Source organism: Burkholderia sp. HI2714, assembly GCF_002223085.1.
In the GTDB taxonomy this organism is placed as follows: domain Bacteria; phylum Pseudomonadota; class Gammaproteobacteria; order Burkholderiales; family Burkholderiaceae; genus Burkholderia; species Burkholderia lata_D.
The window spans coordinates 1-56,737 of sequence record NZ_NKFM01000071.1 but is presented as its reverse complement, the minus strand read 5'-3'; the positions used below and the strand labels follow the sequence as shown (position 1 = coordinate 56,737).

61 protein-coding genes (1 of these 61 cut by a window edge) are annotated in these 56,737 nt (G+C 62.8%); 56 read left to right on the top strand and 5 right to left on the bottom strand.

All coding sequences use genetic code 11. The features are described from left to right. The 21 genes from CFB82_RS39355 to CFB82_RS39260 form a co-directional block, all read left to right on the top strand. Positions 1-69: the 3' end of a hypothetical protein gene (locus CFB82_RS39355; protein WP_089487640.1), read on the top strand. 390 nt of this gene lie to the left of the window's left edge; only the last 69 of its 459 coding nucleotides appear in the window; its start codon lies beyond the left edge, outside the window; its stop codon occupies positions 67-69. Positions 70-71: 2 nt separating this feature from the next. After that, positions 72-425, top strand: coding sequence for a hypothetical protein (locus CFB82_RS39350; protein WP_089487639.1), 354 nt, complete (start codon positions 72-74; stop codon positions 423-425). Then, positions 422-697: a hypothetical protein gene (locus CFB82_RS39345; RefSeq protein ID WP_227745829.1), complete on the top strand. Its 276-nt coding sequence runs from the start codon at positions 422-424 to the stop codon at positions 695-697. The genes CFB82_RS39350 and CFB82_RS39345 overlap by 4 nt, the downstream gene beginning before the upstream one ends. Beyond that, positions 694-1,605: a DsbC family protein gene (locus tag CFB82_RS39340; protein WP_227745830.1), complete on the top strand. Its 912-nt coding sequence runs from the start codon at positions 694-696 to the stop codon at positions 1,603-1,605. The genes CFB82_RS39345 and CFB82_RS39340 overlap by 4 nt, the downstream gene beginning before the upstream one ends. Positions 1,606-1,607: 2 nt before the next feature. Next, positions 1,608-2,288, top strand: coding sequence for a type IV conjugative transfer system lipoprotein TraV (gene traV / locus CFB82_RS39335; protein ID WP_089487637.1), 681 nt, complete (start codon positions 1,608-1,610; stop codon positions 2,286-2,288). Between the two features lie 14 nt (positions 2,289-2,302). Then, a complete protein-coding gene (traC, locus tag CFB82_RS39330; RefSeq protein ID WP_089487636.1) occupies positions 2,303-4,897 on the top strand; it encodes a type IV secretion system protein TraC in 2,595 nt (864 codons plus the stop codon). A gap of 2 nt (positions 4,898-4,899) precedes the next feature. Further along, the gene (locus tag CFB82_RS39325) at positions 4,900-5,268 is read left to right on the top strand and encodes a TrbI F-type domain-containing protein (RefSeq protein WP_205713840.1); all 369 of its coding nucleotides are present in this window, start codon (positions 4,900-4,902) and stop codon (positions 5,266-5,268) included. Further along, positions 5,265-5,486 carry a hypothetical protein gene (locus CFB82_RS42735; protein ID WP_125380529.1) on the top strand — a complete coding sequence of 74 codons (222 nt, stop codon included), beginning with the start codon at positions 5,265-5,267 and terminating at the stop codon, positions 5,484-5,486. The genes CFB82_RS39325 and CFB82_RS42735 overlap by 4 nt, the downstream gene beginning before the upstream one ends. After that, entirely contained in the window at positions 5,483-5,992 is a 510-nt protein-coding gene (locus CFB82_RS39320) for a S26 family signal peptidase (RefSeq protein ID WP_089487635.1), read from the top strand. Before CFB82_RS42735 ends, CFB82_RS39320 begins: the two co-directional genes overlap by 4 nt. 253 nt (positions 5,993-6,245) lie before the next feature. Then, a complete protein-coding gene (gene traW / locus CFB82_RS39315; protein WP_027811079.1) occupies positions 6,246-6,887 on the top strand; it encodes a type-F conjugative transfer system protein TraW in 642 nt (213 codons plus the stop codon). Positions 6,888-6,933: 46 nt separating this feature from the next. Continuing rightward, positions 6,934-7,626 carry a hypothetical protein gene (locus tag CFB82_RS39310; RefSeq protein ID WP_089487634.1) on the top strand — a complete coding sequence of 231 codons (693 nt, stop codon included), beginning with the start codon at positions 6,934-6,936 and terminating at the stop codon, positions 7,624-7,626. Next, positions 7,623-8,654, top strand: a complete 1,032-nt coding sequence (gene traU / locus CFB82_RS39305) for a conjugal transfer pilus assembly protein TraU (protein WP_027811081.1) — start codon at positions 7,623-7,625, stop codon at positions 8,652-8,654. The genes CFB82_RS39310 and traU overlap by 4 nt, the downstream gene beginning before the upstream one ends. Further along, complete coding sequence (gene trbC, locus CFB82_RS39300) at positions 8,651-9,439, top strand: type-F conjugative transfer system pilin assembly protein TrbC (RefSeq protein WP_089487633.1); 789 nt, start codon at positions 8,651-8,653, stop codon at positions 9,437-9,439. Before traU ends, trbC begins: the two co-directional genes overlap by 4 nt. Before the next feature lie 5 nt (positions 9,440-9,444). Beyond that, entirely contained in the window at positions 9,445-10,725 is a 1,281-nt protein-coding gene (locus CFB82_RS39295) for a hypothetical protein (RefSeq protein WP_244138046.1), read from the top strand. Between the two features lie 53 nt (positions 10,726-10,778). Further along, the gene (gene traN / locus CFB82_RS39290) at positions 10,779-12,002 is read left to right on the top strand and encodes a conjugal transfer protein TraN (RefSeq protein WP_252996729.1); all 1,224 of its coding nucleotides are present in this window, start codon (positions 10,779-10,781) and stop codon (positions 12,000-12,002) included. Beyond that, on the top strand, positions 11,999-12,391 hold the full coding sequence (locus CFB82_RS39285; protein ID WP_027811085.1) for a hypothetical protein: 393 nt from the start codon (positions 11,999-12,001) through the stop codon (positions 12,389-12,391). Before traN ends, CFB82_RS39285 begins: the two co-directional genes overlap by 4 nt. Positions 12,392-12,449: 58 nt before the next feature. Further along, complete coding sequence (locus CFB82_RS39280) at positions 12,450-12,950, top strand: hypothetical protein (RefSeq protein ID WP_027814060.1); 501 nt, start codon at positions 12,450-12,452, stop codon at positions 12,948-12,950. Next, positions 12,947-13,141, top strand: a complete 195-nt coding sequence (locus tag CFB82_RS39275) for a hypothetical protein (protein WP_027811087.1) — start codon at positions 12,947-12,949, stop codon at positions 13,139-13,141. The genes CFB82_RS39280 and CFB82_RS39275 overlap by 4 nt, the downstream gene beginning before the upstream one ends. Continuing rightward, positions 13,138-13,947 carry a conjugal transfer protein TraF gene (locus CFB82_RS39270; RefSeq protein ID WP_089487630.1) on the top strand — a complete coding sequence of 270 codons (810 nt, stop codon included), beginning with the start codon at positions 13,138-13,140 and terminating at the stop codon, positions 13,945-13,947. Before CFB82_RS39275 ends, CFB82_RS39270 begins: the two co-directional genes overlap by 4 nt. Further along, positions 13,947-15,392 carry a conjugal transfer protein TraH gene (locus CFB82_RS39265; RefSeq protein WP_027811089.1) on the top strand — a complete coding sequence of 482 codons (1,446 nt, stop codon included), beginning with the start codon at positions 13,947-13,949 and terminating at the stop codon, positions 15,390-15,392. Before CFB82_RS39270 ends, CFB82_RS39265 begins: the two co-directional genes overlap by 1 nt. A gap of 2 nt (positions 15,393-15,394) precedes the next feature. Continuing rightward, entirely contained in the window at positions 15,395-19,330 is a 3,936-nt protein-coding gene (locus CFB82_RS39260; protein ID WP_244138044.1) for a conjugal transfer protein TraG N-terminal domain-containing protein, read from the top strand. Between the two features lie 37 nt (positions 19,331-19,367). Here the strand turns inward: CFB82_RS39260 and CFB82_RS39255 are convergent, their stop codons facing one another. Beyond that, the gene (locus CFB82_RS39255) at positions 19,368-19,760 is read right to left on the bottom strand and encodes a hypothetical protein (protein ID WP_027811091.1); all 393 of its coding nucleotides are present in this window, start codon (positions 19,758-19,760) and stop codon (positions 19,368-19,370) included. A gap of 263 nt (positions 19,761-20,023) precedes the next feature. Here CFB82_RS39255 and CFB82_RS39250 point away from each other — a divergent pair, with 263 nt between their 5' ends. From CFB82_RS39250 to CFB82_RS39165, 18 genes are all read left to right on the top strand, one after another. Continuing rightward, positions 20,024-20,650, top strand: a complete 627-nt coding sequence (locus CFB82_RS39250) for a phospholipase D family nuclease (protein ID WP_089487628.1) — start codon at positions 20,024-20,026, stop codon at positions 20,648-20,650. 33 nt (positions 20,651-20,683) lie between these two features. Then, the gene (locus CFB82_RS39245; RefSeq protein WP_027811093.1) at positions 20,684-20,944 is read left to right on the top strand and encodes a hypothetical protein; all 261 of its coding nucleotides are present in this window, start codon (positions 20,684-20,686) and stop codon (positions 20,942-20,944) included. A 14-nt stretch (positions 20,945-20,958) separates the two neighbouring features. Continuing rightward, on the top strand, positions 20,959-22,938 hold the full coding sequence (locus CFB82_RS39240) for a zeta toxin family protein (RefSeq protein ID WP_089487627.1): 1,980 nt from the start codon (positions 20,959-20,961) through the stop codon (positions 22,936-22,938). A 156-nt stretch (positions 22,939-23,094) separates the two neighbouring features. Next, positions 23,095-23,364, top strand: a complete 270-nt coding sequence (locus CFB82_RS39235; protein ID WP_224755996.1) for a hypothetical protein — start codon at positions 23,095-23,097, stop codon at positions 23,362-23,364. A gap of 54 nt (positions 23,365-23,418) precedes the next feature. Further along, positions 23,419-23,817, top strand: a complete 399-nt coding sequence (bamE, locus tag CFB82_RS39230) for an outer membrane protein assembly factor BamE domain-containing protein (RefSeq protein ID WP_027811096.1) — start codon at positions 23,419-23,421, stop codon at positions 23,815-23,817. A 126-nt stretch (positions 23,818-23,943) separates the two neighbouring features. Then, the gene (locus CFB82_RS39225; protein WP_089487625.1) at positions 23,944-24,453 is read left to right on the top strand and encodes a hypothetical protein; all 510 of its coding nucleotides are present in this window, start codon (positions 23,944-23,946) and stop codon (positions 24,451-24,453) included. 50 nt (positions 24,454-24,503) lie between these two features. Further along, the gene (locus tag CFB82_RS39220; protein WP_125380539.1) at positions 24,504-24,977 is read left to right on the top strand and encodes a hypothetical protein; all 474 of its coding nucleotides are present in this window, start codon (positions 24,504-24,506) and stop codon (positions 24,975-24,977) included. Continuing rightward, complete coding sequence (locus CFB82_RS39215; RefSeq protein WP_034175799.1) at positions 24,974-25,456, top strand: protein-disulfide reductase DsbD N-terminal domain-containing protein; 483 nt, start codon at positions 24,974-24,976, stop codon at positions 25,454-25,456. Before CFB82_RS39220 ends, CFB82_RS39215 begins: the two co-directional genes overlap by 4 nt. Positions 25,457-25,836: 380 nt before the next feature. Beyond that, a complete protein-coding gene (locus CFB82_RS39205) occupies positions 25,837-30,006 on the top strand; it encodes a YadA-like family protein (RefSeq protein WP_089487623.1) in 4,170 nt (1,389 codons plus the stop codon). Between the two features lie 14 nt (positions 30,007-30,020). Beyond that, entirely contained in the window at positions 30,021-30,689 is a 669-nt protein-coding gene (locus CFB82_RS39200; protein ID WP_089487622.1) for a hypothetical protein, read from the top strand. 29 nt (positions 30,690-30,718) lie between these two features. Then, positions 30,719-30,931, top strand: coding sequence for a hypothetical protein (locus CFB82_RS39195; RefSeq protein ID WP_034192229.1), 213 nt, complete (start codon positions 30,719-30,721; stop codon positions 30,929-30,931). Between the two features lie 15 nt (positions 30,932-30,946). Continuing rightward, positions 30,947-32,389 carry a DUF1173 domain-containing protein gene (locus tag CFB82_RS39190; protein ID WP_089487621.1) on the top strand — a complete coding sequence of 481 codons (1,443 nt, stop codon included), beginning with the start codon at positions 30,947-30,949 and terminating at the stop codon, positions 32,387-32,389. Between the two features lie 262 nt (positions 32,390-32,651). Next, complete coding sequence (locus CFB82_RS43575; RefSeq protein WP_153260042.1) at positions 32,652-32,789, top strand: hypothetical protein; 138 nt, start codon at positions 32,652-32,654, stop codon at positions 32,787-32,789. A gap of 8 nt (positions 32,790-32,797) precedes the next feature. Next, entirely contained in the window at positions 32,798-33,691 is an 894-nt protein-coding gene (locus tag CFB82_RS39185; protein ID WP_027811104.1) for a hypothetical protein, read from the top strand. Positions 33,692-34,365: 674 nt separating this feature from the next. Beyond that, positions 34,366-35,277: an SOS response-associated peptidase family protein gene (locus tag CFB82_RS39180; protein WP_089487620.1), complete on the top strand. Its 912-nt coding sequence runs from the start codon at positions 34,366-34,368 to the stop codon at positions 35,275-35,277. Between the two features lie 74 nt (positions 35,278-35,351). Continuing rightward, positions 35,352-36,068 (top strand): translesion DNA synthesis-associated protein ImuA, encoded by a 717-nt coding sequence (imuA, locus tag CFB82_RS39175; RefSeq protein WP_089487619.1) that lies wholly within the window; start codon positions 35,352-35,354, stop codon positions 36,066-36,068. Continuing rightward, the gene (locus CFB82_RS39170) at positions 35,989-37,467 is read left to right on the top strand and encodes a Y-family DNA polymerase (RefSeq protein WP_176016864.1); all 1,479 of its coding nucleotides are present in this window, start codon (positions 35,989-35,991) and stop codon (positions 37,465-37,467) included. Before imuA ends, CFB82_RS39170 begins: the two co-directional genes overlap by 80 nt. A gap of 6 nt (positions 37,468-37,473) precedes the next feature. Then, positions 37,474-40,623: an error-prone DNA polymerase gene (locus tag CFB82_RS39165; protein ID WP_089487618.1), complete on the top strand. Its 3,150-nt coding sequence runs from the start codon at positions 37,474-37,476 to the stop codon at positions 40,621-40,623. Positions 40,624-40,678: 55 nt separating this feature from the next. Here the strand turns inward: CFB82_RS39165 and trfA are convergent, their stop codons facing one another. The 3 genes from trfA to CFB82_RS39150 form a co-directional block, all read right to left on the bottom strand. Beyond that, complete coding sequence (gene trfA / locus CFB82_RS39160) at positions 40,679-41,536, bottom strand: plasmid replication initiator TrfA (protein WP_089487617.1); 858 nt, start codon at positions 41,534-41,536, stop codon at positions 40,679-40,681. Between the two features lie 756 nt (positions 41,537-42,292). After that, positions 42,293-43,258, bottom strand: a complete 966-nt coding sequence (locus CFB82_RS39155; protein WP_089487616.1) for a ParB/RepB/Spo0J family partition protein — start codon at positions 43,256-43,258, stop codon at positions 42,293-42,295. Beyond that, complete coding sequence (locus CFB82_RS39150) at positions 43,258-43,929, bottom strand: nucleotide-binding protein (protein WP_089430219.1); 672 nt, start codon at positions 43,927-43,929, stop codon at positions 43,258-43,260. Before CFB82_RS39150 ends, CFB82_RS39155 begins: the two co-directional genes overlap by 1 nt. A gap of 516 nt (positions 43,930-44,445) precedes the next feature. Here CFB82_RS39150 and ligD point away from each other — a divergent pair. From ligD to CFB82_RS39065, 17 genes are all read left to right on the top strand, one after another. Next, positions 44,446-45,414 (top strand): non-homologous end-joining DNA ligase, encoded by a 969-nt coding sequence (ligD, locus tag CFB82_RS39145; RefSeq protein WP_244138043.1) that lies wholly within the window; start codon positions 44,446-44,448, stop codon positions 45,412-45,414. A 123-nt stretch (positions 45,415-45,537) separates the two neighbouring features. Next, positions 45,538-45,780, top strand: coding sequence for an antitoxin (locus CFB82_RS39140; RefSeq protein ID WP_089487614.1), 243 nt, complete (start codon positions 45,538-45,540; stop codon positions 45,778-45,780). After that, positions 45,777-46,187, top strand: coding sequence for a type II toxin-antitoxin system VapC family toxin (locus tag CFB82_RS39135; RefSeq protein ID WP_006482112.1), 411 nt, complete (start codon positions 45,777-45,779; stop codon positions 46,185-46,187). Before CFB82_RS39140 ends, CFB82_RS39135 begins: the two co-directional genes overlap by 4 nt. 299 nt (positions 46,188-46,486) lie before the next feature. After that, on the top strand, positions 46,487-46,846 hold the full coding sequence (locus tag CFB82_RS39130; RefSeq protein WP_244138042.1) for a hypothetical protein: 360 nt from the start codon (positions 46,487-46,489) through the stop codon (positions 46,844-46,846). Between the two features lie 45 nt (positions 46,847-46,891). Then, a complete protein-coding gene (locus CFB82_RS43570; RefSeq protein WP_176016863.1) occupies positions 46,892-47,065 on the top strand; it encodes a hypothetical protein in 174 nt (57 codons plus the stop codon). Between the two features lie 140 nt (positions 47,066-47,205). Beyond that, entirely contained in the window at positions 47,206-47,904 is a 699-nt protein-coding gene (locus CFB82_RS39125) for a helix-turn-helix domain-containing protein (RefSeq protein WP_244138041.1), read from the top strand. Positions 47,905-47,930: 26 nt separating this feature from the next. After that, complete coding sequence (locus tag CFB82_RS39120; RefSeq protein WP_089487611.1) at positions 47,931-48,137, top strand: hypothetical protein; 207 nt, start codon at positions 47,931-47,933, stop codon at positions 48,135-48,137. 23 nt (positions 48,138-48,160) lie between these two features. Then, complete coding sequence (locus tag CFB82_RS39115) at positions 48,161-48,628, top strand: hypothetical protein (RefSeq protein WP_089487610.1); 468 nt, start codon at positions 48,161-48,163, stop codon at positions 48,626-48,628. A gap of 100 nt (positions 48,629-48,728) precedes the next feature. Then, positions 48,729-49,346, top strand: a complete 618-nt coding sequence (locus CFB82_RS39110) for a hypothetical protein (RefSeq protein ID WP_089487609.1) — start codon at positions 48,729-48,731, stop codon at positions 49,344-49,346. A 35-nt stretch (positions 49,347-49,381) separates the two neighbouring features. Then, on the top strand, positions 49,382-49,636 hold the full coding sequence (locus CFB82_RS39105; protein ID WP_089487608.1) for a hypothetical protein: 255 nt from the start codon (positions 49,382-49,384) through the stop codon (positions 49,634-49,636). 9 nt (positions 49,637-49,645) lie between these two features. Then, complete coding sequence (locus CFB82_RS39100) at positions 49,646-50,323, top strand: hypothetical protein (protein WP_089487607.1); 678 nt, start codon at positions 49,646-49,648, stop codon at positions 50,321-50,323. Positions 50,324-50,432: 109 nt separating this feature from the next. Next, the gene (locus CFB82_RS39095) at positions 50,433-50,711 is read left to right on the top strand and encodes a hypothetical protein (protein ID WP_256990739.1); all 279 of its coding nucleotides are present in this window, start codon (positions 50,433-50,435) and stop codon (positions 50,709-50,711) included. Between the two features lie 3 nt (positions 50,712-50,714). Continuing rightward, entirely contained in the window at positions 50,715-52,571 is a 1,857-nt protein-coding gene (locus CFB82_RS39090) for a phage integrase family protein (RefSeq protein ID WP_089487605.1), read from the top strand. Continuing rightward, positions 52,568-53,122 (top strand): AlbA family DNA-binding domain-containing protein, encoded by a 555-nt coding sequence (locus CFB82_RS39085; RefSeq protein WP_256990737.1) that lies wholly within the window; start codon positions 52,568-52,570, stop codon positions 53,120-53,122. Before CFB82_RS39090 ends, CFB82_RS39085 begins: the two co-directional genes overlap by 4 nt. 251 nt (positions 53,123-53,373) lie before the next feature. Continuing rightward, a complete protein-coding gene (locus CFB82_RS39080) occupies positions 53,374-54,258 on the top strand; it encodes a DUF4238 domain-containing protein (RefSeq protein ID WP_089487604.1) in 885 nt (294 codons plus the stop codon). Between the two features lie 500 nt (positions 54,259-54,758). After that, positions 54,759-55,430: a DUF2971 domain-containing protein gene (locus CFB82_RS39070; RefSeq protein ID WP_089487602.1), complete on the top strand. Its 672-nt coding sequence runs from the start codon at positions 54,759-54,761 to the stop codon at positions 55,428-55,430. Positions 55,431-55,719: 289 nt separating this feature from the next. After that, a complete protein-coding gene (locus CFB82_RS39065; RefSeq protein WP_089487601.1) occupies positions 55,720-55,923 on the top strand; it encodes a hypothetical protein in 204 nt (67 codons plus the stop codon). 297 nt (positions 55,924-56,220) lie between these two features. Here CFB82_RS39065 and CFB82_RS39060 read toward each other — a convergent pair whose 3' ends face one another. After that, positions 56,221-56,577 carry a CPBP family intramembrane glutamic endopeptidase gene (locus CFB82_RS39060; protein WP_089487600.1) on the bottom strand — a complete coding sequence of 119 codons (357 nt, stop codon included), beginning with the start codon at positions 56,575-56,577 and terminating at the stop codon, positions 56,221-56,223. Between the last annotated feature and the right edge of the window lie 160 nt (positions 56,578-56,737).

The window sequence follows — 56,737 nt, the reverse complement described above, 5'->3', positions numbered from 1 at the left end:
GCAGAGGCGCGGTTCTTGCCGGCAGCGCTGTGGGACTTCGTGCAACGCCGCAAGGCCCTGGAGGACTGACCATGCCTCGTGCCAAATATATGCCGACTGCCAACGATGAACTGGCTGCCATGCGCCCACGTGTCGCCTATGCAGCCTACGCGTTGGCAAGCGAGTTTCACCTGAGCGCGGCACGGATTCGCCCGCTGCTCGAAGCGATGGTCTCGCAGGGCACGCTCTCGATTGCGCATGTTCCGAATTCGCGGGGCTACAACGTCTGCATTGCCGGAGATAAGCGGACCGCGGATTCCCCTGTTGAAGAGTATGTCGGTGTGCCGGCCGCACCGCGCACGCATGTTGTGTTGACCGGCGACTTGACCGTATACGCGGCTGAGATCAAGCGCCGGGCGGACCTTTGCATGATGGTGCGGCGATGACCGAGATCAGCAAGATGGAGTGGTGCGACCACACGTGGTTCGGAGCGTGGGCCAAACGGACTGGCCAGGTCTACGACGGCAGCGATTCAGCAGCCTACGACGACGGCGACGCCCGCATGCTGCGCGTTGGTAAGAAGCTGGCTGGCCGCACGATCGATGGGGTCAAGCATCACGCTTTTTCGAAGCCATCTCGGCAAATGACCGTCCCTCCAGCGTCGGCGCCCACGTTCGCCGCCGGCACCTCGCCCTCAACATGCTCAATGATCCAATGAAACACGCCAAATTCACTTTCGCTCTTCTGATGACGACGTGCATCGCGTGGGGCTGCACCACCCAAGGTACATCCGCGGTGCCATCCACGGTTCCGGCGCGCGTCGCCGGGCCAAGCTCTGAAGTCGGTGCCACGGCGTCCGTCGCTCAGGCTGCGACGTCGCAGATCAACCCTGCCGACCCGAACCTTGATCCCGGCGTAGCTGCGCTCAAGGCGGCGCTCCATGCACGCTATCCGGCTACCCAGTTTCGCGAGATCGCCGCCACGCCGTCGGCTGGAATCTACGAGGTCGTGATGGGTAACAAGGTTGCCTATACGGACGTCACCGGGCGGTACTTCCTGTTTGGCCACCTCTTCGACATGGTGACGCAACAGGATCTGACCGTACCGCTCGAGCAAGCACTGCAGAAGGTGCGGTTCCCTGCGGATCGGCTTCAGGACGCGTTCGTCGAGGTTCATGGTAGCGGCCGTCGCAAGCTCGCGATCTTCGACGATCCCGATTGTCCCTACTGTCTGGCCTTGGAGGATGACCTCTCCAAGCTGAAGGACGTCACGATCTACCGTTTCATGTACCCGCTCGAATCGATTCATCCGCGTGCCCGCGCCCATTCCATAGCGATCTGGTGCGCCGACGACAGGCTTGCCGCCTGGCATGCGTGGATGCCCCTCGCATTGTCGCGCTGGATGCGCGACCAAGGATCGACTCCGGCTGGCGGCGCTGCCAAAACGCCTGCCCCGCCACGCGTCGAGCCGAAGCTCGTGTCGTGCGCAAATCCCATCGACGCGAACGAAGCCCTGGCCGCAAGCATTGGAATTTCCGGCACGCCTGCGCTCGTGAGCGAGGACGGGCGGGTGCTGCCGGGCGCCGCCAGCGCCGAAGCAATCGATCAATGGCTTGGAGCGAAGTGACCATGAAAAACAAGATCATGCTCGCCACGCTTTCGGCCCTTCTCAGTCTGACCGGCTGCAGCTTCAGCGGCTACGACGCGAGTTCGCAATTCGCCTGCAAGGCGCCTGAAGGCGTGCTCTGCAGCAGCATGTCCGGCATCTATGCCAACGCGATCGCGCATAACCTGCCCGATCAGCGCGTTCATACAGGCGCCGGCGCGACGACCAATATCGCACTCGGAAGCTATGCCGGAGATACCGGCCCGGCATCGAGCGCATCGGGTGCTGCGGTCAGTGCCAGTTCTCGACCCGTCGTCGGCGCCGCCGGGATTCTCCCCAAAGCGCTCGATAGCGGCGCTCCGCTTCACACGGCTTCGCGCGAAATGCGTGTCTGGTTCGCGCCGTGGCAGGACGCGGACTCCGACTTGCATGACCAGGAATACGTCTATCTGATCGTCGATCCTGGCCACTGGTCGATCGCGCACAACCAGCAGCGCATCCAGGCCGCGTTCCGGCCGGTGATGCCGCCGACTCCTGCGCGGGATGCTAGCAGTAGCGGTAGCAAGGCGGCTACTTTCAGCTCCAACAGCGATTCGACGTCGGGGTCGATATCGAGTGCTGATCGGGTCATGCAGGGCATTCTCACGCCTGCCGGCGCAGTCGACCGTGCAGCGGCTGCGATGCCCGCAGCGACGGACCATTGATCCAGGAGTCATTGATGAGCACCTTGCAGGCCTGGATCGATGACGCGAAATCGCTCGCGCGAATTGCGATCAGCGAAGCAATTCTCGGCACCGAGGACGATCTCGGGCCGCCCGCGCCCGTTGCCGCGGACCAGCGACGCATAGAGACGGTCGGACTTCATAACCTGCTTCCGTATGACCAGTACGACCCCGCTACCGAGCTCTACTACAACACGGATTCGGTTGGCTTCGTGCTTGCGGTTGCACCGCAGACGGGCGCCGACGCGGAGTTGATCCGCAGTCTCCACGGCCTATATGACTCGGTTCCGGCCGGCTATGGGCTCCAATGGATGCTGTTGGGCGACCCCATCATCGAGGAGTCATTGAACGCCTACGTCGACCTTCGGCGCGAGTACGCCGAGGCGGGACGTGCGCCCTCGTTCTATCTGGAACAGGCCGAGCGCCGCGCCGCATTCATTCGCGGCAAACTCGGCCAGCCGCTGTTTCTTGGCCAAAACTATTCGATCACGGACAAGCGGCTGTTGCTGTCGATCGTGCGCAAGGGCTCGCTCGACGATCTGAAGCTGATCGAAGAAATCCAGAATATTCGCGACGTCGTCGGTGCGACGTTGAGTTCCGCAAGCCTGGCAAGCCGTAGCGCGGAGCCCAACGATCTGTTGCGTTTTCTCTGGCCGATCCTCAACCCCGGTGCGTTCTTTGGCGATGGGGCTGAAACGATCGATCAGACTTATAGCGACGACAAGCCCATTCGTGACCAACTGACGGCTTTCGGTCACCACATGCGGGTGAAGGCAAAGCATTTGCTCTACGGAGTGCCGCCGGAGGATGCCGACGAGCCCGACGCACGCATCGCTGTGCGCAGCTTTGGCGTGCACCAGTATCCGAAGAGCAAAGAGCTGTGGGAGATGAACAACATCGTCGGCTCGCTCTTCAACGATGTCCATCAATACCCCTGCCCGTACCTGATCACGCTCGGCGTCCTGATTCTCGATCAGACCGCCGTCGAGACACGGGCCGCTTTGCGTAGTGCGCGCGCGACGCAGAACGCCGAATCGAAGATCGCGAAGCTGCAGCCCGAACTGGCGCTGCAGAATCAGGACTGGAAAGCCGTCTCGATGCAGCTCACGCAAGGGGGCTCGATGTGTGAGCTCTATCACACGCTCACGCTCTTCGCGCCGCGCAAGAAGATGGAGCAGTGTGTGGCGGCCGCGAAAGGCATCTGGCGTTCGGAGCGCTTCAAGCTGTTCCCGATGCTGACCCAGCAACTGACGACATTCCTGTCGGCCCTGCCCATGATGCTGACAAGCGACATGCGGGACGACCTCAAGAAGTTTCGGTTGATCACCACCAAGACCACCGTAAATGCGACCGATATGGCACCGGTGCTCGGCGAGTGGTCGGGTACGAATGGACGGGCAAGCCTGCTCTTTTTTGGCCGTCGCGGTACACCCGCGCTTGTAGACATTTACTCGAGCGGAACGAACTACAACGGCTTTGTCGATGGTACTTCCGGCGCCGGTAAATCGGTGCTCATGAACGACATCATCGGAGCGTTCCGCTCGGTCGGCGGAATCATCCGGATCTGTGACGTGGGCTATTCGTACGAAAAGCAGATCGACATGGGAGACGGCCAGTACATCGACTTCAAGCCTGGGTCGCGAATCGTCATCAATGCGTTTTCGACCGCTGGCATCGATACCGAAAATGGTCTCGACAGCGAGGTGAAATTCATCCGGCCGATCATCGCGCGCATGGTATCGCCGACCGCTCCTATCACTCCGTTCGAGGGCGCGTTGCTCGATGTCGCAGTGCGCATCGTATGGAAGGACTACGGCCAGGAAGGTAGTCCCACGTTGGTGCGAGACGCCCTGCTGAGCCTGAAGGACCAGAATGGGCAACCCGAGCGCATCGCGTATGAACTTGCCGTGCGTCTCGAACCGTTCTGCAAGGGGGGTGTTTACGGCGACTACGTCAACGGGCGCACCAACGTACGACTCGACAATGAAGTGGTTGGACTTGAGCTCGAGCACCTCAACAGCGATCCCCAACTGCGCACGGTGATCATGCTCGGCCTGACCAATCAGGTCACCAACGAAATGTACCGCTTTGACCGGTCGCGACCGAAGCTGTTCCTGCAGGACGAGGGCTGGCAGATCGTCGGTGACGATCAGGAATCGGCCGACTTCATGGAAGAAGGCTATCGGCGTGCGCGCAAATACGAAGGCAGCTTCTTTTTCGCGACGCAGGGGATCACCGACGCCGGGATGAACAAGGCAACGCAGGCCGCGTTCGACAACTCCGCATGGAAGTTCCACCTCAAGCAAAGCGACGACACGCTCAAGAAGATCGAGAAGGGCGACGTGATGGATCTGTCGCCGGGGTTGAAACGCATGTTGAAGTCGCTACGCCCGGTACCCGGTCGCTATAGCGAGTTCGTCCTCGTCGATCCGAACGGCGGCACGCACCTACTGCGCCATATCCCTGACGAATTCACGCTGGCCATGGCGACCACGAAGGGGCCGGACTACGAATTCATGCAGCGTTTGCGTGCCGGCGGCACGTCCACAGAAGACGCGATCCGCGCCCTAATCCAAGCCAAACGGAAGTGAACATGCGACACGACCTCGTACTCACCGGCCTTATCTCGATCGGCGCTTCATTGGTGCTGGGCTCCCCGCTCGTCTACTTATGGACGCAACGCGAAAGAGTTGCGCCGGTCGTCGTGGTTGACGTGCAGAAGCTCATCAGCGATGAGCAGGAAACGCTGCTGAAGACCTTCAATAATGGCGATCCCGTCCACATGACGGACGACGCGAAGAATAAGGCGACCCAACACGCCGGCGATTACGCAAAGCGCCTGTCGGCCGCGCTGGACCAGCTCGGCACACAGTGCGGCTGCGTTGTCGTCAATAAAGCTGCCGTGCTCGCAGGTGATGCGCCCGACCTCACTGACCTGATCGCCAAGAGGATCGCGAAATGACTCGTCTCCGATCGACGGCCCTCTCCCAGTTTTCTGCGCGCACGCTTGGAACAAAAATGGTGGGCGGACGATTTGCACCGACCGCCGTTGGTGATTATCTGGCCGCCTCGACCAGTACTTGTGCGGCGGCGCTTGCAAACGTAACGACGCATTTCGACTTGCGTCGATCGGGGGGCGCGAATTTTGCAAAAACCGACCTTCGCGGAGATGAGCAGTGATCGCGCTCGTCGCCTACTCCAGCGGCCTGGCTCGCTATCGACGGTTTGTTCGCACCGTGGTCGCGCTGACGGTCGTGGCGGCTGTCGCATGGGGCCTCACGCCTTGGTATGGGCTGACGTTCAACATGTCGACCAGTCTGCCGGGGACGCTCTACTTCATCCGCAAGGGCCCCTGTCGGCCGCGCCTCGGCGACACCATCGCATTTCGGTGGCACGGTGGGGCGACCTACCCCGCAGGACTGACCTTCATCAAACACGTGGCTGGTTTGCCTGGCGATGTCGTGCACGTCGTTGGTCGCAACATCTGGGTCAATCAGACCTATATCGGCTACGCCAAGCCGCTCTCGCTTGCAGGGATGGCGCTGTTTCCGACCGAAGACGGCGTGATTCCGCCGGGACACTACTTCGTGGCCACGCCGAACCCGAACAGCCTCGATTCGCGGTACTCGATCGCCGGCACCGTTCCTCAAACCGCAATCGTCGGGGAGGCCTATGAAATTTTTTAACCGCTGCCGCGCCCTCAGCACGCCGGCCGGCGCTTCAACTGGAGGCTCAGATGACGCTTCTGATGCTTGCAATTGGCTTGTTCATATGGGCCGTATGGATGTGCGTGATCGTGTTCTGTCTTGGTGTGGGGTTTCTGGTGGCCTGGTTTATAGGCATGTCATTGGTACACCTCATTTCTTTATCGTCCAAATAGTGGACACAGGGATAGGTCCAGCCTGCTTGCTCGTTGGTTGGAGGCAGCTACGACAGCTTATCCGACGAGCTGCAGTCCTGTGGATCGCGGCACTGACGGTCGCGGTATCCCCAATTTCAGCGATTGCGGAGGACCTGGGCGTGGTTGGCCCGACGTATCCGATTGCGGAGCACGACGCGATTGCGATGCTGAAGCGCCGCCTGCTCGAACTGCAAGCCAATGGTGGGCTGGCGGCCATCGAGCGCCGTGCGCGCCAGCGCGCGCTGCATGACGTCACGTCCCTGCCCCCGGTGCCGGGCATTTCGACCGTCAGCGCGTACTCGAGTCGCCTGATTGATCCGACGGTCACCTACTCCAAGCCCGTCACCAACGACGAGGGCGCCGTGATCGTCGCCGCCGGCACGCGTATCAATCCGCTCGACATTGTCACGCTGCACGAGCGCCTGGTGTTCTTCGACGGCCGCGATGCGGGACAGGTCAAGGCGGTGCAGGCGCTCGCGGCCCGCTCCGGCGATTCCATCAAACCGATCCTGACTGCTGGTTCGTGGTTTGACCTGACGAAGTCGTGGAAACGGCAAGTGTATTTCGATCAGCAGGGTCGACTTAGCCAGCGTTTCGGGATCACCCGCGTGCCGGCCGTCATCAGCCAGCGCGGCAACCAACTGCTTCTTGAGGAAGAACCTGCGGAGCAACTGCGTTGACCCGGCGACCAAATCACCTGTCACCTCCCAATTTATCGGAATCGCGATGAACAACTATGACCGTCTGGACTTCACTGCCGACCCGGCCGTTATCGACGTCGTCGAGAAGAACTCGCCCCACGACGGCGCTGCTGCTCTTCAGCACTTCAATGCGACAGTCGAGCCGATCCGGTATGTCGTAGACGTCACCAATGATCAGGTCGTCGTTTCAGGAAAGGGTGTGCTCGCGACTTACTACTGGCGCGCGAGCCCCTACGACAGCAGGGTCGCTCGTCTATCCGTTCAACCTGACCGCCAGATCGTAGGAGACAGCAGCGGGGAAACCTTTCGTGTTGTGGCGGGTGCTGTAGATGATATCCACCGTCCTGCTGCGGTCCTCGCCGAGCATCTGAGCGAGGTCGAAGCCGTTGAGCTGATCGGTCGTATCGAGAAGGGGGTGAAGGCCGCCCTCGGTATCGGCGTCGAATCGACCCATACGGTCCAGTTGGATGAGCCTCTTCCCGTCTCCGGCGTTGTTGAGTCCGCACGTCGTTCGATTGGAGCGAAGCTGCTCGACATCCTGGCCACGGTAACGTCACGTGTGGATTGGGTCGCCGCTTGGGGCGTTGCCGGTGCGGCGACCGGCGGTCTTGCAGTGATCCTCCTGCCGATCGTCTATCGCCTTGGCCATCACGTCGGCGCATACCTGATCGACTTCGTCTTCCACGTGTATCCGGCGATGCGGGAGCTGCTTTCATGAGCATGCGCCCTCTCCTTCGCCGCTGGATTCTCGCGATCGCGCTGGTTGCCAGCTGCTTCTCGTTCTCGGCGCCGGCCGATGCCGGTCAGTGTGTCGGCCGATTCGCCAATCCGATCACGGATATCTGCTGGGAATGCGCTTTCCCGATGGCCATCGGTAGCGTCACGTTCCTCAATATGGGCCAGGACGACACCCCGAACCCGGGCGGATTCCTCTGCTTCTGTAGCGGCACGTTTGGCGTCAAGTTCAGCTTCTGGGAGCCGATCCGGCGCGTCGACGTCACGCGCTCGCCCTACTGCTTCGTGTCGCTCGGCGGGATCTCGCTGAACCCGGGCATCCACGCCCCGGAGGGGGAGGTGCGCGAGCAGAAGGACGACACCAAGCAGAGCTTCTATCAGGTGCACTGGTACACCGATCCGGTCATGTACTACACCGAGATCCTACTAGACGACCCCTGTATGGAGACGGGCAGCTTCGATGTCGCGTACATGACCGAAGTCGATCCGACGTGGAGCGACGACGATCTCACCATGCTCCTCGAGCCGGAGACCTACCTGTTCGGCAGTCCGATCGCCCAGGCCGCTTGCGCAGGTGACTGCGTGCTCTCGAGCCTAGGTTTCGGCAGCAACCTGCTCTTCTGGTGCGCGGGCTGCAACGGCTCGATCTATCCATTCAACGGCCACGTTCAGGCCCATGTGTCCGCGATCCAGGCGTCGTCACTGCTGGTCGAGCGCATGACCGCAAAGCTGCATCGCGAGGGTTTGATGTGGGGCACGACAGGTGACGGGGCCATGTGCGGCTACTACCTGCAGCCGGTGATGGACAAGACCCAATACAAGTACACGATGCTCTACCCCGTTGCGCAAACCGACCAGATCAACGGTCAGTGCTGTCAGCCGTATGGCCGCACGTCGGCGCTCTGGGGCGCCGGAAAGATGATCCCGTACACGGGGGAGGACTTCGCGTACGAGATTTTCCGCAAGCGCAACTGCTGCATGGGTGCGAACCTCGGAGACTTGCCCCAATGAGTCGGCTCACTTTCTCCATCATAGCCGCCGGCACGATCGCCCTCGCGGCCGGTCATGTGTCGGCACAAACCGTGTCGAATGACGCGCTCGCGCGTGAGCAGCAGCAGATCAATACCACGCGCCGAGCGACCTTCGATGAGGCAGCCAGCGGCACCGCACGTTACCGAGGCGTGATGCCATCGTCGGATGCGATTGATGCCGAGATGAGCCGTATCCAGCGCAGTCGCGATCGGCAGATGGCCCAGGCGGCAGCAAAGGCAGCTCACGATGGCAACGCGTTCCCGAACCTACCGACGCCGGCGCCAGCCGCCGCCGGTGCAGATCCGTTCGCCGTCGCCAAACGGTACGAAAGCCGTACGCAGCGTCGTGTGACCGACTCCTTCGTCGCGTTCGCGAGCTTCTCGATGCCCGCTGCCTCGCTGGTACGCCTGGTGAAGACCATGAATCAGGCCGGGGGAACTGTGGTGTTCCGGGGCTTCAAGAACGACTCGCTGAAGGCGACGGCCGCTGAAATGCAGCGGCTGGGGATTGCGTCCGGCGGCATCGTCGTCAACCCGAAGGCGTTCACGCAGTATCGCATCGCCCGTGTGCCCGCCTATGTCGTCACACGCGGTGGAGACGCCAACAGTCAGGTCGACAGCAGCGGATGTGCGCTGCCGGCGTCGTACGTCTCCTTGTCGGGAGACGTGACGCCCGCGTATGCCCTGCGCCAGATCGTCGATCACAGCCCTACCTACGGGGGGATCGCCGAGCGATATCTCCGTGCACTGGGGGATGTCGAATGAACGGAATGCGGGCAACCCTGCGCCGAAGCGCACCACTGGCCATCGCGACCGCTCTGGCTGCGGTCGCCGTGTGCGCTGCTGCGGACGCCCCATCTACCGGGACTGCGTTTACTGAAGGCCAGTCGTTCGGTAAGTCAGGAATGAACGCGGCTCACGGAAGCATCAGTGGCGGTGGCTCGAACGTGCCGAACTACACGAACCAGGACGGCGAGCTGACGCCGCTGTATGGCGGTGGGCAGGGCAGTCTCGGGCCGGCCGGGTCAGGGAAGGAAGCGGATTGCTCGACGCAGCCAGCGAACCCGAGTGCCTACTGGCGTCAGGAATGCGATGCCGTGAATTACCTCGCGAAGAAGCCTCCCAATCGCATGCCGATCACCGCGAGCGATCCGATCGTGACCGGAAGCAAGGGCACGATCAATAACCCCGGGTCTACGACGAGTTCGCAGGACTGCCACAACGTGACGTCGACGGTGCCGGCGACCTACCGGAAGGAAACCTGCGAACAGGCCGTGGGTACGCAAACCTATACCTGCAACCGCATCAATGACCCCGTCTGCACCGAACCCTATCAAGGCTGCGCCGCTGGCGGGGTCGTCGAGGGAAGCTTCACCGGCGGGTTTGCCGCGCGCCTGGCATCGAACTCTGCGCTCTGGAACTTCGGCGCTGACACGGGCTATCACGACAACTCAGGCTACAACGGACTGACCGTGTCCGGCTCGATGAGTTTCAGCGTCCAGAACCTTGGTCAGATCGGTACCGCAGTCATCAGCCAGATCACGGCAAACAATACGCTGCGCAGCGTCGACATTAACGGCGTCACGGTCTACACCGATGCGCCGGACGGCGGGCGCATTCTCCAATGCGGAGTGGCGACGCTGCCGGCGTCGGCCGGCGGTATTGATGGACGGCAGACCACCGGCTATCTTGCCGCGTCCTCGCCTGGTGTGACCTTCACACACAATTTGATTTACAACGGCATTCGGAGCGTGTGTTCGGATAAAACTGCCTTTACGGCAGATGGCGGTCTCACAGAGTATCGACCGTTCTTTACCTTCGGTAGCGAGTACGAGGGGAACCCGTCGACCATTGCGCCCAACACCGACATCCGCTCGTATTTGCACGAGGGCGTCAATACCGTCGAGATTCAAGCGGCGATAGGCGGGTACGGTTTCCAGGGCGGCGGGCAGGCCCGAGTTCAGCTCACGCTGAACCAGATCTGCACCGCGACTTGCACGCCGAACTGGATCGACCAGTGCAGCTCGTTCGAACAGCGGGCCGCACAATGAATATCCGCGCTCTCATGTTCGCTGCGCGTGCGTTCACCCTCGTCGGCAGTGTAATGACCGTCACCCTGCTCGCCGCGCCGGTAGCGTATGCCGCGCCCACCTGCCAACGCACTGGTTCAACCTGCATCGAGCCGGCCGGCACACGCATCATCAACGGGATTCCGCTCTACCAGGATTGCTGGAACTACCAGGATACCTACGAATGCCAAGCCGCTTCCACCGTTAACGACTGCGCGCCATTGCAGCAGCAAGGCTGCGGCCTAGTGAACCAGCGGTGTGTGTCATACAACGACGCGGTGCAGGGAAGCTGCGACACGATGCAGTACACGTACCAGTGTCTCGATACTCCGGCGCACACGACGACCGTCACCCAATGCACGAACACGATGTGCGCACCGGGTGCCGGATGCTTCTCGTCAAGTAGTGGTGCGGACGGCGCGCTCGGCAAGGTCGTAGCAGGGCTGGAAACCGGGCGCGAAGCCGGCGCCTACGGTGTCGGTGGCGGTAACGTGAACATTTTCAAAGGCTACGACAGCAGCTGCTCGATCAAGGTGCTGGGCGGCCTCGAGATCAAGAGCTGCTGCACCAGCAACGGCGGCGGTGCCGCTTACTCGAACAACGCGATCGGAAGCGCCGCGGTCAGCGCTGGACTGTCGGTTGGCGGAACGGCGGCGAAGCAGGGCATCGCGTTAGGGTCGAAGTATGTCTTTGACCAGCTGTACGAAACGGTCGATAGCTCGATCGTGAACTCTGGTCTCTTGCAGATGGGCGCATGGGCGGACAGGGCGTTGTCTACCTCCGGAACCTTTGGTGCCTACGGCTTTAGTTTTTCGTTCTCCCTCACCAATGGTGTTCAGCTTGCCGATTTCAATCCGTACGTATTCGCGGCCGAGATCGCTGCGCAGCTGATCCAGATGTGGCTCGCCTGTTCCCCTGACGAGCAGGTGCTCAGTCTGAAGCGTGGCCAGAACCTCTGTGTTCAGTACAACCAGGGCTGCTCCAAGCGCGTGCTCGGCGTGTGCGTCGAGGAAAAGAAGAGCTACTGTTGTTTCAACTCGCTGATCGCGAAGCTTGTCAACCAGCAAGGCAAGGCGCAACTCGGCATCCCGTTCGCAGGCTGCGGTGGCTTCACGGCCGACCAGCTGCAGCGTATCGATTTTTCGAGTATCGACTTTACCGAGTTCGTCAATTCGATCCAGTCCAAAGCCGTCGACGAGGACGCGATTCTGCAGCGCGTGCGGCAATCGATCGGAAGCGGCAAAGGGGTATCCCAATGAAGCGCCTCGTCTCCGCAGCGTTTACTACTGCGATTTTTGCGCTGCCGGCCGCCGCCTTCGCCGGCAGCTACGACGACTTCAGTGCAGTTCTCATCGACGCGATTGATCACGGGTCAGCGTTTGGCGCGCTGCGTGGACCCGTTGCGGGTTCACTCGTCACCAAGCTGCACGCCAACGGTCCGGTCTACGTCACGGCTCGCTCGATCGGCGACTTGCCGCGGCCTGGCTGCAAGCGTCTGGATGTGCTGTTCGACGTCCGCGGCATCCAGACCGAGGCGGGCGAAACCAGCGGGCGTCTGGACGTGAAGATGAACTACTGCCGCGATCGAATTCCGCCGATTGGCTTGGCGCCGGCGGCGCCGGCGCAACCTGCAGGAGATACACCGTGACGCGGGGCCGCCCACTGGTTGCAGATTTCAAAACCCTCACTACCCAGGAGCGTTGATCATGTCCATCGAAAGCCTGTTTCCCCCTTCGCGTGTCCGCTCGAACTGGCGCTATGCGCTGCTCGCCAGCCTGCCCTGCTACGTGCGGCGATTCCTCTTCGCTTTCGTCATTGTGCCGGCGGCCGTCCCCGTCGTCGCGCTCGCAATACTGAATCATGGGTCTTTCACGGGTATGGCAACGACCGTGCTCGAACAGGCGGCTGGAAGCGGTACGAATCCGGACACGATCCGACTGCGGACATGCACCGATACGGCGGCTCGCCACGCGCCGTCGGCCGCCATTTGTATGCACTGGCGCACTGACGACGTGCCGATCACGACGCTCGCCCCTCAGGTTGGTCACGGCTTGTTCGTCGCGTGGCTCGTTGCTGTCGTCGTCATGCTTGCGACGGATCTCGGCGTTTCCCCGCCCTCGCCTATCGGACTGCGCAGACGTCTCGACTCGATCGGACGGCCGCGTGCCGAACTTAGTCGTGCAATCCGCGAAGGAGAGGTGAAGTGAGACTGCAGATTACGATCACCAGTATGCGCGCCGCGCCGGCGCCCGACTTGCCGAGCCATCTCTTTGCTGGTGCCGCCAGTGACCGCGCGACCTTCCGGGTAACGCACGGCGCCGCGCCGTCGCGCGAAGCCATTTCCGTGTTGCTCGAGGACGCCGGCTTTGAAGTCGACGCGCAGCGGAGCCGGCCATGAGCGCATTCCGTGGATTCCGGCTCGCGGTAGCGGTCCTGCTTCCTGCAGCGCTGCTGGTGCCGCCGTTTGCGGACGCAGACGGGTTGGACTACAAGTCCGCCTGGAGCTGCGACGGGCAAGAGAAATTCAACTGGTACTGCGATGACGACAAGCCCGCGGCGCCCGCGGGTGCGAGCGCGGCCAAACCGGTCGATTCCGACGACTTCGATCAGATCAAGTCGGCCGACGAGATGCGCGAGGCACTGAAGCACCGACTCGACGTCGCAAACATGGACCCGACGCTCGAGCACATCAAGGAGTACATCAAGCTTTGGGAGTACGTCCAGCAAAAGAGCGCTGTCTTCGCCGATCAATGGCGCCGAGTCGTATGGCAGAACCCGAGCCTCGATTACTCGCTCAAGCGTCCGACCAACAACGTCGCTGTCCATACCTATGACCGGACCCGGGATTCCGACCAGGACGGGCAACTGCGTGCACTCGCGCAGAAGCACGGCCTGATTTTCTTCTTCCGCTCGGACTGCCCGTACTGCCATGCGATGGCCCCGACGATTGTGCTGCTCGCGCAGCGCTATGGCATCGACGTGCTGCCGGTCTCTCTGGACGGTCGGGGTATTGGCGAGTTTCCGAACCCGACGCCTGACCACGGTCAGGCGTCGGTCTGGGGTGTGCAGCAGGTGCCCGCCCTCTTCATTGCGTCCAAAGAGACCGGCGACCACGCAATGATCGGCTCGGGAACGATGTCCCTCCAGGACATCATCGACCGCATTTTCGTTCTCACTGCCTCGCAGCCCGGGGAGCTTTTCTGATGAAACCGACACGCTGGTTTGCCGTACTGACGGCTGCAGTGGTTGCCATCGCCCCGGTGTGTGCGCAGGCGATGTCGATGCAGCAGGTCTTCGACTCAATCAACGCCATGGGCAACGTATCGAGCCCTCGGGCGTTGCAGGGCGAGACGATGGATATGTACAGCGGCGGCAGTGTGTTCATGCGCACGCCACACAAGACTTACCAGCTCGCGAGCGTCACCGCACCGGAATGGGGTGCGGGTTGCGGCGGGATTGACCTGTTTGCCGGCGGGTTCAGCTTCATCAATAAGGAGCAGTTTGTTGCGCTGCTGCGCAACATCGGCTCGAACGCCTTGGGCTACGCATTCAAGCTTGCCCTGCAGAACCTCTGCCCGACCTGCGACAACGTCATGCAGTCGTTGCAGACCATCGCCCGCGACGTCAATCGGATGAACATCGACTCGTGCCAGGCCGCTGAGGGCATCGTCAATGCGGTGACGCCTGTTGCATGGAAAAAAGAGCAGGCGAACCTGGCCGACACGCTCGGGCCATTCACGAACCTGTATTCGGATATGACGGATGCCTGGACAAATACCGGAAACAGCTCGGCGCAAGCGGCGCAGACGATCAATACGGCCACTGCATCGGATTCCAATCTCGCGGCCAAGCAGCCGTACGGCAATGTGACGTGGCAGGCGCTGCAGCAGCTGCCGGACCTGAGCACGTCGGATCGCGAATTCCTCATGTCGCTGGTGGGGACGGTCATTTTTCCCGACCCGTCGGATTCGGGCGGCACGGAGGTGAATCCTGTATTCCTGCCGCGAATCGGCAGCCTCACGGTGCAGGAGTTGGTCGGTAACGATCCTGCTGCGAACAGTGGCACCACGATTCAGGTGTACGTGTGTGACGAGACGACGAAGTGCCTGAATCCGTCAGTTCAGGAAATTGGATACACCCCCTTCCGTACGCTCGTACAGCAAAAGCTGCAGGTAATCACGGATGCGATCGCATCGCGCTCCGCGATCCCGAACCCGGCGGACACGTTTCGGTTCCTGAGCATGACGGACCTGCCGGTCTACAAAATGATCGCGGTCGGCACGCGTCTGAACAACTCGTCTCTGGCTGACCAGTTGTTGAGTACCTACCAGTCGCTGATCGCTGCCAAGTACGCCGAAGCGTATATCCACGGATCCGCTGAAGATCTTCGCCGGGCAATCGCGCGTTACGGCACCGTGAAATCCAGCACGTCGCTGCTCGACGAGGCCACGAAGCTCAATACCAACATTGACACGGTCGAATCGGAAGCACGCAGCGCAGTGATGCAAGCCTTCAGCCAGACGTCGAACGCGTGGCAACTGGTCGAGCAACTCCAATCGATCGAGCGCGCCGTGCACGCGAATGTGTCGTCCTCGCTTCGGAACTCGTTGGCCTTTGGCCAGACGTTGAACGGCGGGGGGACTCAATGAACATGGAAATTGACACCTATGGGAACGTCGATACCTTGTACTACGTCATGCAGGGTATCGCGTCTTTCATGGGTAGCGGAACCTGGACAGGTCTCATCCGTTACACGTTGTTGAGCGGCGTCGTAATCTGGACGATCGTCGCGATCGGCCGGAAAGGCTATGAGATCTTCCGGTGGTTCGCCGCCGCGATGCTGATGACGCAGCTGCTTTTGCTACCGGTCGAGAACGTGTTCATCACGGACGTCAACAACGTGCAGCCGACTCGGGAGGTGGATCACGTCCCCGCCTATCTCGCCGCGGTTGCCCAGAGCTTCACGCTCATCTCTCGCGTGCTGACACAGTCGTACGAAACGATCTTTTCGGTGCCGGATACGCTGACCCTGAAAAAGGGGGATGTGGGTTTCGGCATCTCCGTGCTGCAGAAGGTGAACAAGGCTGAAATCACCGATCCGGGGCTGCACGCTGACCTTATCCAGTTCTTCAAGGAGTGCACGGTCTACGACATCCAGGACGGCGCGATTGATCCGAAGACGATCATGAACGGCACCGACCCCTTCAATACCGTGTTCACGTCGACGAGCCCTGCCCGATATGTGACGACGAACACCCTCACCGCGAACCCTACGACGGACACCTGTTCCGCGACCGGCACTTTGTTGCTGCTGCGCGTACAGGACGCTGAGCAAGCGGCCGAGCAGATGTATGGCAGCGAGATGTATCCGGAGATCGCCGACCCCTCCATGGCGAAGGCGGAATTCGTCAACGCGATTGGAGATTCGTACGGCTTCATCCTCCAGTCGTCGCAGAACGCGTCGTCGGCGCTACGACAGGCAATGTTCAACAACGTATGGCGCCAGGCGGGAGCGGAGCTGCCCGCGATGCTGAACGATCCGGCGCGCGTGGCCGAGGTCAATGCGTTGATGAGTTCTGCCCAGGCTGCAGTGGCGACGAACGGCTCACTCGCCTCCATGGCGATTCTCGCCAAGAACACGCTGCCGACCGTTCGCAACTATGCCGAAGCGATCATCTATGCGGTTTTCCCGCTCATTCTGGTGCTCTGCCTGATCAGCGGCGCGGATGGGGCCAAACGAATCCTCGCGATGTACGCCAAGACGGTGGCATGGGTGTCTGTCTGGCCGATGCTCTTCGCGGTCATCAACGGGCTGTCGCTGATTCACCTGAGCCATGAGATGCGCTCGATGTCGCTGCAGGCCGGCGTGCCGTTCGGCATGGCGGCGAAGTTCGGACAGACGTTGCTCGACGAGCAGGCGCTGCTTGGATACATGGTGATTATTACGCCTCCCCTTGCGTGGCTGTTGCTGAACTTCGCATCGGCCGGCGTTGTCGGTGCGTTCTCTCAACTGAGCGGCGCGTTGACCGGCTCTGCTCAACAGATCGGTGGTCAACAGGCGCAAGGCGACGAAAACATCGGCAACGTGCACATGGATTCGTCGTCGATCGATAACGCGTCGCGCAACGTGACCTCGGCGAACAAGTACGACAACACTGTGCAGTCGCGCACCGGGTCGATGAACGTCGATACCGGGACCGGCTCGGCCTTCACGAACTTTGCCAATGGCCTGATCGCTCGCACCGAGTTTCAGAACAGCCTCGGCGTTTCGGCCACGTCCCAGGACGCATTTGAGCGGTCGCTCGGCACCGACACCTCGACGGGTGTCGCGGCAAACCGCACGAATTCCACGTTCGCTGGGCGGGAGCAGCTTGCGTCCAGCACGAACAGTGTCTCGAGCAGCCAGGAGCGTGGAAGCTCACAGCGCCTGTCCGACGATTCCAGTTCGGGTACGCGGGCCTCGTCTAGCCAAACAGGTGAGCGGCGGACCGCACATGATCAGCAATATGCGATAGATCAGTCGCACTCCGTCGACGGTACAACTTCTGCAGGAGCCAAAGGTTCGATCATGCTTGGTGGCGGCTTTGCCAAGTCGTTTGGCGAGGATGGGGCGCCGTCCGGCAACGCCGGCGGTGGAGGCGGCGGCTCAGCCGGTGGTAGCGGGCGTGGGCCTTCCGGCAATGGTCGGCAAGGAAGCAGCAATCCGGTCTCGAACTCGCCTCTTTTTAACCAAGCAGAAGAAGACAAACTCGCTCGTAAGGCCGAGTCACTTGGAAAATCGCCGAACGAAGTTCAAGCGATTCGGGATGCGTATCGATCGAAGGTGCGGGCTGCGGATTATGCAAATGGCGGTGGCACGGGGAAAGGGCAGTCGAGTCTGAAGTTTGGTCTCGATGTTTCGGGCGAAGGTGGATATACGAAGTCTTGGCGGAATTCTGACGCACAAAAATTCGTCGATCAAAACAGTAGTTTGGCCGCCTACACCGAGAGCGATAACGTCTCTCACGAAGGCTCGCAGATGCACAATGACTCCACCGGAATGGAGTCCGGGCAGCACGTTCGCCGCGACCGGTCGGCGTCTCTGACGGACCAGGTTTCGTCCGGCTCTCGCGTTGCAGCGGATCTCACTCGCAGCGCAGACGTGCGCCAGCGCGGATCGACGCAAGTGGTTTCGCGCGTAGATACCTCGACCAACCTGATGACGCCTGAGAACCTGCAGGCGGTCGCTGCGCGCAACGGTATCCGATACAGCCAGCTGATGACGTTGCCGTCCCCGCAGATCGCTCAGCTGGTCGCCCAAGATGCAGCGATGCGCGACATCGTTTCGCGCAACTCGACGTTGCCGACCACGGCTCGTGATGGGTCTACTCTCCCTGCGAGCGGCATCGACGTCGTTCGCCTGGACCAACGCAACCAGTCCGGCGTTGGTGCAAGTGCCCCCGCGTCGTTCCAGCGTTTTGCAGGTGCGGTTGGACCAGTGGATACGACACCCCTGGATGTTGCGACGCCGATGCCCCAAATCGTGACCGACGCACAGCACCGTGTGGATGTTACGCAGCAACGGGTCGCGAGGGAGTCCGCCGCGCCGATCAAGCAGGTGCGTGACCACGTCGATCCGTCGGCCGACAACAAGCCGCTCATGACGCCCGAGCGGGCGCCGGGCCGCTCGCTTTCCTCTCCGCCCGCGGCGCCGTCAGCTTCCGATAGCAAGGGGCCCCTGTCGGCATGGGTGAACTCGATTCAGCCGAGCGGGCCGGCTGGAACAACGTCCACCTCGGCACCAATTGAAAACTTCCTACATCCGCGAACTACGGGAAATGGCCCGACTCTTGAAGCCGCTCGAGCGACGGGAACCGGCACGGGCTCGCCCGCGACTCAACCGCGTCTGTCCGAATCTGACTTCAGGATCGTGACTCTGCCGGCCGGCAATGATCACATGTCACATCGGCAGAGTGATCGTCGAGTGCCCGATGCTCCTGACGGGACATACAGCCGGCCGTCTCCGGAGCTACCCAGCCCTGATCAAGAAGCTGTAGCGCGGCCCGTCGGCTCGATACGGGGTCGCCGGGTGGTTGACGATGGAAGTCGGGGAAGTAGCTTGCCGACCGCATCAATGAAGCGTAGCGGCGGGGTCTCAGTCATGGCTCCTGGAACGACGGCTGGCAACCCTGGTTCACGAGTCGACAACGTCAAACCAGCTAACTCTGGTCAGGAGCAGGCTACGCCGGCGCCTATCGCGCCTGAACCAGCTGGCCGGAGAAGTTCGCCGTCCGGTGGCATCGGCCTCGCAAGCGTCGGGTCAGAAGTCGGTGGCGTCGACAGAAAGGTGCAGATCGGTCGCGCGCCAGGCGGGTCATCTGCTGCAGGGGATGCCTTGCCATCGACACCCTCGCAATACCTCGATGCCGCAACCGTCGGAGCCGACGCATCTGCTCCGCACGACGACTCGGCGGTAAGCGGCGCGGCCACTTCCCCGAGCGTTTTGGCTTCGGCGAGTCGACTAGGACGCGGTTCTGCAGATGACGCACGTGGAGTCAAGTCGCTCCCGAGCGCGGGCGTTGCAAACGATGATCCCGACAACCAATGAAAAAGGGGCCTTGCGGCCCCGGACGGTAATTCCCCAATCAATGACGCCAATCGCTATGACTCATCTGATTTCTTTGGTCTCTCCAAAACCAATCGTTCGAGAGGTCGCTGCTTGCATTGTTGCTCGAACGAGCGGTGTTCCAGCCGTCATCATAGTGCGCGCCGGTCATGATGAGATGGCCAAGCTTGACTGCAACGCCCAATTGGGCGAACACGCCGAAGATGCAGGAAAAGAGAGCGCCAAAAGCCAAAATGGTAAAGGGCAGCTGCATTACCGTAATCACGATGGCCGCAACCAGGAGCGTGGTCAGATAGCCCCACATGATTTTCCGGTAAATCAATCGGCCACTGCGCGAGGCGATAAACGATGTGAAAACCGAGAAAATCGCTGCTGCCATTATCGCCATGAAATTCGCAAGCACATAGTCCATGATGAGCGCCCCCGTACGCAATTAGTATCGACGTTACGCCTGATTTCTCGTACTGGCAAGTTAATCCTTGATGACGTAATTCGTCGTGGTGTCAATTCATTTGCGTCTTTAATTAGCGCGATCTCGACGGTGAGTCGAGTGCGTCTGGTCGCGCTCACGTTTTCTGCCCTGCTTCTTGCTGCTTGCGCCTCGGTGCACAGCTACGACGCCTGCGCCCGCTCCTATTCAGCGGATGGCCACGCCTCCCACGTCGGGAGGTCGGCATGAAGTTTCTCCTCTTCCTCGCGATCACGGCCGGTGCCGGCTACTACGTGCTGCATGACGGGCCGACGCCGGATCTCGGCAATTTGTCGTCGTCCGTTGGGCATTTTGCGAGCTCTCTGAAGCACCCAGCCGACAACGCCTCACATTCTGAAAGCGCAGGCTCTGGCGACCACGCCTCCGTCCAATTCGCGACTTCACCCGACGGCCAGGCCGAGGCGCTCGTGCTGAGCGTGATCGACAGCGCGCAGTCGGAGCTCGACGTCGCCGCTTACGAGCTCACCAATCGTCGCATCGTTACCCATCTGATCGAGCGCGCCCGCGCTGGTGTCCAGGTCCGTGTCGTCCTCGACCGCTCCCAGCTTGACGGCCGCAGCTCGAAGCTCGCGGATCTCGTCGCGGCCGGAATACCGGTTCGCATCGACATGGCCGTACCGCTCATGCACGACAAGTTCATCGTCGCTGATAGCGATACGACCCAGACAGGCTCGATGAACTACACGCAGGCCGGTGCCAATCACAACGCTGAAAACGTCCTCGTCATCTGGCATCACGCCACGGTCGCCGCAGCCGTGCGCGCCGCGTGGGCGCGCCTATGGAATGAATCGAAGCCTTACCCAGGTGTTTGACCCGGCAATCACGCGCGTAAGCCGAACTTTTTAATGGAGAACACGATGCCTCATGTCGATTTCGAAGTCGCCTGCCAGACGATCGGGCAGCTGATCGCCCACTATGTCGCCGTCATCGCTGAAGAGGAGTCGCGCAGCGAGCCGGATGCGGAGTGCATCGCTATAGCCGACGCGGAACGCAAGACTCTGGTTGCCGCTCGCGATGCGCTGCATCCGGATGATGCGGCTGCGATCGCTCGTGCGCTGGACATCTACGGCCTGCGTGTCCGTCGCTTGAACATCGGTCACGCCTGATTCCGGAGCCCATCATGGACACTATTCCGGATGTCGTGATGCAGCGCGCGTATGCGCGAGTGGAGCGCGAGGCGATTGACGGCAGCCGCGAGCAAGCCGAGCCGAAGGCGATCCTCATCGGTGGCCAACCCGGTGCCGGCAAGACGGCCATTGCGCGTCAGGCGATGGGCGAACTCAACGAGCGCGGTGGTGCCGTTTTGATCGACGCCGATCGCATGAGGGAGAACCTGCCGCAGTACAGCCGGCTTCTTCGCGAGGATCCGCAACATGCAGCCGACCTGACGCATGCCGATGCTGGCCGGTGGGCGGGCCGGCTAACCACGGCCGCATCCGACGTGCGCCGTGATCTTGTGGTCGACGGCACGATGCGTAACCCCGATAGCCTGCGCAATCTGGCGCGGCGGCTCAAGGACCGCGGTTACACGCTGGAGGTTCGGGGCGTGGCCATGCCAGCGGACGTGTCGCTTACGCGTGCGCAGATGCGTACCGAGCGCGAAATCGCGACGACGGGCGTGGGACGGGTGGTCAATCGCGAGCAGCACGACCAGGCGTATGCCGGCATGGTGGAAACGGTCGCATTGCTCGAGCGTGAGAAGGCAGTGGATCGAATCCTGATCGTCGATCGGCATCACCGTGAGATATACCGCAACGAACTGCATCAGGGTGAATGGCGCGAGCCGCAAGCGGCCGCGGCGTCGATCGTGCATGAGCGCGAGCGTCCGATGACCCGCGACGAGATAGCCCATCACGTTCAAATGCTCGATGACATTCGTGACGCTCGTACAGGCCGAGGCGCGCCGGCGCCGGAGATTGCCGACATCTCGCTGCGTCGTGAGCAGGCGCTACGCGTCCCGGAGAGGGATGCGCAAGCACGGGTCAACGGAGCGTATGCGGATGCGCGGCCGGCACCGGAGCGCGGCTTGCGCGACGTCCTCCGGTCGATGACGCGTGACGTGCCGAACGTCGGTGGCCACTTCCCCGATCCGGTCGCCGAGGAAATCGCTGCGTCGCGCCATCTGCCCGCCCTCGAGGCCAGGCTTCGCTCGCACGGGATGACTCACCTGACACCGCTGGACGCCGGCGCGTCGTCGGTCGTGCTGGCGGCCGACGACAAGCATGTGGTGCGGCTCGGAACCGGCGATCTTGCCGTTCGGCCAAAAATTCCCGAGGTCTTGCAGCCGGTGGCGAGCGGCACCGAAGGCAATCTGCGATACGAAATCATGCCCCGCGCCGATATGCGAGGCGTGACATCGGCCGACGTCGCGCGCACGGCCGACGCGCTTCGTCAGCGCGGATACCACTGGAGCGATCAGGGCGTCGACAATCTGGGCATCGTGGACGGTCGTGTGGTCGTCGTCGATCCGGGTGGCATAGAGCCGGTACGCGAACGGGCCATTCTGCCGTCTGCACGCCAACCGGATCAGCCAAAGACGGAGGTCGAAGTCGATACGGCGCGCGCGCCGCGCCGGCGTACCGTTGACCACGCGCGCGACGCGGAGCGCGGCCGCGCGTTCGACACGCTGGGCCGTGACCAGGCGCTCGCCCTCTTCCCCGAGCTCGACGCGGCCTACCACCACCTCGAAACGCGGACCTCGATCAGCACGGTTCCCCACAGCGAAATCGAACGCGCCAACCTGTCCGAACAGATCCATCGGGGCCAGCTACCCGAGGGTGACGTGCCGGACGATGTTTCGCGCCGGGCGATCGGCCTGGCCGGCGATTACCACAACCTGATTCTGCGCGATGCGCAGCAGCTGGAGCGCCACTACCGCGGTGAGGTGCTCGCCAACTCGACGCACCACTCGCTGGTCAAGATCGGTCAGACCGTTGGCATCGTCTATCCGCGCGATCGTCTGTCCCGCGATGTCGAGGTCGGCGAGCAGATCGCGATTCAGTATTCGCCGGACAGCGCGCTGCACCAGGTCAGGGAGCGCGATCACGAAGCGGAACGCGCAGACCGATCACACGACCACCAGCTTTCTATCGAGCGATAGGGGCCGCCATGTCTATTTTCAATCGCCCCCCGACGTGTGCGTCCCGTTCCGCATTTTACGCGGCTCTATCTGGCCGAACGTCGACACATTCGCCGTCGGCTGTGGACCAGTCCGAGACTGCTGCGTATCGAAGCCGATTGGGCGACGCGTTACGTCGTGCAGTGGCTCGCACTGTGCTGGTTGGCATGGGCACCGGCGTTGTTGCTCTGGTGGCGGCTGATCTCCAACGGATTCCACCTCGACTACCCGATCGTCGTCGAGCCGCGCGCTTCGCTGCCGATGTACGTGTTCGCCGGCCTCGTCGCTTCGCTTTTCTACGCGTGGTGGCGACCGTACATCAGCTACGTCGAGCTGCAGGTCAGGCGCCACATGGACGACTGGTATCGCACTGTATGTGAAGCGGCGCGATCCGGCCGCCTGTATTAGGCCAGCAACGAATCACCGCCATTTTTGACTGTTGATCACACCAAGGGGAAGACCATGAAATTCACGAAGAACACGCTCCTGATCGTCGCGTTGTCGGCCACTGCGTTACTTGCCGGTTGCGCCACCACTGGCAACGAGCACCTCGAATCCGCGACGCAATCAAGCGTTCAGGCCCAAATCCAGCAGGGCAAGAGCACGAAGCAGGACGTTCAGGATGCTTTCGGTTCACCGAACAAGACCACATTCACCGATTCGGGTCTCGAGATCTGGACATACGAGCTGGCGCACGCCACGCCGCACGCTATCAACTTCGTCCCGATCGTCGGTGCGTTTGCACATGGCGCTGACGTGCGGAAGAAGACGTTGACAGTGCTGTTCGACGACAGCGGGGTCGTCAAGAAATACACGTTTGCCGAGACCACCGACGTGGCCAAGGGAGGCATCGGCCAGTAGCGCCTGCCTGATCGCAATTTAGTGGCGGGAAGGTGCTGTTCCTTACCTTGCGCCTTCCCTTTGACGCCAGCCGGCTTGCCGGCTGGTCTTTTTCCCCGATCTCGCGTTTCTGTAGAGGCACCCGCAATGAATCGATATCGCGCATCTTCCATCGAGCGCCGGCGAGCTGCAGCCTCGATCGCCTGGCCAAAAGGCACGTTGATCCTGACCAACACGGATCCCTCTGCCCAACGCACGCTGAAGGGCGCGGCGGTCGCGCTTGCGGCGGCGGCTTGCCTGTTTTCCATCACTTGCACAAACGGGCCCTTGCAGTCCTGGGCTCGCTCGCGCGAGCACTTCGACATGCGACCTGCGATGGAGGCCGCCCTGAAAGCCGGAAGTCGTTCCGCCGGTACATGGCTTGCCGTTCATTTCAATCGCGACTATCCGGGCTTGCTCCAGGCCGAGTCAGACGCTGGCGAACCGACAGCGATGTACCTGGTTGGTCGCATGCACCTGCAAAAGCACGCGGGTTTCGGCCACACCACGGCGGCGACCGATTCGGATCAGGAAATCGGCATGCAACTCATGCGTCGAGCCGCGGCGGCAGGCGGTCAGGACGCCCTGCGCTATCTGGTCAGTGGGTCTGCGAACTGAACACCACGATGGAATTGGACAAATACGCGGCATGTAAAGGAGAAAGCCGTATGCATACGCGTCCCCTTCACCCCCCCGTTCATCGTCGACATGTGCGAATCATGCTCGGCGTGTTGGCGCTCGTTACCTGGTTACTGATTGCGCCTATTGCTTACCTTGATGCGCTCGGATTCTGGAATAGCACGGAGCCCGTGTTCATCGCCGCGTTTGTTACGGCGCTACTGTTCTTGGCGGCTGTACGTTCGACGTGCACTCGACGTGGAACGTGGAGCGCACTACGTCGTGCGCAACGCGGTTTGCACCGTTTCGGCATGTGTGTCTATTTCATTTGCATGCTGTTGATGATCGTGATCGTCGGGAACTTCGATTCGTCGGCGGCCGGGTTGGCGGAATCGGCTTTCGACTTGTGTTTCGACGGAATGGTTGCCGGCGCAACGTTGTACTTCTGGAGCCTACTGGCGCTGCCGGTCTTATATATTCTCGCCCGCACTGAATCGGCGTGGAAGCAGCGAGGTGCGCGATGACCGCTCGAACTCGCGTTCTGCACCGTTTAGTCGTGGCCGTGTCGCTGGCGTTGCTTGCGTGGATCGTTGGCGGTGTCCTCGCTCGCCAGGCACACGCGCAGGAGTTTCTGTCGCCCGAGCAAGCGTTCCGCGTTCGCATGACCGAAGAACGTGGCGCTGTCGTCCTCCATTTTGCGATCGCTGACGGTTACCGACTTTACGGCGACCGCTTCCGGGTCGCGAGTGATGACGGCCGCGCGCACCTCGGTTCAATTCAGCACCGCGCCGGCAAGGTCGTCGCTGATCCGAGTGCTGGGCGTCCGGTTGAGGTGTTCGAGCGAGAAGTGACGTTGCGTGTGCCGGTCAATGCTCGCGAGATGTTCGGCCTCACGGTGACCTATCAAGGCTGTGCAATCAACCAGATCTGCTATCCGCCGATGCAGCGGACCTTTCCGGTGATTGCTGCTGCACTGCTGTCGCAGTCGGAGGCGTCGCGATGACGGCCGTCCGTTCTCCCTTCTCGCGTGCCCAGTACGCCTATGCGGTCTGTACGACAGACCCCGGTTCGCCAAAGTGGTTCAGCCACCTCCATGCCGCTCGGCACCACGCGATAGCACCCGCTCGCGCATGCGTCGGCATCCACGATGGGGAATTCCCGCCCCTGACTGCCGATATCCCGATGCTGCGCGACGCCTTCGAGGGTGCCGTGCTTGAGATTCACCAAAGGCAGCGCCGTCAGATCGATGGCGATGTTGCCGAAAGAAACCCCCTCTGTTCCCGGAATCTTGGCGGAGGACAGGAACAGAGGGCTCCAGGTCCTGCGCGAGCGCAGGCGTAAACGTCCCGTAGACCGGGCACTCGTTGTTAAGCGGGGATTGTAATGAAATTTTCGAAACGCCCTACACCAAGCGGTTTATCGATCGCGATCGCCGCGGCGATCGCATCGATGGCTGGTCCAGTGCATGCTCAGACGTCCGGAGACGGTGCGCTTTCAGATGGGAATGGTGCCGTTGCCTCTGGCGATTATTCCGTTGCGATCGGCACGGCGGTTACCTCTGCCGGGCCGCGCTCGTTGAGCTTTGGTTACGCGTCGACGGCGGCCGGAGCCGATTCGATCGTGCTCGGGACGTCCAGCACCGCGCAGACGAATGCGGTAGCGGTCGGCAATACGACGGCGGCCGGTACGAATGCAACGGCAATGGGTTCCGCCGCCACTGCCGCGGGCAATGGTTCCGTCGCGATCGGAACCGGCGCCGTCGCGAACAATTCGCAGGATGTCGCAATCGGATCGGGATCCACGACCGGCGCCGCGCATCCGCTTAGTAGCTTCGGTATTGCTGGTGAGAACTACTCGGTGGCGGGATCAACGTCCAACGGGGTGGTGAGTTTCGGTGCGCCGCAAAGTCCGAGGCAACTGACTAATGTTGCCGCCGGCGCCGTTAGTGCAACAAGTCTCGACGCCGTCAACGGATCCGAGCTCTATCACATGGGACAGGCAGTTGGGAGTCTCTCAACGTCGACGAGTCAGTCCGTGACGTCGCTGTCGACTGCGACCGCCAACAATGCCACGGGAGTTGCCGCCGTCTCTTCCGGACTCGCTACGCTGTCAACCACCGCCTCACAATCTTTGTCGTCGCTATCGACGGGGCTCTCGAGCAACACGGCCAACGTCACGAGCCTGTCGAGCAGCTCGGCATCGGGCTTTGGATCGCTCTCAACCGGACTGTCCGTTATCGGCACGACGGTCACGAGCTTGTCCACGAACACCGCTGCCGGGTTCGTGTCGCTCTCGACGTCGACCGCACAAACGATCGGAAGTCTGTCGACGGGCACGGCCAGCGCGATTGCGACGTTGTCGACTACGACAAGCCGATCGATCTCGTCTCTTTCGACTGGCCTGGCTGGCGACGGCGCGACACTCTCGGCAATGCAGTCTGCTTTGGCTGCAGGGACCGTTGGTCTGGTTCAGCAAACAGGCGGTGCCGGCACGGGCGCGATCACAATCGGCGCCAGTACCGGTGGTACGGTGCTCAACGTCGCCGGCAACGCGGGCGCGCGGCAGGTCAAGGGTGTGGCCGCAGGCACAGACGCTACCGATGCGGTCGACCTGCAGCAGCTGCAGAGCGTGGCGGCTCAGGCAGGCGCAATCGGCTCGAGCGCGGTCGTCTACGACGATGTGTCCCACGCGCGCATCACCTTTGGTGCGGTGGGTGTGCCAGTCACTTTGACCAACCTCGCGAACGGCTCCGTGAACGCCGGCAGCACGGACGCGGTCAACGGCCGGCAACTCTATGCCGCGCAGCAGGCGACGAATGCCAACAGTGGTGCGATCGCCGCACTGTCTACTTCAACGCAGGCGGTCACGTCGTCGCTTTCGACGGGCGCGGTTAATAGTGCGGCCTTGTTCGGAAGCTTTTCATCCAGCACGGCTGCTACTTTCTCGCTCCTGTCGACTGGCTTGTCCGCGACCAACGAAAGTGTGTCGTCTCTCACGTCGAGCCTGGTGGCCGGAACCGTCGGGTTGGTCCAACAGACCGGCGGGACCGGCAGTGGCCCGATCATGGTCGGGGCCAACACCGGCGGTACGGCCCTCGACGTGGCCGGCACATCTGGACCGCGTCAGGTCAAGGGCGTTGCCGCGGGCATCGACGGCACCGATGCGGTCAACCTGCAGCAGCTGCAGAGCGTGGCAGGCCAGACGGGCGCAATCGGCGCGAGCGCAGTTAGCTATGACGACGCGTCGCATACCCGCGTCACGCTCGGTGCATCAGGGTCGCCTGTGACCCTGACCAACCTCGCGGACGCCTCGTTGAACGCGAGCAGCACCGACGCTGTCACGGGTCGGCAGCTCTATGCTGCCCAGCAGGCGACGAACGCAAACGTCGGCGCGATCGCTGCCCTGTCCACGTCAACGCTGGCGGCAGCGTCCTCGCTTTCCACGGGCATCGCCAGCAACGTCGTCTCGATCGCGAGCCTGTCGACCAGCACGACCACGGCGCTTTCTACTCTCTCGACCGGCGTCTCCCATGGCCTGGCGTCGCTGTCGACCGGCTTGTCCTCGGCCAACGCCGGCGTATCAGCCCTCGCGTCCAGTCTTGCGGTCGGGACTGTCGGGCTGGTGCAGCAGTCCGGCGGCGCAAGCACCGGCACGATTACGGTCGGCGCCGGCACCGGAGGCATCGCGCTCGACGTCGGCGGAACTGCGGGCGCGCGCCAGATCAAGGGCGTAGCCGCCGGCACAAACGCCACCGACGCGGTCAACCTGCAGCAACTGCAGGGCGTAACGGCGGCTGTGGGCGCCGTCGGCGACGGCGCAGTCTCCTATGATGACTCGACGCATTCGCGCGTCACGCTCGGCGACCCCGGCGTCGGATCGCCCGTCGTGCTCACCAACGTCGCAGACGCGGCACTGACGGCCACCAGCACGGACGCCGTGTCTGGTCGGCAGCTTTACACCGCCAACCAGGCGATCAGCGCCAACGCGGTCTCGATCGCAATGCTGTCGACGTCGACTGGCCTCGCCGTGTCGTCGTTGTCCACCGGCGTCGCCAACGGCGGGGCGACGCTGGCCGCGCTGCAATCGGGACTGGCGGCCGGTACGATTGGCCTGGTGCAGCAAGCCAGCGGTTCCAGCACGGGCACGATCACGATCGGCGCCAGCACCGGCGGTACGGCGTTTGACATCGCCGGCACCGCCGGCGCGCGCCAGGTCAAGGGCGTAGCCGCCGGCACTGACGCCACCGATGCGGTTAACCTCCAGCAGCTGCAGGGCGTGGCGTCTCAGGCCAGGGCGCTCGGCGCGAGCGCGGTCGCCTACGACGACGCCTCGCATACGCGGGTCACATTCGGCACGGCAGGTGCGCCCGTCGCCCTAACCAACGTCGCTGATGGGGCCTTGACGGCGAACAGCACCGACGCGGTCTCGGGACGTCAACTCTATGCGACGAACCAGAGCGTCTCCGCCCTGGCTGGCCAGCTCGCTACGGGTACCGTCGGACTCGTGCAACAACGCGGCGGCTCGAGTGCCGGCGCGATTACGATCGGTGCCGGCACAGGCGGCACCAACATCGACGTCGGCGGCCTGGCTGGCGCGCGCCGCGTCTCTGGTGTGGCAGCGGGTGTGAATGTCACCGACGCCGTCAATGTCGGCCAGTTGAACCAGGTTATCGGTACGGTCAATACGATCGCCGGTAACGCGCTGTCTTACGACGATCCCACGAAGCTCAGCGTGACGCTTGGAGGGCTCGGAGCCGGGACGGCCGTCACCATCCATAACCTGGCGCCCGGCGCGTTATCAGGAACCAGCGCGGATGCGGTCAACGGGGCTCAGCTCTTTGCCACGAATGCGAACGTCGCCGCCAATACCAGCGCGATTGATGCACTTTCTGTCCGACTTGGCGCGATCCTTCCGTCGAGGTTCAGCCAGAGCCTCCCCGAGCCCGGCCAGGGCAGCCTTAAATATGCCGCGTTCAACAGCACCGGCGCCGGTTCAGTTGCAACCGGCACGGATGCGACGGCTATCGGCAGCAATGCGGTGGCCACCGGCGATCGCAGTGTTGCACTCGGCGTGGGTGCCGTTGCCCAAGGCAGCGGCTCGATCGCGGTCGGCAGCGGTGCGAGCACAACTGGCGCCAATGCCGTGGCGCTGGGCGCCGGCTCAGTGGCCGACCGCGACGATTCGGTGTCGATCGGCAACTCGGCGACAAGTACGACGCGAACACTGGCCAATGTCTCGGCCGGAACGGCCCCGACCGATGCCGTCAACGTCCAGCAGCTGAACGACACGGTGACGAACCTGAGCAACCGCATCGAACACGACCGACGTGACGCCAATGGCGGCATCGCCGCGGCTGTCGCGATCGCCAGTCTGCCCCAGGCGCCGGCGCCGGGAAAGAGCATGGTGGCCATCGGGGGCGGGACGTACGGCGGGCAGTCCGCCATGGCGCTCGGCATTTCAACGTATGCCGGCCACTGGATTCTGAAGGCGAACGGCTCGACCGATACGCGCGGCACCGTGGCCGCCGGTGTAGGTGCGGGATTCGTCTGGTAACCAAGGAGATCACCATGAATTCGAAACTTCCTGCTGGACCGGACGTGGTGAGAGGCATCGGCCTGCGCAATCCTGAGGTGCCGATTGCTTTCGAGCGCGCGCTGCAGGCTCGCGTCGACTACGCGATGGCGATCTGCACGACCGATGAGGGATCCGAAGCGCGGAACGCACTCCTGAAACGGGCACGCTATGGGGCGAGCGATCTCGGCCGAGATCTTGTCCTGGTCGGTGCCGACGATCTCGGTTGTTCGCCGTTGCTCGCCGACGTGCCCGTGTTGCGAGACGCATTCGAAAGTGCCGTCGACTGGGCGCAGGTCGACCAGGCCAACGCCGAGGCTGAACTGGCGGAGGCCTTGGCTGAAGCCGAGAACGAGCTGGCGCGAGAGAAGGCGGCCGACGAGCGACGTGCCAACACGAAGGCGGCAATCGAAGCCGGCGATTGGCCGGCGCTGGATCTCCCAACGCCCGACGCCTTCGTGCAGGCGCTGGCCGCGGGCAAATCGGTCGACGTCGACGGGCACTGTTTCGACTTCGTCAGCGGCGAAGGTCTGTGGTGTACGAATCCGTATGGCGTCGATGCCTATTTCGGAGACGCCATACCGTCGGTCACCTACGCCCGTGAACTGCTCGGTGCGATTGCGCTCGGCACCGTATTCGGCGACGTCCCGCCTGACAGCGATTGAGCCACCCCATCCCCATACCGGAGCTTCCCATGCCCGATCAGGTGTTTCGAAGTGGCAAACCCGTGACAGCACACAGCATCGTGTCGGCCGCGATCGCTGGCGACATGACGGCCGACGAGGCCGTGGAACTCGTCCAGTTGCTGATTGAGGCCCGCGCGCGCGGCCTAGATGTCCGAGAGGCCGATCCCCGCTCTGCCAAAGCGCCCTTGAGGGGCTCGGCCAAGCGCTCAGCCGCCGTTTAAACCAGGAGATCTGGCATGCAGAACTTTGAATTAGACGGGTTGGAATACGAGGCGGGAAGCAATAGTTTCCTCGCGAAACTGCCAGCTGCGCACGAGGCAAAGACACGTCCGCTCTGCCTGTGCTCGACCCCACCGATTCCGATGTACATCGCACGTTTCGAGGGGCGGTATCAGGTCAAGCGTATGCCCGGTACCGGCGCGAAGCACAAGCTCGGCTGCGACTCGTACGAAACCCCGCCCGGCCTGAGCGGTTACGGCGATGTAGAGGGGTCGGCCATCGTCGAGGATCCGGAATCCGGAGAGGTCACCCTCAAGTTCGGTTTCGCGTTGGCGAAAGGTGCCTCGCGGGAGATGCCGGAGCCCTCTGGCGACGAGCCTGACAGCATCAAGACGGATGGCAAGAAGCTGACCTTGCGGGGTTTGCTGCACTACCTCTGGGAACAGGCCGGCCTGAATCGCTGGTCGCCGGCCATGGCCGGCAAGCGGAACTGGTCTGTGGTCCGCAAATATCTGCTGTTGGCCGTCGCGGGCAAGAATGCGAAGAAGATGAGCCTCGAGGACATGCTGTACGTCCCTGAGATGTTCGTCGGCGACCAGAAGGACCGCATTGCCCAGCGACGCACCGAGCATCTCGCCCGGATTTCTGTTTCCGAATCCGGGAAGCCGCACTTCGTGCTGGTGATCGGTGAGCTCAAGGAAATCGCGACCGCTCGCTTTGGCTTCAAGCTGGTCATCAAGCATCTACCCGACTATGGCCTGATGGTCGACGAGAAGACCAAGAAGCGGGTCGAGAAGGTCTTCGCGTCCGAGCTCGAGATCTGGGCGGCAACGGAAGGCACCCACCTCATGGTCATCGCCACCGCGAGCCTGTCAGCGGCCGGTATCGCCACCGTCCAGGAGGTGTCGATGATGCTGACCAACGAATCGTGGATCCCGTTCGAATCGCTCGCCGATAACGCGCTTCTGAAGGCGTTGGCCACCCGTCGTTACCAGAAGTGCCTGCGCTACAACCAGACCGCTAAGCATCCAATCGCCACGGCGTTATTGACTGACGCCGAGCGCGGTACGGCGCTCTATGTTGTGCCGGCCGACGTGTCGTCCGGCTACCAGTCCGAGCTAGACACGCTTATCGCGGAGTCGGAACTGGATCCATGGATCTGGCGGCCGGGGACCGAAGTGATGCCCCCGCTTCCCCTGACCGCCTTCGACGCGGCGCGGAAGGCCCAACGGCAACCGCGGCCGCTCGCATCGGCAGCGGCCACGAATGCCCTAGCGGTACCGGGCTCCGCGATTGCGCGCGAGCTCGAAAACAGAACGCGCACGGTGGTTAAGGCGTCCGAAACGGAACCGGATTCGACTCCGCTGTTCGCCGAACCACCGGTCGTCGATGAGCCGCCCCCGAGGTTCGATGATCAACCGCCCTATACCGATGAGGATCGACCGGCGAATTGGTTGTGAGTGCAACTGGTCATGGAATCGCCTAGTTCCGCTGGACTGAAAGCGATTCTTTTGGAATGTTGTGTAGCACTAACGAATACGGAGGACTGGATAGGCCAGTCAAAAAAAACGCCCCGATTGCACTCGGGGCGCGACCAATATGACGTACGACAGGGACCTTCGGCGTCGCAGGCGTCAAACCAGAAAGTTCGGATTCTAGAACAGAAGCGTGCCCTGTCAAGCGTCATCTATGTGACAGCAACTTAACGAATCAGCACATCAGATGATGATCCAGAACAACATTGGCCGTATTGTCGGTGAGGCATTGAAAACAGATGCAACGGCGCTGCCGCTCCGCCCCGTGGTAGCGGCTGGCGGCGACCCCGATATCCAAAATTCGAGGGTATCGGGTACGGACTGAACCAGCTCATGACTCGGCTGATTCCCGGTACGTCGCCGAATCTGGCGCACGCCCCGATGAATCCGACCTGTCCGGCCGCCAGCGACGACTGGATGGCCGCGCCTACGCACGCCCCCCGTCGACGCGCGTCGCTGCCCGAGCGCGTTTGGCCGGCGGATATTCCGTGTCCGGCGCCGGCGAACAGCCCCCGGCTGCTGCGCGAGTTGAAGTTGCGCCTCGGCCGATATCTCGAAACGCCGCAGGCCTGGTTGCCGGCCCTGAACGCTGCCAATGGAAGCCGCCGCCAGCAGCGCAGCGAGCGCCGTATAGCGTGCGTGCAACTGGTGCGAGCGCTCGTCAAATTTTGTGATGTCTCGACGTTGCGTATTGCAGTGCCGGCGCAGAGCGGCTGGGTGGATTTCACCCTGCCCTACCTGGCCGAGCAGGCGGGTCTCTCGGTGCGCCGTGCCGAGCGCGCGCTGCGCGACCTGGTCACCGCACGGCTGGTGAAAAGCCGGCCGCAGTGCGAGGTGGCGGTCGGCGACGAAGGGCCGCGCTATCGTGGGCTTGCCGCCATTCGCTACGTGACGCCTGCACTGTTCGAACAATTCGGCCTGGGCAAGTGGCTGCGCCATGAGCGCACTCGCGCCCACCTGCGTGCGCAGCGCCGGCGTAATGCCGCGCGCAAGTCCGAGCGGAAGGCCCATGCCAGTGCCGGCCAGCTGCGCACGCTGCTCACCGACAAACTGGCCGCTGCTCAGGCCAAGGCCGTCGCTCGGAGCACGCGCTCCGACGACGATCGTCGTGCCGATCTCGAGCGCGCGATCATGATCCGCGCCGGCGAACTCAAAGATATCTACCCGGACTGGGACCGCGACCGGTGTTTCCGGGTCGCGCATAACCAGCTCGCCCCACCCGCCTAGCGTCCAAACGGTTTCCTCCTATCTATCGCTACCGCGAGGATGGCGCTTGCGCGGATCCGCCGTCGTGCCGTCTTCTGCCGGTATTTGGTGTCTCATTCGCTGGTTTTCGGTCTGGATTCTGACGCCGTGTCGCCGCCTGGCCGTTCGCAACTGTGGATAAGTGCATTTAACTGTCGGGACGGCTCGCCGTTAAGTGTCGGGGCTTAGTCAGAACCCATCTCTACCTATACCCCATATCCACCCGCGGCAATGCCGCGGTGTCACGCGGGCTCCGCCCGCTTGGCAGGAAACCCCCACGGGCTGCATGCGCTTTCCACCGGCAGGCCGTAAGCGCTACGGCGGCCGCTGGCCGCCGCACCGCTAACGGCGCGACAAAAGATTTCGGGGCGCGTCAGAGCCGCACCCCGAAATCAGCGCGCGCGCGTGCGCGCCCGGCTGCCCGCAAGCACCGTCGACTATCCCCGGCAGCTTAGCTTTCAGAGAGGGGGACAATCTGATTGCGCAACTAACGGTCAAGCGGATCGCCCCCGCCGAAATTTTCCCCTGCCACTCCACGCCCCAAATGTCTACAAGAACGGGGCCGCCCTCAACCCTCGTGGAATCCGCACAATTCTGTTCAGCCCGTGCCTGAGCGCGATACTCTGTTGGAAGAGCAATGGTTATGGGAGACGACGATGTGCTACTCGGCCAAGATCCAGGCGAACTATCGAGAGTACGTCCGACGTTACGGCGCCGACATGGACATCGAGACGTTCCGGCGCATCTTTTTCGCGCGCGCATCCGGCGCCGACATCAAGATCCCGAAAGCGGTCGACGCAGCATTCGCTGGTGTCGATGACGAAATCTCGGCCGCGATCGCAGCGTTTCGTAGCCAACGAACACGGGACCTGGAGACCGATCTGTTCGAGCAACGAGCGCGCCTCGCCGCGGCCGAGAAAGAGCTCGCCGTGAAAATCACGAAGAAGGCCAGCGAGGACGTCCGGATCGCCACGAACAAGATCGAGGCGGCGACGCGCGGGCTCAACGAGCTTCGCCGGCAGGACCTGCAGGAGCGTGATTCGCGGATCTTCCCCGGCTGGTATGCGCCCGTGCTGATCGAACTCGACGGCAAGCGCCTGGTCGTGCCGATGCGGTATCGATGCCGGATACCGGGCTGGACTGAAGCGGACGAAAAACAGAAGCCGGCAACCTATAACGCGCGCTCGGATTCGCTCGCCACGGCCTGGCGCAAGGTTTTCGGCTTCACGCATGGGCTCGTGCTCGTCGACGCTTTTTTCGAAAACGTGAAGCGCGACGGCCAGAATGTCGTGCTTCGCTTCGACCCGACGCCCGCGCAGCACATGCAGGTCGCCTGCCTGTGGACCCGCACCGAGATCCCTGGCGCCGACGATTTGTGGTCCTTCGCGGCGATCACCGACGACCCACCACCGGAAGTGGCGGCTGCTGGACACGACAGATGTATTGTCCCCATTAAATCCTCGAACGTCGACGCCTGGCTCGCACCGGATCCAAGCCAGCGCGCGCAGCTGCGCGAGATCCTGGCCGACCGCGAGCGGCCGTACTACGAGCACCAGCTCGCAGCGTAAACGCGGGGGTTGGAGGGGCGGTTATCTCTGGCATATACTGTATAAACATACAGGTATTTTGCGTAACTGACCCCATGCACCCCGCCCTTGCCCATCCCGAGGCTATACACCCGGCCCTCTGGCGAGCCAGCCAACTGGCTCGCTCCAGCACGCGTGGCGTTGACACGGGCCATCCGGAACTGACGGCCGAACTGCCCGGCGGCGGATGGCCAGCCGGCGCGCTGATCGAGTTGCTCGCGCCGCAGCCTGGAATCGGCGAGCTTCGGCTGCTGGCGCCGGTGCTCGCACGCGCGGCCGGCAAGCCGGTCATGCTGATCCAACCGCCGCATGCGCTGCAACCGCTGGCGCTCGCGTATTGGGGTATCGATCCGTCCGGCTTCGTGATGCTGCCGGCACCGCGCACGGCCGATGCGCTGTGGGCCGCCGAACAGGCGCTGCGCGCCGGCACGTGCGCGGCTGTGTTGCTCTGGCAACCGCATGTCCGTGCGGACGCATTGCGACGGCTCAACCTAGCCGCGCAGAGCGGCCAAGCGCTGTTCTACCTCTTCCGGCCGGCGGCCGCCGCGCGCGACGCGTCGCCGGCACCCTTGCGGCTCGCGCTGGCGCCCAAGCGTGACGGCGTCGACGTCACGTTCGTGAAGCGCCGCGGACCGGCACGCGATACGCCCCTGTTCGTTCCCGTGTCCCCCTCGCCGATTTTGTTGAACCGTCATGCAAGTCTGGATCGGCGTGCATCTGCCGCACCTCAACCTCGAAGTGTTCCGGCCGCGATCGCCGGCGCCGTCGTCTGACGATGCGCGCGGGCTCGTCGTGCTCGAGGGCGGCCGCGTCGTGGCGCTCGATCGCGCCGCACGTGCGCTCGGCGTGGTCGCCGGCATGCGCCGAGGTGGCGTCCTGTCGCTCGCGCCGGACGCGCAGATCCGCGAGCGCGACGCCGCGCGCGAGCGCGAGTTCGTGCTCGGGGTTGCTTATGCGCTCCTGCAATTCACGCCGAGCGTTGTCGACGCCGAGGAAGCCGTCGTGGTGCTCGACGTGACCGCGAGCCTGCGCCTCTTTCACGGCGTCCGCGCGCTGCGCCAGCGCGTGCGCGACGTCGTCGCGTCGTTCGGCGTCACCGCGGCGATATCGGTCGCATCGTCGGGCCCGGCCGCGTGGATGGTTGCCCGGGGCCTGCGCGGCGGCCTCGCGCTGTCCGCGCGATCGCTGCGCCGCGCGCTCGCGCGCGTGCCGCTCGTCGTAGCGCCGGACGCCCGACGCTACGCGAACTGGTTCGAGGATCTCGGCTGCGAAACGCTGGCCGATCTGCAGCGCCTGCCGCGCGCCGGGCTGAAAAAGCGCTGCGGCACGCAGTTGCTCGACTGGCTTGACCAGGTCGCCGGCACCGCGCCGGCCGCCTACGACTGGCTCGAAATGCCGCCGTCATTCGATACGCGCGTCGAACTGATGGATCGCGTCGAGCACGCCGAGGCGCTGCTATTCGTCGCGCGCCGGCTGATCCTGCAGCTGACTGGGTGGCTCACCGCGAAGCAGCTGGACGTCGCCGCGTTTGCGCTGCTGCTCGAGCACGAGCGCGGCCGGGACGCGATCGCGCCGACCGAAATCGAAATCGCGTTGGGCGCCCCTACCCGCTTCGAGGAACACCTCACGCGGCTCGTCAAGGAACGACTCGGCCACGTCGAGCTCGCCGGGCCCGTGATCGCGGTTCGCCTGGTCGCCCGTAGCGTGCAGGAAGCGGCCGCGCCGAGCGACTCGCTGTTCCCGGACCCCGGCGGCACACCGCAGGATCACGCGCGGCTGCTCGAACTGCTGACTGCGCGGCTCGGCGCCGAGAACGTGCTCGTCCCGGCTCCCATGGCCGACTACCGTCCGGAGCCGGCCGCCCGATGGGTGCCGATGCGCGACGCGCCGAAGCCGGCGCCGCTGCCCGCGGATCTGCCGCGCCCGGCCTGGCTGCTTGCCAAGCCTGTGCCGCTGCTCACGCGCCAGCATCGGCCGTTCTACGGCACGCCGCTGCGCATGGTATCGCCCGGCGAGCGCATCGAAGGCGGCTGGCAAGACGGGCAGACCGTGACGCGCGACTACTTCGTCGCCGAGGACGACAACGGCGTCTGCTACTGGATCTACAAGGAGCGGCCGACGGCCAGCGACGAGAGCGAAGCGCGCTTCTTCCTGCACGGCCTGTTCGGCTGATCCATCATGGACGCCGGCAGCTTCGGCGCCCTGCCCGCCTATGCGGAACTTCAGGTCGCCTCCGATTTTTCGTTTTTACACGGCGCGTCGCGCGCCGAGGAATACGTCGCGCGCGCGGCGCAGCTCGGCTACAGCGCGATCGCGATCACCGACGAATGCTCGCTCGCCGGCGTCGTGCGCGCGCACGTCGAAGCGAAGGCGGCGAACATGCCGCTGATCATCGGCTCGCACTTCCGGCTGACAGGCGCCGACGGTGCCCCCGCGCTCGCCTTCACCGCGCTCGCGATGAACCGCGACGGTTACGGCAACCTTTGCGAATTCATTTCGCTCGGTCGCATGCGCGGCAAGAAAGGCACGTACCGGCTGGCGCCGCTCGATCTCGAGCACCCAGAAGCGCCGTACACCCACCTCCGCAGCCTGCCCGACTGCATCGCGATCCTGTCGCCAGACTTCCCGGCCAACGAGCAGCGCCTCGACGCGCAGGTCGAATGGTTCGCACGCGTGTTCGGCGATCGCGCATGGGTCGCGCTGACGCTGCACGCACGCGCGATGGACGACATCCACCGCGGCGTGGTCGAGCGCGTCGCCGCGCGCCACGGCGTGCCGGTGGTGGCCACCAGCTGGCCGCTCATGCACGTGCGATCGCGCAAGCCGCTGCAGGACGTGTTGACGGGGATCCGGGTCGGCCGACCGGTATCGGAGTGCGGATACGAGCTCGCGCCGAACGCGGAACGTCACCTGCGATCGCGTCTGCGGCTCGCCAACCTCTATCCCGCCGGCGCGCTCGAGGAAACCGTACGCGTCGCGCGGCGCTGCACGTTCTCGCTCGACGATCTGAAGTACGAGTATCCGGATGAACTGGTACCGGCCGGCACCGACCCGGCGACGTACCTGCGCGAGCAGACCTACATCGGCGCGCGCCGGCGCTTTCCCGCCGGCATCCCGATCGACGTCCAGACGCAGATCGAGCACGAGCTGCAGCTGATCGCCGACCTGAAGTACGAGGCGTATTTCCTGACCGTCTACGACATCGTGCAGTTCGCGCGCGAGCAAGGCATCTTGTGCCAGGGGCGCGGCTCGGCTGCGAACTCGGCAGTCTGCTACTGCCTCGGCGTGACCGAAGTAGATCCGTCGCGGCAATCGATGCTCTTCGAGCGATTCATTTCCAAGGAACGGAATGAGCCACCCGATGTTGATGTCGACTTCGAGCATCAAAAGCGGGAAATCGTCATGCAGTACATCTACCGCAAGTACGGCCGCGATCGCGCAGCGCTGACGGCCGCCGTCACCACGTACCGACCGCGCAGCGCGTTGCGGGAAGCCGGCAAAGCGCTCGGCGTGGATCCAGCGATCGTCGATCGCGTGGCGAAGCAGCACCATTGGTTCGACTCGCGCGCCGATCTGCTGCAGCGGTTTGCGGAGGCAGGCCTCGATCCCGGAGCGCCGCTGAACCAGCAGTGGGCTGGATTTGCCGCGCAGCTGCTCGGGTACCCGCGGCACCTGTCGCAGCACTCGGGCGGCTTCGTGATCAGCCGCGGCAAGCTCACGCGCCTTGTGCCGATCGAGAACGCAGCAATGGAGGATCGCTCGATCATCCAGTGGGACAAGGACGACATCGAGGCGCTTGGCATCCTGAAAATCGACGTGCTCGCGCTCGGCATGCTGTCGATGGTGCGCCGCGCGCTCGACATGATCTCGGAGAAGCGCGGCGAGACGTTCGAACTGCAGGACATCCCGGCCGAGGATAAGGCGACCTACGACATGTTGTGCGACGGCGACAGCATGGGCGTGTTCCAGGTGGAATCGCGGGCGCAGATGTCGATGTTGCCGCGACTGCGGCCGCAGTGCTTCTACGACCTGGTGATCGAAGTCGCGATCGTGCGGCCGGGCCCGGTGCAAGGCGGCATGGTGCATCCGTTTCTCCGTCGGCGCCAAGGGCTGGAGCCGGTCACGTTTCCGTCGGAAGGCATGGAGAAGGCGCTGGCGCGTACGCTCGGCGTGCCGATCTTCCAGGAGCAGGTGATGCAGGTCGCGATGCTGGCGGCCGGCTTCTCTGCCGGCGAGGCCGACCAGCTGCGCCGCGCGATGGCCGCATGGAAGCGCAAGGGTGGGCTCGAGCCGTACCACGAACGGCTCGTGAGCGGCATGCTCGAGCGCGGCTACGATCGCGAGTTTGCCGAGTCGATCTTCGCGCAGATCAAGGGGTTCGGCGAATACGGCTTCCCGGAGAGCCACGCGGCCAGCTTCGCGCTGCTCGTCTACTCGAGCGCATGGCTGCGTCGACACGAACCGGCCGTGTTCCTGGCTGCGCTGCTCAACAGCCAGCCGATGGGCTTTTACACGCCGTCGCAGCTGCTGCAGGACGCGCGGCGCAGCGGCGTTGAGGTGCTGCCCGTCGACGTCAACGTCAGCACATGGGATTCGGCGATCGAAGGGCCGACGACCTCGGCGCCCGTGCGTCTCGGCTTCTCGCTATTGCGCGGCATGCGCGAGGACGTCGCCGGCCGCATCGAGCTCGCACGCGCAGCGCGCCCGTTCGTCGACGTCGCGGACCTCGCGCGCCGTGCCCGGCTCGATCGGCACGACCTGCAGGTGCTCGCGCGCGCGAACGCTCTTCGCTCACTCGCCGGCGGCACCCGACGCGCGGCGCTTTGGCTCGCGGCCGCTGCCGTGCCTGATCGCGACCTGCTGCGCGGCACCGAACGCGACGACGCGGTGCCGGCGCTGCCGCAAGCATCGGAGGGCCACGAGATCGTAACGGACTATCGCGCGATGGGCTTCACGCTCGGCCGGCATCCGCTGGCGCTGCTGCGCGATCGCCTCGCGCTTGATCGCTTGCAGTCGGCCGAGCAGCTCGCAACGCTGCGCAGCGGGCAGCTCGCACGCGCGTGCGGACTGGTCACGGTGCGACAGCGGCCGGGCACGGCGAACGGCGTGCTGTTCATGACGCTCGAGGACGAGACGGGCCAGGTCAACGTGATCCTCTGGCCGGGCCTGCTGGAGAAGTTTCGAAAGGAGGCGCTCGGCGCCGCGCTGCTCGCCGTGTACGGCGTGTGGCAGGCCGAAGGCAAGGTGCGGCACCTGATCGCGAGCAAACTCATCGACAGGACCGAGTTGCTCGGCGCGCTACCGACGACGGCGCGGGAATTCTGTTAAGCGATCATCACCAAACTAGAAGCCGCGTCACTGCCCGGCGAATACCGCCTCTTTTTCAGGCCGCAATCGCGCCACGCGACGACGCACGCACGACATGTACCAGGTCGTTCTTGTCGATCATCCAGCTGACCAAGAAGCCCTCTTTCACGAGTTCGTCGAGCGCCTTCTTCAAGTTCGCGCGAAAGTGGAACAACTCTTTCGTCTGCGAGCCGCACTGACGATGAAGGAAACGTACGGAATGCGCGAAAGGCACTGCATGCGTGTGGTAGTACGTATGCAACCATTTCGACAACTCATATCGCAGTCGCTGACGCTGCTCGCGCGCCAGCCGCGTGTAGTCGTCGTCAGAGAATAGCGCGACGATTTCTGGTTCGACGTACGCCACCCACCGCGTCTTGCCGTCAGTTCCCGTTTCGGTGCCTTCCTTCCACAGGAATTTACGGATCAACGACCCGACAAACCCCTTTTTGTTGCCCGTGAAGCGGACCTTGACTTGCCCCGCTTGCAACCGTTCCAGCGTCGTCACGAGCCTGTCGTAACACTTTACCGACGTGCCCCAGCCAAGCGACTTCAACACGCTGTAGCCTGTGAATTCCACCTTCTCGTTCAGCTGAGTATCCCGGGCCAGGTGAAGCACTTCAAGAAAGACGTCCGCGTCGTCCTGTCTCAGTTCTTCCCCGCTAAACGAAATTTCGACGCCATCAACGCTTGCGATAAGCGCCTTCTCCATTCGGATACGCGGCGCGTTCGATTTGTTCACGTTGAACAGAGCCGAGCGCGCGAGGGCGTTTGGCATCCCACGAACGTTCGCCGGCCACAGTGGAATCTGTGTCGGATGAGATTGCGTTTCCACACCCGCGCTGCTAGCGCGTGCTGCGATCGCTTTCACCTGGTCGACGATGGAATTTGCCATGCGAGAAGTATAAGTACGTGAATTTCGCCATCAAGACCCTTGTCTCGTCTCTCCAGCGATGGTTCAGCAAAAAAACTACGGGACTATCGTGCCTCCAGCGAGGTATCACAGCGCACTCGTCACTGCAGCGATGTTCCTCGTTCCTCCAGCGTGATGCCCCTATCGTGCTTCCAGCGTGGTCAATCGTGCCTCCAGCGAGGTAACACTCGTATTGCCAGCGATGCCGCTATCGTTCTTCCAGCGAGCAGGCCTTTCAAAAAACACCTTTGCAATCAAATGGCTACCGCTGTTGTCCACAGAGCCTAATCTTCTTTTAATCTTTTTCTAATCGACCTGTCCATCGTTGTAAGCACGATACCTCCGCGCCAAAAGTGCAGCGCCGACACGGTAGATCATCGCTGGAAGAACGACAGTGTTGAACAAAGAGGCCGTCGCGGCCATCGCTGGAGAGACGACCCTGCCATATCAGCATCGCTGGAAGAACGACACGATACCGCCAAGCTGCCCCGACGCAAGGTGAGTACACACTCTCACGCTCACGCCCGTCCCATATAGCGCATCGCTGGAGGAACGTTACCCTCCATCGCTCCAGAGACGAGTCCGCGCTACAGGACCACGCTGACTTCCATCGCTCCATAACCGATAGTCGTGTCCCCTGCCCGTGCACCTTCCCATCACAAGAGCAATGCGCCCCAGCGTCATCCAGGGGCCCACTCCGATATCGACCCCAACCCGTTACGCGGAGGAGCAACCGCCCTATTCCTTCGGAAATAGAGCCAAGATCTTTTCGCTGATCTCTGCCGCGACGTCCGGAGCCAACCCCTTCAGCTTCAACTCGATCCGGCCATCTTCTTCAAACGACTTGAACTCGCCCTTCGCTCCACGGAAGGTCAGTTGCTCGCGCGTCGACCTGGGCCGCCGAACCGTCCCTTTCGCAGCAGCTTTACGGCGAGCAGCGACATCGCGGTAACCCATCCCGCTTTTAGCCGCTTCGGCGATAAGGTCGAGGGTCTCCTCTTCCCCTTTCACTTCCCAGAATTCTCGAATTGCGTTCAGCATTTTGAGTGAGAGAAGTTCCGGATATTCCGCGGCGGCTTGAACGATCTTGCTCGGCAGTTGGGCAAGCGACAAAGTCCGGCTAACATGATCTTCCCCGAGCCTCAGCGCTTTGGCCAGAGCCGCTTGTGTCGGATAGATCTTCCGCGATATCAATTCCTTCCATTTGATCGCGTCATCGAGCGGGCTTTGATCCTTGCGCTCTACGTTCGCAGCGCGGGCTTCCTCATACAGTTCCCGCTCACTTGCTGGTTTGGGGCGAATCTCAAGCCGCAACGTAGGAAGACCTGCCGTTCGAGCCCCGCGAAGGCGCCTCTCTCCGTCAATGAGTACGACGTCGCCCGCTTCATCCTGATACGCACTCGCAGACTGCCCCTGCCCTCGGGCCGCGAGCGACTCAGCCATCTCAGATACAGAAGAGGCTGTATAGATGGCCCTTGGATTGACAGAATTCGATTTAATTTTGCCAACCGGAACTTCATACGTTTGCCCGATTTCATATCTAGGAGGCTCTTGGCTCGAGCCAACCCCGCCCCCACGAAGCTGGGAGATAGTTGCCACTGGCGGCGCCATCCGCGGATCGCCCACGATGGGAGCCAACGAAGCGGCATCCTCCACCGCCGCAACTCGCTCGACCGCCACTGCTTTTTTCTTAAAAGTAGCCATTACTTGACCTCCGCACCGTTGATCCGTTCGATGATTTCCCGATAGACCGCCTCCATCTCATCGATCGCCTTCTTCGACCGATCACGGCCCTTCAGCTCATGAACGGCCCGGCCGGTTTTGCCGGTCGCACGCCAAGCTTCTCTCTGCGGAATCTGGGAATCGAAAAGTCGAATGTCTTCGCTCTTCAAATATGCCCGCAATTCCGCAGTCGCCTTCGATCCTTCGACCGGCGACACCCGAGTGAGCACCACGTATGCGGGGATCTCACCGCTTTCATGCCGCGGCCCCATGTCTTTAAGGGTCGCGAAGACATTCAACGTCGACTCCACTTCTTGTTGATCAGGCCCGCACGGCACCAGCACGAGATCGGATAACAGTGCGCATTCCAGCATCGTCCGATAGTTCTGCGCGCCGATGTCAACCACGACGAGGGTGTACTTGTTGGCAAGGTTTGCCAGTTCGCGGGCCGGATTTGCCGGGAGAGCGAGCACTGGAATGGCTGGTGTAACGCCCTCTTCGTTTCGAATTCGCGACCAACTCATCGCAGAACCCTGCTTATCAGTATCGAGAAGAACGACATCCACTTCTTCCGCGGCAGCCAGAGCTGCTATGTGCGTTGCTAACCGCGTCTTAGCAACACCTCCTTTTTCCGCCCCAATCGTGATGACCATTTCACCTCCACTGGAAAGTGTTTGTTTCAACGCTCGGAGTTTTATTCTTCAGTCAAAATAAGTCAATCAAATCACCATATTTTTTTGTGATCTTTATAAAATGTGGTCAGGTAACAACGATTCGGATCGAGAATGCCACCGTCTTGGCCCGAGCCAAGATCGCAATCCGATGTTGAATGATTCGCCATGGACCGCACTTCTGAACGGTCTTGGCTCGAGCCAAGACGGATTTCCATAGGGAGTGTCACAAAATGTCCAAGAGTTGGCTCGAGCCAAGATCTCGCGGAAGTAGCTCACTGAGATTGCCGTGGTTACGATTGCCGCCGATCCTGAACAGTTCATTCACCCTCTGGTCGACCGGTCTTGGCTCGAGCCAAGATCGTCTGTCCTGGTCAAACGCCCCACGCAACGGGCATATAGATTGCCCACATACCTACAAAGCGAGGAGGGCATATGGGGCGGTGGACAACTGAGCGCGGCATCCGTGCCCGGACGCAAGTACCCGAAAATGGTCGCATGCCGGAATTCATCGAGCCGTCGCTGGCCGTGCTTGCTGCAGAACCCCCAACGACGGGAGAGTGGGGGTATGAGATCAAATTCGACGGCTACCGGATGCTCGCGCGTATCGACGCTGGTGACGTCCGAATCTTCACCAGGAACGGCCACGACTGGACCGCCCGACTTCCGCACCTGAGGTCCGTCCTTGAACGATTGCCGGTCGACCGTGCGTGGCTTGACGCGGAGGCCGTCTGGTTCGATACAGAAGGGCGGCCAAACTTCAACGGCCTGCAGAACGCGTTTGACAGACGTCGAACTGCAGGGATTTCGCTCGTCGTCTTCGACCTGATGTGGCTTAACAACAATGATCTCCGGCCGTGGACGTGGCGTGAACGCCGCGCCACGCTGACGAAGCTCGTTGCCGAAATTCTCGGGAACGAGGTGCGCTTCTCTGAGGCGATCGACGCCGACCCCGACGCCATGCTGGCCTCGGCGTGTGCCCTCGGTCTAGAGGGAATCATGGGCAAGCTGGCGGACGCGCCGTATCGCTCGGGAAGATCGGACGGCTGGATCAAACTCAAATGCAGCAAACGCCAGGAGTTCGTCATCGGCGGATTTTCACGCCGTAAGGGCGCAACAGCGGGCGTGCGCGGACTGCTCTTAGGCGTGTACGAGGAAGGTGGTCGACTCCGTTACGTCGGGCAGGTCGCGCCGCGTTTCACGCCCCGCCAAGCGCGGGAATTCGAAAGTCAGCTCGCAGTCATGGGCCGCAACCGGTCACCGTTCGTCAGTGTCCCTACACCCGAAAGGGATCGAGACTTCCACTGGCTGAATCCAGATCTGGTCGCCGAAGTGGCGTTTCTTGAATGGACGCGGACCGGCCAGCTGCGTCATCCGTCGTTTCGCGGGCTGCGCGTCGACAAGCCGGCACGGAGCGTGATTCGCGAAGACCCGCGCGAACCGAAACGCCCCCACAACAGCAAGTGATCTCCTCAAAGCAGAACGGCCCAATCGATCGGCGCGCCAGCATGATCACGAGCGCATTGCGAATCCGCGTCGGCTTGTATATGCTGTGGCATATGCTAACCCGATTGAAGAGGGGCCGTCCTGATGCCAACCCATGACACCCGCCACGCGCGCCTGTTTCGCAACGGGCGCAGCCAGGCCGTGCGGATCCCGCGCGAGTTCGAGCTGCCGGTCTCGGAGGTCACCATCCACCGGGAAGGCCGCCGCTTGATCATTGAGCCCGTGGAGGCCGCGCCCCTGCGCGAGCTGTTCGCCCAGTGGACCCCGCTGGACGAGTCCTTTCCGGACATCGAGGACCTGCCGCCTGAACCGGTCGACATCGAATGACGCTGTACCTGCTCGATACCAACATCTTGTCGAACGTGATCCGCGACCCGCGCGGCGCATGCGCCACCCGGATCGGCGAAACCCCGCCGGAGCAAGTGTGCACCTCGATCGTCGTCGCGGCGGAACTACGGTTCGGCGTCTGGAAGCGTGGCTCGTCAACGCTCGCGCAACGCGTCGAGCAGCTGCTCGCAAGCCTGACGGTGTTGCCGCTGCAGCCGGACGCGGACCGCTGCTACGGGCGGTTGCGGGCCGAGCTTGAAAAGCAAGGTCAGCTGATCGGCGCCAACGACATGCTGATCGCCGCGCATGCGCTGGCCGTCGACGCCGTGCTGGTCACCGACAACACGGCTGAATTCACCCGCGTCGCGGGGCTGCCGGTCGAAAACTGGCTGCGGCCGGCGACGTAATGCGGCGTGGCGGCCGCAGGCGGCACGATCGGAGCCACCGACGCACGACAGTGCGCCTGACAACAGAATGGGAGCGGGGATGAACGGATACGGCGGTGCGGCGATTTTTGCCTTTTCATTGACGGTCGGGTGCCTCGCGCTCGGCTGGAACGTACCGGCGGTAATAACGTTCGCCGCGTGCATCGTGTGCACGGTCAACGCGTCCCGAGGCGAGCAATAAGCGCGGGCCGACCGCCGGGCGAACCAGGTATGCCGATCGCCGTCCTGCGATACGTGGGCGTGGCGAAGGAGGTGGCGAAGTGACAACGCCGATGACGGCTGTCCAGCAGATGTTCCTCGAGTGGTGCATCGGCTACATGAAATTCCGGATCGCGGATGCGATGTCGGTCGGCCTGATGTCCCTCGAGGCCGAGCGCTACGATGCGCTGTGGACCATGCTGCAGAAGGGGCGGTACGGCTTCCTCTGCGACGACATGATCGAGACCGGCCGGCGCCTGTTTCCGGACGCGCCGAACGCACCGGAGGGTTCCGGGCTCGACGCGGCCTACGAGCGCGTGTGTACGGCCCTGGACGACTGGTTGCCGAGCTTTGTCATCCCGCCCGGCCAGGTGTCGTTCCTGCCGGACCCCGAGCTGCCGGACGGTGAGCCAGCTGCGTGAGTGGCTGCCGCGATAGAATCGACCACTACCGAGAGGAGATCGGAAATGAACCCAGGAATCGGGCTGCTGGCGGTCGCGGCGGGGCTGGTAGGGCTGGCGGCGATAGACCGCGGGCTGTCGGCTCTCTGGCCCGCCAGTTACGGGCTGTATCACCCGCTGGCGGCGATCGCCATGCTGGCTAGCTTGCCGCTGGTCGTGTACCTGATTACGCGCCGCTGAGCGACGAGGAACCCGGCTGCGGCCGGGTTTTTGTGGCGCGCGGTCAATGCCGATAACTCTCCTTATCGGCATTGCGTTTAATATGCCAAAACCCCGGAGGGTAGGTTATACCTGTCCTTGACACGACAAAATGTCGTGCTATGCTGAAAACCACCCGACGTTTTGTCGGCTTCTGCCAGGGGGCGCGGATGGAGAAGGGCAAGGACGGCGTGCGGTACGTGTACCGCTGCTTCGAATGTCGCCACAACGGCGAGGTCCGGCTTCCGGACGACAGCCACGACGGCGAGGCGGCCACCTGCGCGCAGTGCGGTGGCCCCGTCACGTTGGAATGGGATGGCGGCGTCACGCTGGAGGTCGCCGTGCGGCGTGGTGCACCGACGCCGGCCGAACTGAAGCAGATGCGCGCCAGCAACGAACGCACGCAGGCTGAGATGGCCGAGCGCCTGGGCGTCACCGAGCGTCAGGTGCAGCGCTGGGAGGCCGGACAGGGCGCCATGCCGATCGCGTCCTGGCAGCTGCTGCGCCGCGTGTGGGGCTATCGTGATCCCGCTGACTTCACGATCGCGCCGGCGCTCACGCGCGGCTGGGATACGGCGCGCGACGTCGCCCGCGACACGATCGAGCGAGGCGACGCGGTCGAGCTGCAGCCCAAGATCGGGCCACGTCTTCTCGCGATAGTGAGCGACACGGCGCTGACCGACAACCGTTATGGCGCGCGTATCACGGAATTCCCGGACGCCCCCGGAGAAGAAGAATTCGCCGGCTTCTGCGTCGGCGAGCGCGTGACCTTTGTGCGCGCGAATGTGATCCACCTCGAGCAGCGCGTGCCGCGCAGTTGAACGAAACGCCTTCACCAGGAGCGACGATGAAAACCGCTTACGACCTGCTACTGGACGCCCCCGACGAGCAGGTGACGCGCTGCCGGCTCGCCTGGAAAGCCGTGGCCGCCGGCGACTGGCAAGACGCCGCGCACTTTCTGCGCAACGCGGCAGACGAGGCCGGCGCGACCTCGTGGGCGGCCGACGCGCGCGCTCTGGCTGAAGCGTACGCCGCCAAGATCGGCGCTGCCTAAGCGCCTCAAAACCGGAGAAAACGATGAGCCTGAAAGCAGTCGAACGACCGATTCTGACCACGGCCCTCACGACAGGTACGCTGTACCGCGCGTTCGTCGTGCTGCCGGATGCCCTGTGCCAATCGCGAGGCTCGTACGAGGAACGAACCGTGTTCTTCGAAGCGCCGCGCGGCGCAGATGAGGCCGCCCACCTGCAACGATTGCTGGCGCACGCATGGTGTGTCGACACGCAAGACTGGGCCGAGGATGGCGCCATCTACAACATCTACAGCGCCGCCGAGCTCTACGCCGACAAGACCGATCCGACCGTCGATCTGCGGCTGCTCGATATCGGCGGTGGCCCGGATGGTGTCGGGCCGACCAAGGCGTACTACGCCCGCACCGCCGACGTGGATCTGTTCGTGACGCCGCGCGTCGCTGCACGCCTGCGCGAGCTGCTCGCGATTGTGGACTCGTTCTACGAGAAAGCCGGGCAGACGCCGGCGAACTGACCGAGCATTGGCCCACTAGCCGTTCGTTGCGAACCAGGGCACCCTTTTTCGGAAAGAGGACAGCGGCGGCATTGACCAACACACAACGAGGAAACCATCCATGATCGAAGTCCAGCGCCTACAGGCCGGCGTCTCACTCGAAGGTCCGCACTACATCATCCAGCTGATCCCGGTCAGCTCGGCCGACTCGCTCGGTTCGCCCACCGTAATCGTCAGCGTGCTGGCGCGCCCCGCGCTGACCGGGGACGATCGGAATGTGCGCCTGGAGGCGTACGACGTTCGGCACGAGTTCCAGCTGGCCGACATCGCCGTCGACGCGCACGAAATGCGCTGCCTGCGCATCGCGTATGAGCGTGCGCCGCTGTTCCGCGAGGGCTTCACGCTGGCGCTTGAAGAAGGCATGGCTGAGCAGCTGGCCGCCTACCTGCCGCGCATCGACCTGATCAGCCTGGTCGCCACCGGCGTGAGCGAAGCCGTTAAGCCGAAGCTGGGCCGTGCGCCGCTGCCGCACGAGCAGGCGGTGATCGCCGACGTCGTGGCCAGCACGGTGCTCGACCAGAGCACGCCGGCGCAGGCGATGGCGTTCGCGATGGGTTTGTCCAGCGAGTGCGTGTTTTCTGAGACCCGGGGCGACCATCCCGACTACGTTGTGCTCGGCGCTGCGCTGCGCAGCCCTGCGGTGGTCGCGATCCTCGAGGACGCTCAGCGAGGCCGGTGATGCGCTAACGACGGGAAACGGAATAGGGAGACGCGATGCAAATCACGCTCGAAACGGCTAAGGCGATCTATCGACAGGCAATAGATCCCAGCGCCAGCGACTCCGCAGGCGCGGCCTGGTGGGATGAGGTCGCGGACGAAGTTCGCGACGTCGTCGCAGCACGAACGATCGCCATCGCCGCGGAGCTGATTGCATGGTGGCACCACGACTGGACGAGCGTCAACGATACCCCGCGCATGGCAGCGACGCGTATTCGAAACGCGGCGAGAATGACGCGCCCCGGAGCATAGGAAAACGACATGACTGATCCGCGCGATATATTTGCGAAAGCCGAGTGGATTCTCACGGGTGGCCAGGGATGGGACTCGTTCTATGGCGCCCACGAGCGGGCAATCCGACACGCCTCTGCACACAACTGGTTCATTCAACCGGAGTCGGAAGTACGGTTGTTTGAGGAAATCGACGACTGCCGTTCCAATGTGGCCGAGCTGGACATATTGATGTCCGAATCGACTCGCGCGCTCCTCGCGGACATCGAACACCGGACCGCCCACGACTTTCCGCCGCGTGCCCATATTGTCAGCGAAGCTTTCGAACTCCACCGAGCAGGCCGCTATCTGGCCAGCATTCCCTTAATGCTGGCAACCGCCGAAGGGATCGGGTGGGACGACACAGGTAAGTCGTTGTTCAATGTTCATCGGAACCGCCCAGAAATCGCCGGCTGGATCGATAAGAACCCCGAGCGCTATCACGGCATCACATTTCTATCGGCGCTGATGGAGAGCCACCCGATGGCAAAGCCGCGGCCCGGCTTTCTGAACAGACACCAAGTGCTTCACGGGCGGCAATTGGATTACGGTAGCGAATTGTTCTCGCTTCAAGCGATCTCTCTGCTCGGATTTGTCGGCTGGGCGTTCTCCGACGATGGCTTGATATCGGTCCAGGATGTTGCAACGCGATCCAAAGCGAAGCAGTAGCCACGGCGATTCATCGAACATCCCATTCCCAGTTGGAGTAGACACCATGGCCCGTTCCTCTTCCAAGAAAGCGCCGGCGCGGCCGGCGCCGCGTCGCGTCGACGCGATCGTGTTTTCGGTCGCGATGCAGACCGGCGACGTCGAGGTGATCGGCATTCCGTTCGAACACCGTGACCGGACGTGGGCCACCCACGCGATCGTCGGTCTGCCGATCGATACAGCGCCGGTCTACGCCGTATCCGACGTCCTCACGGGCCGACATGTGCCGAACAGCGAGGCGGAAACGCTCGACGCGGCACGCGCGCGGGCGATCGCAACCCTCGATGCCGTCACGGACGCGTCGTGGGCCGAGGCCTTTGGCGTAGAACTCCAACCGGCGACCGCCTGAACGATGGCCAATCGTCCCCAGCAGCTGGCCCAGATGCCTTTGCGCAGCTACAGTCGCACCGAATTCACCGCGCTGCGCGCGCGCGTGAAGGGCCTGCCGATCGAGACGATCGAGCGACTGTACTTCGACCGCGAAGACGCCGAGCCGGTCGACGTCGCGCAGCTGCTGCGCACGATGCGCGACGACCTGGTCACGGCCGCGCTGCGCGACGGTTCGCCGGTACTGAAATCTCATCTGCAGGCGGCGATCGAGAAATACGGCGAGCCGCGCCTGACGCCCGTGTCGCTGCAGCTGATCGAGCAGGTCGCCGCGCAGTGGGCGGTCGCGACGCCACGGGCCGAGCATCCGGTCGGCCGATGGTTCCGCTCGCTCGTCGCGGCACGCCTGGAAGGCGAGGGCATCCGCACGCTCGGCGAGCTCGTAGCGTTCGTGAACCGCCGCGGTGGGCAGTGGTGGCGATCGGTGCCGCGCGTCGGCGTCGGCCGCGCTCGTGTGCTGGTCGCCTGGTTGCGGCGACACGCAGAGTCGATCGGCGCGGCCGTTGAGGTGGACGTCGACGCCGGCGACGCGCTCGCGCCGACGTCGGCAGGCGTCACCGTCGGCGCCGGGCAGTTGGCCCCGCTCGAGCGCCTGGCGCTGCCCGTCGAGCTGTCCGGCGCCCACGGGGCGAATCGGGCGCCCGTGTTCGCGTATCTCGGCGCGGCGCACGATCTCGATGCGGTGCGGGCGTACCTGCATCGCTACGACGACCGGCCCGCGACGCAGCGGGTCTACAAGAAGGAACTCGAGCGCCTCGTGCTGTGGTGCGTGGCCGAGCGGGGCGTGGCGCTGTCGTCGATGCGGGTCGAGGATTGCGAGGCGTACAAGGCATTTCTCGCCGCGCCGGGCGAACGCTTCACGGGGCCGCCGGTCGCGCGCACCAGTAGCCTATGGCGGCCGTTCGCGCCGGGCGGCCTGGCGCCGGAAAGCCAGCGCTATGCGGTGCGCGCGATTCGCGCGGCATTCACGTGGCTGGTGGCGGTGCGCTATCTGGCCGGCAACCCTTGGGCGGCCGTCTCGGACCCCAGTGTCGTCAGGCGTGTACGCAAGCTGCAGGTCGAGCGAGCGCTCCCACTCAACCTCTGGACGCGCGTACGCGCGACGCTGGCCGAACGAAGCGAGCTGCAGGGCCCGAGCGGGCCGCGCTGGCGCGCCGCGCGCGCGCTGCTGCTGATGATGGGGGATGGCGGCCTGCGGATCGCCGAGGCGGCCGCAGCGAGGCGTGCGGCGCTCGTCTGGATGCCGGCGGAGGACGACACGCCGGCTAGCTGGTTGCTCGAGGTGATCGGCAAGGGCAACAAGCAACGCTTCGTGCCGATCAGCGACGAGTGCGTCGACGCGCTGCGCGCGCACTGGCGCGATCGCGGCCAGGATCTCGACGCAGCGGCCGCGGCGAAGCCGCCCGGTTTGCCGCTGGTGGCGCCGCTGGTCATCCCGCCGACGCCGCGGGCCCGCGAGAAATTCGGTGAACCGGTCGACACTGACGAAGCGGTAGCCGCAGCAGCAGCGGGTGGCGGGTATTCCGTGCGCGGCGCGCGCGGACTCACGCAATGGGCGGTCGTGCAGCTGCTCGAGGTGATGTCCGATCTGACGGAGCCGGAGCGGCGCAAGCTGGCCAGCACGTCGCCCCATGCATTCCGCCACACGGTTGGCACGCAGATGCTGGCCGCCGGCGTCGCGCTCGAGGTCGTGCAACGCACGCTCGGCCACGCGTCGCTCGGCACGACCTCGATCTACGTGTCGCCGGAAGAGGCACGGATGCGCCGCGAGGCGGCGAAATATCATGCACGTTTGGCTCGTGACAACGGAGAGCGTCGATGATGACCGATGACGAACTGCGGCAACGCCTCGGCGACCATGAAGATCAGCTGGTAGAGCGTAAATCAGAAGGCGTAAAGGGAGACGAATTGCGGCAGACGCTGAGCGCTTTTGCCAACACCATTCAGGCGGGCCGCGTCGGCATTCTTTTCATTGGTGTCGCTGACAAAGGCGGCATGATCACGGGCGTACCGAACTCCGACAGCGTCCAGAAACGCGTGCGCGAGGCTGCCAACGACTGCTACCCGCCAATCCGTAGCTACGAGTCTCATGCATTCACGGTCGACGAAAAGACGATCGTGGCGGTCGTGGTCAGCTCGAGCGACGGTCGGCCTCATTTCACCGGGCCGGCATACGTTAGAGTCGGCTCGGAGTCGGTTAAGGCGTCTGCGGAGCAATTCGACAAGCTTATTGCGAGTCGCAATGAGAAGGCCGGAGCAATCCTGCGGATGAGAGATCAGCCGATCACCATCGAAGCAATCGGCCGGCTTCGACAATCCGACGCACGCGCCCGGCGCGCGCTCCCAGAGCGAAGCGCGAATCCACGACTGTGACGCCCACACCGTGCGACTCACCGTGCTTGCCGCCGGCATGTCTGGCTGGACAATCGCTGAGCCGCTCGAGCGAGTAACGATCAGCCACGACGAGCGGCGACACAGGCCGATGCTGATTCTCCGTCCCCAGCCTTGATTGCGGCGAGGACCTCGACATTCTCCTAAGGGGGCTCTCCGACACGTCGCGAGACTTTGCAGTGATGCCAGGCCGATGCGCCAAACTTGGCCGTACACACGATCATCGATTAGCCATGGAACAGACCAAGCACAAGCCCGAGCCGGTCCAACCGGGAAATCCGCACCAGCTCACGCGAAACCAGCACATTTTCCCGCGCGCGAGCATTGAGCGGTTCCGAAATCCGAAAACAGGCTTGTCTGCGCTAAGTTTCGCTGCAAAAAAAATTATTCGAAATATCGATGCCCGAAACAAGCTCTTTTGCGCCAACCATGTGTGGGACCAGCGGGCGGAAGGGGGATTCGGTGCAAGCATCGAACGCGATTTTCAGTCCCTCGCCGAGAGGCTGATAAAGGGGGACACGCGGTGGCTGAGTTTTAATCATCGGCTCATCACGCAGTTCCACGCACTATGGCAAGGCCGAGCGCAATACGCCGACAACCCCGAACCAGCAGTCAAGTTCAATGCTGGCCGAGGCACTCCAGACCTCACCCGAGACTTTAAGGAACGTCTAGAGGCTTGCCACACGACATACATCGACGAAGACAACTCGCTACCGAGTCGCCAAGCCACCGGGCTTCATATCCACGCTGGAATCATGATGGCCATGAGGACGCACGGTGCGTTGGAGTGGCGCTTGTGCCAGGCGAGCCCGGACGCCGGGGAATTTCTCGTGCCCGATACGCCGGCGACCTTCTACATACCGCTCACTCCAACTTTGGCCTTGCTCGGCGCGTCAGACATCGACGTCGCACGGCCGAACGTGATGAAGATCATCAATCTGACGGCGTTGGCGCACAGCCGTCGATTCGTGATCGCGCATGATTGGACCCGTTGCTTCGTTGCCTACAGCGAACGTCAATATATGCATTCGCGATTGCAACCGCGGTTCCGCGTCAATCTCTTTCCTGACGACTGCATGGCCGCAAGCATTACCGCGAACTACATCGACCGAGCCTGACGATTATGCTAAGTTGGATTCATTACCTAGCTTTCTACGTGGACGGAGTACACGTCGAGCGTGGTGCTAGAGAATGTAAAAAGTCATAGGAAAACGGGGAGAGTCGCGATTCGCAATCTACTCATCTTGCTTCTGCTGGCCGTGGTCTTCACGCTTGGGAAAGCCCTTGTCCGCGTCGAGAACGAGCGATACGCGCTTTGGCTCGGAGCGTGTCCGAATATGAATGGAACGCTCAAGGCCATGAGTGCTGGCGACACTGATGCATGGAAATGCACGAAGGCCGTGAAGTCGCGGACAGCTTGGTGGTGGCACCTGTACTACGCCGTTTCGAACAACGATTGACCAAAGAAACCAAAGCGGAGACTCATACGATAGCGCGAATCAGAAAGCCCGAGGCTCATGTCCACGCGCGCAGTCGCTCGGGAGCCGACCTCTACGGAATACCGGATCCATTACCGGAAGCCGATACAATGCACAAGTCAATTCCATCCTGACCGACCATGCGACTCTACTACCTGACAGCAGAAAAATGGGCGAAGAAGATTATCGACGAACGTCGCATGAAAATCTCGCTTTTCGAAGAACTTAACGACCCCTTTGAGCTGTTACCACACATCCTCCCTACTCAACAGCATCGAAGGGTTGCTCAGGTGCTTCGCCAGCATCTATCCAAACAGCGTGGTGTTATCTGTTTTTCAACGCATTGGCAAAGTCCGGTCATGTGGGCACATTACGGCAACAAACACTACGGCATGTGTCTTGGGTTCGATGTACCAGATGAATGGGCGATGAAGATCAATTACGAACCAAATCGACTCAATTTCGACATCGACCTAAATGCGCACAACGCTGGGGTTACCCCCGACATGGTGAAAGCTATGCTGCTAACGAAGTTCGATGCGTGGCGATACGAAGGCGAGTATCGGGTAATGGCTGACCTTCAGGACCGGGATGACGATGGACACTACTACGCGGAATTTGGTGACCATCTCGCGTTGCGCGAGGTGGTCATCGGCGTGCGCTGCGAAACGCCACAAGAGGAGGTTGCGTCCTGGATCGGTGACATTGGCCACGACGTAGAGGTCCGAAAAGCACGGTTGGCGTTCAAAGAATTCAAAATCGTCGAACAGAGAAATATGCCTGTTCTCGTGACTGGCCGCCATTCGGAATAGAATGGATACGCACGGCAAACAAAGCGGACGCGTCAGCACTCGCTACGCGATATGGCGAGCAAGCGAGCCGACAATCGTGCCATTGTGATAAACGCGCTTACCGCTGCACGCGACCGCCGAGAAATGGTGCTGAACGCACCCCCACGACCGCAGGCAGTCTGTTGCGATCGAGGTAGAGCAACGGCCACAAGTGCCGTACGATCACGACGATGGTGCATGGTGGTTGGTCCAGTCTGGCGCGCAACGCCAGCCTTGTGAATATCACGGCATTCAATGGGAGGACTCGTCGATGACGCTGCTGATTCAGATTGCCCCCGGCGTACTGTTCTCGTCCGATGTCCTGAGCCCCGAATGGGGCCGCGAGCGCTGCCGGAACGAGCGGGGGGGCGATGCCATTGCGAGTTCGCCTGTCGCGGAGCAACCGCAAATGGCGGCACCGGAGCATGATCGCGAACCCTCAACGGCCAGCGGCAATCAATTGTCGTTGCTGTAGTCCCGGTCACCGGCGACAACACGACCAGGTCGACCGCTGTGATGACTGACCAAAAAGGGAGAAGCGCGATCTCGTTGACCACGGGATTCCAATCCGTCCGCGACCTGCATGCTACGATGCTGACAAGTTTCAAGAGGGTGTCCGTCGCTTGTGCTCGCTTGGCGAGGGACAACCGAACCTCTTGAGACCCAGAGGGGTGCCGCGTGGGCCATAGCTGCAGCCCTCGCTTCACGACGTTGGCATTCCTGATGACTTCGGTATGCGAGTGCAGTGAACCGTTGCGGACGACGCGGCAAGCTACCCGATAGCTGCGGCCATCAGCTGGTCCAGCACAAGCGCCAGCACGACCGCATAGGCGTGAAGCATTATGGGCAACGTCATGCCGTTCGAACGAATTCTCGCCACTGCGAAAACCACGCCGACAAGAAAAATCGTCAAGTTCGTCGTCCAGTATTGGTAAGCGTGGACGTACGAGAAGAACAACCCGGTTGCACATACCGCGACCGCTGCGACCCACCAGCTCGCACGGAAGGGGAGCATAGATAGCAGGAAATGGCGGAAGGCCAACTCCTCGACTACCGGCGGAAGCAAAAGCATCGCACCGATCATCACGACAATTTGTAGGGACGTCTTGGACTGAAAGAGCGAAGCCATGATCGGTTCACGCGGCTGGTGTGTTAGCCATGCGGTAATCCCCCCGTTTTCCACGGGGTTCAGAAGTAGAAACTAAGCGGCCATGGCCAGCCGCTGCTTCGGCGTAAATCCGCCCAGGGCCATGTTCGGGCGGTCGTGATTGTAAGTCCACATCCAGTCG

Coding starts and splice junctions, on each gene's coding strand:
- CFB82_RS39345 (WP_227745829.1), top strand. CDS start 422: ATGACCGAGATCAGCAAGATGGAGTGGTGCGACCACACGTGGTTCGGA.
- CFB82_RS39240 (WP_089487627.1), top strand. CDS start 20,959: ATGGACACTATTCCGGATGTCGTGATGCAGCGCGCGTATGCGCGAGTG.
- CFB82_RS39325 (WP_205713840.1), top strand. CDS start 4,900: ATGCGACACGACCTCGTACTCACCGGCCTTATCTCGATCGGCGCTTCA.
- CFB82_RS39205 (WP_089487623.1), top strand. CDS start 25,837: ATGAAATTTTCGAAACGCCCTACACCAAGCGGTTTATCGATCGCGATC.
- traN (WP_252996729.1), top strand. CDS start 10,779: ATGACCGTCACCCTGCTCGCCGCGCCGGTAGCGTATGCCGCGCCCACC.
- traU (WP_027811081.1), top strand. CDS start 7,623: ATGAGCATGCGCCCTCTCCTTCGCCGCTGGATTCTCGCGATCGCGCTG.
- CFB82_RS39065 (WP_089487601.1), top strand. CDS start 55,720: ATGACGCTGCTGATTCAGATTGCCCCCGGCGTACTGTTCTCGTCCGAT.
- traC (WP_089487636.1), top strand. CDS start 2,303: ATGAGCACCTTGCAGGCCTGGATCGATGACGCGAAATCGCTCGCGCGA.
- imuA (WP_089487619.1), top strand. CDS start 35,352: ATGCACCCCGCCCTTGCCCATCCCGAGGCTATACACCCGGCCCTCTGG.
- ligD (WP_244138043.1), top strand. CDS start 44,446: ATGCCGGAATTCATCGAGCCGTCGCTGGCCGTGCTTGCTGCAGAACCC.
- CFB82_RS39100 (WP_089487607.1), top strand. CDS start 49,646: ATGACTGATCCGCGCGATATATTTGCGAAAGCCGAGTGGATTCTCACG.
- CFB82_RS39260 (WP_244138044.1), top strand. CDS start 15,395: ATGGAAATTGACACCTATGGGAACGTCGATACCTTGTACTACGTCATG.
- CFB82_RS39150 (WP_089430219.1), bottom strand. CDS start 43,929: ATGGTCATCACGATTGGGGCGGAAAAAGGAGGTGTTGCTAAGACGCGG.
- CFB82_RS39270 (WP_089487630.1), top strand. CDS start 13,138: ATGAGCGCATTCCGTGGATTCCGGCTCGCGGTAGCGGTCCTGCTTCCT.
- CFB82_RS39295 (WP_244138046.1), top strand. CDS start 9,445: ATGCGGGCAACCCTGCGCCGAAGCGCACCACTGGCCATCGCGACCGCT.
- CFB82_RS39250 (WP_089487628.1), top strand. CDS start 20,024: ATGAAGTTTCTCCTCTTCCTCGCGATCACGGCCGGTGCCGGCTACTAC.
- CFB82_RS39090 (WP_089487605.1), top strand. CDS start 50,715: ATGGCCAATCGTCCCCAGCAGCTGGCCCAGATGCCTTTGCGCAGCTAC.
- CFB82_RS39310 (WP_089487634.1), top strand. CDS start 6,934: ATGAACAACTATGACCGTCTGGACTTCACTGCCGACCCGGCCGTTATC.
- CFB82_RS39125 (WP_244138041.1), top strand. CDS start 47,206: ATGCTGAAAACCACCCGACGTTTTGTCGGCTTCTGCCAGGGGGCGCGG.
- CFB82_RS39115 (WP_089487610.1), top strand. CDS start 48,161: ATGAGCCTGAAAGCAGTCGAACGACCGATTCTGACCACGGCCCTCACG.
- CFB82_RS39200 (WP_089487622.1), top strand. CDS start 30,021: ATGAATTCGAAACTTCCTGCTGGACCGGACGTGGTGAGAGGCATCGGC.
- CFB82_RS39350 (WP_089487639.1), top strand. CDS start 72: ATGCCTCGTGCCAAATATATGCCGACTGCCAACGATGAACTGGCTGCC.
- CFB82_RS39190 (WP_089487621.1), top strand. CDS start 30,947: ATGCAGAACTTTGAATTAGACGGGTTGGAATACGAGGCGGGAAGCAAT.
- trfA (WP_089487617.1), bottom strand. CDS start 41,536: ATGGCAAATTCCATCGTCGACCAGGTGAAAGCGATCGCAGCACGCGCT.
- CFB82_RS39070 (WP_089487602.1), top strand. CDS start 54,759: ATGCGACTCTACTACCTGACAGCAGAAAAATGGGCGAAGAAGATTATC.
- CFB82_RS39140 (WP_089487614.1), top strand. CDS start 45,538: ATGCCAACCCATGACACCCGCCACGCGCGCCTGTTTCGCAACGGGCGC.
- CFB82_RS39180 (WP_089487620.1), top strand. CDS start 34,366: ATGTGCTACTCGGCCAAGATCCAGGCGAACTATCGAGAGTACGTCCGA.
- CFB82_RS39060 (WP_089487600.1), bottom strand. CDS start 56,577: ATGGCTTCGCTCTTTCAGTCCAAGACGTCCCTACAAATTGTCGTGATG.
- CFB82_RS39085 (WP_256990737.1), top strand. CDS start 52,568: ATGATGACCGATGACGAACTGCGGCAACGCCTCGGCGACCATGAAGAT.
- CFB82_RS39135 (WP_006482112.1), top strand. CDS start 45,777: ATGACGCTGTACCTGCTCGATACCAACATCTTGTCGAACGTGATCCGC.
- CFB82_RS39215 (WP_034175799.1), top strand. CDS start 24,974: ATGACCGCTCGAACTCGCGTTCTGCACCGTTTAGTCGTGGCCGTGTCG.
- CFB82_RS39255 (WP_027811091.1), bottom strand. CDS start 19,760: ATGGACTATGTGCTTGCGAATTTCATGGCGATAATGGCAGCAGCGATT.
- CFB82_RS39165 (WP_089487618.1), top strand. CDS start 37,474: ATGGACGCCGGCAGCTTCGGCGCCCTGCCCGCCTATGCGGAACTTCAG.
- CFB82_RS39120 (WP_089487611.1), top strand. CDS start 47,931: ATGAAAACCGCTTACGACCTGCTACTGGACGCCCCCGACGAGCAGGTG.
- traV (WP_089487637.1), top strand. CDS start 1,608: ATGAAAAACAAGATCATGCTCGCCACGCTTTCGGCCCTTCTCAGTCTG.
- CFB82_RS39185 (WP_027811104.1), top strand. CDS start 32,798: ATGACTCGGCTGATTCCCGGTACGTCGCCGAATCTGGCGCACGCCCCG.
- CFB82_RS39285 (WP_027811085.1), top strand. CDS start 11,999: ATGAAGCGCCTCGTCTCCGCAGCGTTTACTACTGCGATTTTTGCGCTG.
- CFB82_RS39225 (WP_089487625.1), top strand. CDS start 23,944: ATGAATCGATATCGCGCATCTTCCATCGAGCGCCGGCGAGCTGCAGCC.
- CFB82_RS39245 (WP_027811093.1), top strand. CDS start 20,684: ATGGAGAACACGATGCCTCATGTCGATTTCGAAGTCGCCTGCCAGACG.
- CFB82_RS42735 (WP_125380529.1), top strand. CDS start 5,265: ATGACTCGTCTCCGATCGACGGCCCTCTCCCAGTTTTCTGCGCGCACG.
- CFB82_RS39080 (WP_089487604.1), top strand. CDS start 53,374: ATGGAACAGACCAAGCACAAGCCCGAGCCGGTCCAACCGGGAAATCCG.
- CFB82_RS39155 (WP_089487616.1), bottom strand. CDS start 43,258: ATGGCTACTTTTAAGAAAAAAGCAGTGGCGGTCGAGCGAGTTGCGGCG.
- CFB82_RS39340 (WP_227745830.1), top strand. CDS start 694: ATGAAACACGCCAAATTCACTTTCGCTCTTCTGATGACGACGTGCATC.
- CFB82_RS39220 (WP_125380539.1), top strand. CDS start 24,504: ATGCATACGCGTCCCCTTCACCCCCCCGTTCATCGTCGACATGTGCGA.
- CFB82_RS39280 (WP_027814060.1), top strand. CDS start 12,450: ATGTCCATCGAAAGCCTGTTTCCCCCTTCGCGTGTCCGCTCGAACTGG.
- CFB82_RS39105 (WP_089487608.1), top strand. CDS start 49,382: ATGCAAATCACGCTCGAAACGGCTAAGGCGATCTATCGACAGGCAATA.
- CFB82_RS39110 (WP_089487609.1), top strand. CDS start 48,729: ATGATCGAAGTCCAGCGCCTACAGGCCGGCGTCTCACTCGAAGGTCCG.
- CFB82_RS39170 (WP_176016864.1), top strand. CDS start 35,989: ATGCAAGTCTGGATCGGCGTGCATCTGCCGCACCTCAACCTCGAAGTG.
- CFB82_RS39195 (WP_034192229.1), top strand. CDS start 30,719: ATGCCCGATCAGGTGTTTCGAAGTGGCAAACCCGTGACAGCACACAGC.
- CFB82_RS43570 (WP_176016863.1), top strand. CDS start 46,892: ATGAACCCAGGAATCGGGCTGCTGGCGGTCGCGGCGGGGCTGGTAGGG.
- CFB82_RS43575 (WP_153260042.1), top strand. CDS start 32,652: ATGATGATCCAGAACAACATTGGCCGTATTGTCGGTGAGGCATTGAAA.
- bamE (WP_027811096.1), top strand. CDS start 23,419: ATGAAATTCACGAAGAACACGCTCCTGATCGTCGCGTTGTCGGCCACT.
- CFB82_RS39265 (WP_027811089.1), top strand. CDS start 13,947: ATGAAACCGACACGCTGGTTTGCCGTACTGACGGCTGCAGTGGTTGCC.
- trbC (WP_089487633.1), top strand. CDS start 8,651: ATGAGTCGGCTCACTTTCTCCATCATAGCCGCCGGCACGATCGCCCTC.